Origin of the sequence: Rahnella sp. RcJ3, assembly GCF_009498575.1 — a bacterium.
GTDB lineage: Bacteria > Pseudomonadota > Gammaproteobacteria > Enterobacterales > Enterobacteriaceae > Rahnella > Rahnella aceris.
Map to the genome: position 1 here is coordinate 205,428 of NZ_QSNX01000007.1, position 57,671 is coordinate 263,098.

General features: G+C 53.5%; 50 protein-coding genes, 1 pseudogene and 1 other annotated feature (2 of these 52 cut by a window edge). Of the genes and pseudogenes, 20 read left to right on the top strand and 31 right to left on the bottom strand.

Annotation, left to right across the window (positions count from 1 at the left end):
* Nucleotides 1-366, top strand: partial view of a M20 family metallopeptidase gene (locus DXU84_RS11650; protein WP_153375782.1) — the final stretch only. 1,056 nt of this gene lie to the left of the window's left edge; the window shows 366 of its 1,422 coding nt (coding positions 1,057-1,422); the start codon falls outside the window, past its left edge; it ends in the stop codon at nt 364-366.
* Nucleotides 363-1,646, top strand: coding sequence for an MFS transporter (locus DXU84_RS11655; protein WP_037034447.1), 1,284 nt, complete (start codon nt 363-365; stop codon nt 1,644-1,646). The genes DXU84_RS11650 and DXU84_RS11655 overlap by 4 nt, the downstream gene beginning before the upstream one ends.
* 66 nt (nt 1,647-1,712) lie before the next feature.
* Here DXU84_RS11655 and DXU84_RS11660 read toward each other — a convergent pair whose 3' ends face one another.
* Nucleotides 1,713-2,864: a PQQ-dependent sugar dehydrogenase gene (locus DXU84_RS11660; RefSeq protein WP_131637832.1), complete on the bottom strand. Its 1,152-nt coding sequence runs from the start codon at nt 2,862-2,864 to the stop codon at nt 1,713-1,715.
* Between the two features lie 318 nt (nt 2,865-3,182).
* On the opposite strand from DXU84_RS11660, the gene DXU84_RS11665 reads away from it, so the two are divergent.
* From DXU84_RS11665 to yicI, 3 genes are all read left to right on the top strand, one after another.
* Complete coding sequence (locus DXU84_RS11665) at nt 3,183-4,256, top strand: sugar ABC transporter substrate-binding protein (protein WP_013575879.1); 1,074 nt, start codon at nt 3,183-3,185, stop codon at nt 4,254-4,256.
* Between the two features lie 215 nt (nt 4,257-4,471).
* A complete protein-coding gene (locus DXU84_RS11670) occupies nt 4,472-5,839 on the top strand; it encodes a glycoside-pentoside-hexuronide family transporter (protein WP_153375784.1) in 1,368 nt (455 codons plus the stop codon).
* Between the two features lie 30 nt (nt 5,840-5,869).
* Nucleotides 5,870-8,194, top strand: a complete 2,325-nt coding sequence (gene yicI, locus DXU84_RS11675; protein WP_153375786.1) for an alpha-xylosidase — start codon at nt 5,870-5,872, stop codon at nt 8,192-8,194.
* A gap of 68 nt (nt 8,195-8,262) precedes the next feature.
* Here the strand turns inward: yicI and xylR are convergent, their stop codons facing one another.
* From xylR to xylF, 4 genes are all read right to left on the bottom strand, one after another.
* Entirely contained in the window at nt 8,263-9,450 is a 1,188-nt protein-coding gene (gene xylR, locus DXU84_RS11680) for a D-xylose utilization transcriptional activator XylR (RefSeq protein WP_013575882.1), read from the bottom strand.
* 181 nt (nt 9,451-9,631) lie between these two features.
* Nucleotides 9,632-10,831, bottom strand: a complete 1,200-nt coding sequence (gene xylH, locus DXU84_RS11685; protein WP_153375788.1) for a xylose ABC transporter permease XylH — start codon at nt 10,829-10,831, stop codon at nt 9,632-9,634.
* Complete coding sequence (locus DXU84_RS11690; RefSeq protein WP_112197508.1) at nt 10,824-12,329, bottom strand: xylose ABC transporter ATP-binding protein; 1,506 nt, start codon at nt 12,327-12,329, stop codon at nt 10,824-10,826. Before DXU84_RS11690 ends, xylH begins: the two co-directional genes overlap by 8 nt.
* A gap of 101 nt (nt 12,330-12,430) precedes the next feature.
* Nucleotides 12,431-13,423, bottom strand: coding sequence for a D-xylose ABC transporter substrate-binding protein (gene xylF, locus DXU84_RS11695; protein ID WP_015690054.1), 993 nt, complete (start codon nt 13,421-13,423; stop codon nt 12,431-12,433).
* A gap of 381 nt (nt 13,424-13,804) precedes the next feature.
* Between xylF and xylA the strand changes: the two genes are divergently transcribed.
* Both xylA and xylB read left to right on the top strand, forming a co-directional pair.
* Complete coding sequence (gene xylA, locus DXU84_RS11700) at nt 13,805-15,124, top strand: xylose isomerase (RefSeq protein WP_112197501.1); 1,320 nt, start codon at nt 13,805-13,807, stop codon at nt 15,122-15,124.
* Nucleotides 15,125-15,215: 91 nt separating this feature from the next.
* On the top strand, nt 15,216-16,667 hold the full coding sequence (gene xylB / locus DXU84_RS11705; RefSeq protein WP_153375790.1) for a xylulokinase: 1,452 nt from the start codon (nt 15,216-15,218) through the stop codon (nt 16,665-16,667).
* Between the two features lie 197 nt (nt 16,668-16,864).
* Here xylB and lsrG read toward each other — a convergent pair whose 3' ends face one another.
* From lsrG to lsrA, 6 genes are read right to left on the bottom strand one after another with little or no spacing between them, the layout of a single operon-like run.
* On the bottom strand, nt 16,865-17,155 hold the full coding sequence (lsrG, locus tag DXU84_RS11710) for a (4S)-4-hydroxy-5-phosphonooxypentane-2,3-dione isomerase (protein WP_037034453.1): 291 nt from the start codon (nt 17,153-17,155) through the stop codon (nt 16,865-16,867).
* 3 nt (nt 17,156-17,158) lie between these two features.
* The gene (gene lsrF / locus DXU84_RS11715) at nt 17,159-18,034 is read right to left on the bottom strand and encodes a 3-hydroxy-5-phosphonooxypentane-2,4-dione thiolase (protein ID WP_013575889.1); all 876 of its coding nucleotides are present in this window, start codon (nt 18,032-18,034) and stop codon (nt 17,159-17,161) included.
* A 19-nt stretch (nt 18,035-18,053) separates the two neighbouring features.
* The gene (gene lsrB / locus DXU84_RS11720) at nt 18,054-19,070 is read right to left on the bottom strand and encodes an autoinducer 2 ABC transporter substrate-binding protein LsrB (protein WP_153375792.1); all 1,017 of its coding nucleotides are present in this window, start codon (nt 19,068-19,070) and stop codon (nt 18,054-18,056) included.
* A 13-nt stretch (nt 19,071-19,083) separates the two neighbouring features.
* Nucleotides 19,084-20,109 carry an autoinducer 2 ABC transporter permease LsrD gene (gene lsrD / locus DXU84_RS11725; RefSeq protein ID WP_153375794.1) on the bottom strand — a complete coding sequence of 342 codons (1,026 nt, stop codon included), beginning with the start codon at nt 20,107-20,109 and terminating at the stop codon, nt 19,084-19,086.
* Nucleotides 20,109-21,185: an autoinducer 2 ABC transporter permease LsrC gene (gene lsrC, locus DXU84_RS11730; protein ID WP_126124954.1), complete on the bottom strand. Its 1,077-nt coding sequence runs from the start codon at nt 21,183-21,185 to the stop codon at nt 20,109-20,111. The genes lsrD and lsrC overlap by 1 nt, the downstream gene beginning before the upstream one ends.
* Nucleotides 21,179-22,741 (bottom strand): autoinducer 2 ABC transporter ATP-binding protein LsrA, encoded by a 1,563-nt coding sequence (lsrA, locus tag DXU84_RS11735; RefSeq protein WP_153375796.1) that lies wholly within the window; start codon nt 22,739-22,741, stop codon nt 21,179-21,181. The genes lsrC and lsrA overlap by 7 nt, the downstream gene beginning before the upstream one ends.
* Nucleotides 22,742-22,972: 231 nt before the next feature.
* Here lsrA and lsrR point away from each other — a divergent pair, with 231 nt between their 5' ends.
* Both lsrR and lsrK read left to right on the top strand, forming a co-directional pair.
* A complete protein-coding gene (gene lsrR, locus DXU84_RS11740) occupies nt 22,973-23,947 on the top strand; it encodes a transcriptional regulator LsrR (protein WP_013575894.1) in 975 nt (324 codons plus the stop codon).
* A 70-nt stretch (nt 23,948-24,017) separates the two neighbouring features.
* On the top strand, nt 24,018-25,610 hold the full coding sequence (gene lsrK, locus DXU84_RS11745) for an autoinducer-2 kinase (protein ID WP_166860703.1): 1,593 nt from the start codon (nt 24,018-24,020) through the stop codon (nt 25,608-25,610).
* A 57-nt stretch (nt 25,611-25,667) separates the two neighbouring features.
* Here lsrK and kdgT read toward each other — a convergent pair whose 3' ends face one another.
* A complete protein-coding gene (gene kdgT, locus DXU84_RS11750; RefSeq protein ID WP_013575896.1) occupies nt 25,668-26,666 on the bottom strand; it encodes a 2-keto-3-deoxygluconate transporter in 999 nt (332 codons plus the stop codon).
* 259 nt (nt 26,667-26,925) lie between these two features.
* Nucleotides 26,926-27,591, bottom strand: a complete 666-nt coding sequence (fsa, locus tag DXU84_RS11755; RefSeq protein ID WP_153375798.1) for a fructose-6-phosphate aldolase — start codon at nt 27,589-27,591, stop codon at nt 26,926-26,928.
* A gap of 147 nt (nt 27,592-27,738) precedes the next feature.
* Here fsa and DXU84_RS11760 point away from each other — a divergent pair, with 147 nt between their 5' ends.
* Genes DXU84_RS11760 through DXU84_RS11770 form a run of 3 tightly spaced genes read left to right on the top strand, consistent with a single transcriptional unit; the run spans nt 27,739 to nt 31,880 of the window.
* Nucleotides 27,739-28,638 (top strand): glycyl-radical enzyme activating protein, encoded by a 900-nt coding sequence (locus tag DXU84_RS11760; protein ID WP_153375800.1) that lies wholly within the window; start codon nt 27,739-27,741, stop codon nt 28,636-28,638.
* A 5-nt stretch (nt 28,639-28,643) separates the two neighbouring features.
* Nucleotides 28,644-31,076, top strand: a complete 2,433-nt coding sequence (locus tag DXU84_RS11765; RefSeq protein WP_153375802.1) for a formate C-acetyltransferase/glycerol dehydratase family glycyl radical enzyme — start codon at nt 28,644-28,646, stop codon at nt 31,074-31,076.
* Nucleotides 31,077-31,136: 60 nt separating this feature from the next.
* Entirely contained in the window at nt 31,137-31,880 is a 744-nt protein-coding gene (locus DXU84_RS11770) for a DNA-binding transcriptional regulator YciT (protein WP_013575900.1), read from the top strand.
* A 43-nt stretch (nt 31,881-31,923) separates the two neighbouring features.
* Here DXU84_RS11770 and araD read toward each other — a convergent pair whose 3' ends face one another.
* The gene (gene araD / locus DXU84_RS11775) at nt 31,924-32,619 is read right to left on the bottom strand and encodes an L-ribulose-5-phosphate 4-epimerase (RefSeq protein WP_015690062.1); all 696 of its coding nucleotides are present in this window, start codon (nt 32,617-32,619) and stop codon (nt 31,924-31,926) included.
* 272 nt (nt 32,620-32,891) lie between these two features.
* On the opposite strand from araD, the gene osmB reads away from it, so the two are divergent.
* The gene (osmB, locus tag DXU84_RS11780) at nt 32,892-33,110 is read left to right on the top strand and encodes an osmotically-inducible lipoprotein OsmB (protein WP_013575902.1); all 219 of its coding nucleotides are present in this window, start codon (nt 32,892-32,894) and stop codon (nt 33,108-33,110) included.
* A 230-nt stretch (nt 33,111-33,340) separates the two neighbouring features.
* On the opposite strand, the gene yciH is transcribed toward osmB, so the two are convergent.
* Together yciH and pyrF are read right to left on the bottom strand one after the other, a co-directional pair.
* Entirely contained in the window at nt 33,341-33,670 is a 330-nt protein-coding gene (gene yciH / locus DXU84_RS11785; protein WP_013575903.1) for a stress response translation initiation inhibitor YciH, read from the bottom strand.
* A gap of 12 nt (nt 33,671-33,682) precedes the next feature.
* On the bottom strand, nt 33,683-34,411 hold the full coding sequence (gene pyrF / locus DXU84_RS11790; protein ID WP_153375804.1) for an orotidine-5'-phosphate decarboxylase: 729 nt from the start codon (nt 34,409-34,411) through the stop codon (nt 33,683-33,685).
* A gap of 191 nt (nt 34,412-34,602) precedes the next feature.
* Between pyrF and DXU84_RS11795 the strand changes: the two genes are divergently transcribed.
* The gene (locus tag DXU84_RS11795) at nt 34,603-34,890 is read left to right on the top strand and encodes an Arc family DNA-binding protein (protein ID WP_015690064.1); all 288 of its coding nucleotides are present in this window, start codon (nt 34,603-34,605) and stop codon (nt 34,888-34,890) included.
* Nucleotides 34,891-34,984: 94 nt separating this feature from the next.
* On the opposite strand, the gene lapB is transcribed toward DXU84_RS11795, so the two are convergent.
* From lapB to pgpB, 3 genes are all read right to left on the bottom strand, one after another.
* On the bottom strand, nt 34,985-36,154 hold the full coding sequence (gene lapB / locus DXU84_RS11800) for a lipopolysaccharide assembly protein LapB (RefSeq protein WP_013575906.1): 1,170 nt from the start codon (nt 36,152-36,154) through the stop codon (nt 34,985-34,987).
* Nucleotides 36,155-36,160: 6 nt separating this feature from the next.
* On the bottom strand, nt 36,161-36,472 hold the full coding sequence (locus tag DXU84_RS11805) for a LapA family protein (RefSeq protein WP_013575907.1): 312 nt from the start codon (nt 36,470-36,472) through the stop codon (nt 36,161-36,163).
* Between the two features lie 267 nt (nt 36,473-36,739).
* Nucleotides 36,740-37,495: a phosphatidylglycerophosphatase B gene (pgpB, locus tag DXU84_RS11810; RefSeq protein ID WP_015690065.1), complete on the bottom strand. Its 756-nt coding sequence runs from the start codon at nt 37,493-37,495 to the stop codon at nt 36,740-36,742.
* 290 nt (nt 37,496-37,785) lie between these two features.
* Here pgpB and ribA point away from each other — a divergent pair, with 290 nt between their 5' ends.
* Complete coding sequence (ribA, locus tag DXU84_RS11815) at nt 37,786-38,376, top strand: GTP cyclohydrolase II (RefSeq protein ID WP_015690066.1); 591 nt, start codon at nt 37,786-37,788, stop codon at nt 38,374-38,376.
* Between the two features lie 73 nt (nt 38,377-38,449).
* On the opposite strand, the gene acnA is transcribed toward ribA, so the two are convergent.
* The 3 genes from acnA to topA form a co-directional block, all read right to left on the bottom strand.
* On the bottom strand, nt 38,450-41,122 hold the full coding sequence (acnA, locus tag DXU84_RS11820) for an aconitate hydratase AcnA (protein WP_013575910.1): 2,673 nt from the start codon (nt 41,120-41,122) through the stop codon (nt 38,450-38,452).
* 190 nt (nt 41,123-41,312) lie between these two features.
* Nucleotides 41,313-42,287: an HTH-type transcriptional regulator CysB gene (gene cysB, locus DXU84_RS11825; protein WP_013575911.1), complete on the bottom strand. Its 975-nt coding sequence runs from the start codon at nt 42,285-42,287 to the stop codon at nt 41,313-41,315.
* A gap of 350 nt (nt 42,288-42,637) precedes the next feature.
* Nucleotides 42,638-45,235, bottom strand: a complete 2,598-nt coding sequence (gene topA, locus DXU84_RS11830; protein ID WP_013575912.1) for a type I DNA topoisomerase — start codon at nt 45,233-45,235, stop codon at nt 42,638-42,640.
* Nucleotides 45,236-45,698: 463 nt separating this feature from the next.
* Here topA and DXU84_RS11835 point away from each other — a divergent pair, with 463 nt between their 5' ends.
* Nucleotides 45,699-45,950: a YciN family protein gene (locus DXU84_RS11835; protein WP_013575913.1), complete on the top strand. Its 252-nt coding sequence runs from the start codon at nt 45,699-45,701 to the stop codon at nt 45,948-45,950.
* Between the two features lie 114 nt (nt 45,951-46,064).
* On the opposite strand, the gene sohB is transcribed toward DXU84_RS11835, so the two are convergent.
* Both sohB and DXU84_RS25010 read right to left on the bottom strand, forming a co-directional pair.
* Nucleotides 46,065-47,108: a protease SohB gene (sohB, locus tag DXU84_RS11840; RefSeq protein WP_013575914.1), complete on the bottom strand. Its 1,044-nt coding sequence runs from the start codon at nt 47,106-47,108 to the stop codon at nt 46,065-46,067.
* A 167-nt stretch (nt 47,109-47,275) separates the two neighbouring features.
* Nucleotides 47,276-47,440: a hypothetical protein gene (locus tag DXU84_RS25010; RefSeq protein WP_157962111.1), complete on the bottom strand. Its 165-nt coding sequence runs from the start codon at nt 47,438-47,440 to the stop codon at nt 47,276-47,278.
* A 28-nt stretch (nt 47,441-47,468) separates the two neighbouring features.
* Between DXU84_RS25010 and DXU84_RS11845 the strand changes: the two genes are divergently transcribed.
* Nucleotides 47,469-48,230, top strand: a complete 762-nt coding sequence (locus DXU84_RS11845; RefSeq protein WP_015690068.1) for a YciK family oxidoreductase — start codon at nt 47,469-47,471, stop codon at nt 48,228-48,230.
* An 18-nt stretch (nt 48,231-48,248) separates the two neighbouring features.
* Nucleotides 48,249-48,839 (top strand): cob(I)yrinic acid a,c-diamide adenosyltransferase, encoded by a 591-nt coding sequence (gene cobO, locus DXU84_RS11850; protein WP_013575916.1) that lies wholly within the window; start codon nt 48,249-48,251, stop codon nt 48,837-48,839.
* A gap of 16 nt (nt 48,840-48,855) precedes the next feature.
* On the opposite strand, the gene cobT is transcribed toward cobO, so the two are convergent.
* The 7 genes from cobT to DXU84_RS11885 all read right to left on the bottom strand — a co-directional run bounded on the left by cobT (nt 48,856) and on the right by DXU84_RS11885 (nt 55,115).
* Nucleotides 48,856-49,899 carry a nicotinate-nucleotide--dimethylbenzimidazole phosphoribosyltransferase gene (gene cobT, locus DXU84_RS11855; protein ID WP_153375808.1) on the bottom strand — a complete coding sequence of 348 codons (1,044 nt, stop codon included), beginning with the start codon at nt 49,897-49,899 and terminating at the stop codon, nt 48,856-48,858.
* Between the two features lie 25 nt (nt 49,900-49,924).
* The gene (gene cobC / locus DXU84_RS11860; RefSeq protein ID WP_013575918.1) at nt 49,925-50,521 is read right to left on the bottom strand and encodes an alpha-ribazole phosphatase; all 597 of its coding nucleotides are present in this window, start codon (nt 50,519-50,521) and stop codon (nt 49,925-49,927) included.
* Nucleotides 50,522-50,537: 16 nt separating this feature from the next.
* Nucleotides 50,538-51,290 carry an adenosylcobinamide-GDP ribazoletransferase gene (gene cobS / locus DXU84_RS11865; RefSeq protein WP_153375810.1) on the bottom strand — a complete coding sequence of 251 codons (753 nt, stop codon included), beginning with the start codon at nt 51,288-51,290 and terminating at the stop codon, nt 50,538-50,540.
* Nucleotides 51,291-51,315: 25 nt separating this feature from the next.
* Nucleotides 51,316-51,870, bottom strand: coding sequence for a bifunctional adenosylcobinamide kinase/adenosylcobinamide-phosphate guanylyltransferase (gene cobU, locus DXU84_RS11870; RefSeq protein WP_153375812.1), 555 nt, complete (start codon nt 51,868-51,870; stop codon nt 51,316-51,318).
* Between the two features lie 148 nt (nt 51,871-52,018).
* The gene (gene rluB, locus DXU84_RS11875; protein ID WP_223509797.1) at nt 52,019-52,939 is read right to left on the bottom strand and encodes a 23S rRNA pseudouridine(2605) synthase RluB; all 921 of its coding nucleotides are present in this window, start codon (nt 52,937-52,939) and stop codon (nt 52,019-52,021) included.
* Between the two features lie 597 nt (nt 52,940-53,536).
* Nucleotides 53,537-54,157, bottom strand: coding sequence for an L-threonylcarbamoyladenylate synthase (locus DXU84_RS11880; protein WP_013575922.1), 621 nt, complete (start codon nt 54,155-54,157; stop codon nt 53,537-53,539).
* A gap of 34 nt (nt 54,158-54,191) precedes the next feature.
* The gene (locus tag DXU84_RS11885) at nt 54,192-55,115 is read right to left on the bottom strand and encodes a PHP domain-containing protein (RefSeq protein WP_013575923.1); all 924 of its coding nucleotides are present in this window, start codon (nt 55,113-55,115) and stop codon (nt 54,192-54,194) included.
* A gap of 330 nt (nt 55,116-55,445) precedes the next feature.
* Nucleotides 55,446-55,548: a sequence feature (Trp leader region), on the top strand.
* Nucleotides 55,549-55,605: 57 nt separating this feature from the next.
* Between DXU84_RS11885 and DXU84_RS11890 the strand changes: the two genes are divergently transcribed.
* Both DXU84_RS11890 and trpD read left to right on the top strand, forming a co-directional pair.
* Nucleotides 55,606-57,168, top strand: coding sequence for an anthranilate synthase component 1 (locus DXU84_RS11890; protein ID WP_013575924.1), 1,563 nt, complete (start codon nt 55,606-55,608; stop codon nt 57,166-57,168).
* 1 nt (nt 57,169) lies between these two features.
* Nucleotides 57,170-57,671, top strand: a pseudogene (gene trpD / locus DXU84_RS25125) (bifunctional anthranilate synthase glutamate amidotransferase component TrpG/anthranilate phosphoribosyltransferase TrpD) (it continues 1,102 nt past the right edge of the window).

The window sequence follows — 57,671 nt, forward strand, 5'->3', positions numbered from 1 at the left end:
CAGGGTTTCCCACAGGTTGAAGTGGAATTTATGCGCGGTTCACCGGCCACCCGTTTCGACCCGACCGACCCGCTGGTCGGCTGGGCGCTGAACATCATGCAGCAAACTACCGGCAAAAAACCGGCGCTGCTACCGAACCTCGGCGGTTCACTGCCCAATGACGTTTTTGCCGATATTCTCGGCCTGCCGACGTTGTGGGTTCCGCATTCGTATCCGGCCTGCGGTCAGCATGGCGTCAACGAGCACATGTTGATTTCCGTCGCCCGCGAGGGGCTGGCGATCATGACCCGTCTGTTATGGGATTTCGGCGAGCATGGTACCGCCCTGCTCGCTCAGCATATTGATCACGCCGGAGGTGCCAAATGAGCCAGTTAACGGCGTCATCCCATACAACCGGCAACGCGACAGAAAAGCCAAGCCTGATGAAAACCCTCTTTGCGACCTGTATCGGTAACGCGCTGGAATGGTTTGATATCGCGATTTACGGTTTTTTCGCCAGCTACATTGCTCACGCCTATTTTCCGACATCCGATCCGACCGTTTCCCTGTTACTGACGTTTGGCAGTTTCGGCGTGTCATTCCTGATCCGCCCGCTCGGCGCGGTTGTGCTGGGTGCGTATGCAGACAAACACGGACGCAAAGCCTCACTGTTGCTGTCCATCAGCCTGATGATGATCGGCGGCCTGATTATCGTTATCACGCCGTCTTACGGAACCATCGGCATGGCGGCTCCGTTGTTAATCCTGGCAGCTCGTCTGATTCAGGGCTTCTCGGCAGGCGGTGAATTCGGCAGTTCGACGGCCTTTCTGGTCGAACACTTCCCGGAACGCAAAGCGTTTATCGCCAGCTGGCAGTTCGCGACACAGGGCGCGAGTACGCTGCTGGCATCGGCATTCGGGCTGGGCTTATCGGCAGTGCTGAGTGAAACACAACTGCAGGACTGGGGATGGCGTATTCCGTTTATCTTCGGGCTGCTGATCGGACCGGTCGGTTTATACATCCGCCGTCATATCCGGGAATCGGAAAGTTTCAGCAAGGCCGAGAAAACCGCGTCGCCACTGAAAGAAATCGTGCGTGCGCAAAAAGGTCTGTTCTTTACCGCGATTGGCCTGATGGTGGTGTCTACTGCCATCAACTATATGCTGAACTACGTACCGACATACGCCACCAAAACACTGCATCTGCCTGCTTCGGCGGGGTTCAGCGCCACACTGGCAGCCGGGATTATCCTGACGGTAGTAACGCCCGTTATGGGCCTGTGGGCGGAGAAAATTGGCCGTCTGCCGCTGATGTGGGGATCGCTTATTCTGCTGTTGCTGACCGTGTATCCGGCATTCTGGCTGATGCTGCAACACACTTCGGCGATGTCCTTGTTGTTGCTGATAAGCTGGCTGGCACTACTGAAATCGGTGTATTTCTCCACCGTGCCGTCGATGATGGCTGACCTGTTCCCGATCACCACCCGCGCCAGCGGGATGGCGATCAGCTACAACGTCGCCGTGACCGTGTTTGGTGGCTTCGCGCCATTCATCTGTACATTGCTGATTTCCGCCACCGGCAGCAGTCTGGCACCGGGCTACTACCTGATGATGGTCGGGTTGCTCAGCGTCTGGGCCCTGTTCAAGGCGCAAAGAACGCAACGCTGATTGCGCTGACTGAAACTGAGGCGGGCTGAAATAGCCCGCCTTTTTATTGAGTTAACCCTTCAGGACTTAACCCTGCGGTGCCACCTTCAGCAACTTGCCGTCGCGATCGTCGGTCAGCACATACACAAATCCGTCTGCACCCACCTGCACTTCGCGGATCCGTTCCTTACGGTCACTGAGTAAACGCTCTTCATGCGTGACTTTTTCGCCGTCGAGCGTCAGGCGGATCAGCGATTCTCCTGCCAGCGCGCCGACAAACAGCGAGTTTTTCCATTGCGGGAATTTTTGCACGTTATAGAACGCCATGCCGCTTAATGCCGGTGAAACTTCCCAGTAATAAATCGGATCTTCCGCCCCCGCTAATGTGGTGCCTTTGGCTTCGGGGATCGGCTGCCCGGAATAGTTAATCCCGAAGGTTGCCAGCGGCCAGCCGTAGTTTTTACCCGCTTTCAGCAGATTCACTTCATCGCCGCCACGCGGACCGTGTTCGGTTTCCCACAACACCCCGCTCCACGGATTAACTGCCAGTCCCTGCGGATTACGGTTGCCGAAAGTCCAGATTTCCGGCTTCGCACTTTTGTCCTGAACAAACGGATTATCCTGCGGCACGCCGCCTTCCGGTGTCAGACGCAAAATCTTGCCCTGCAACTGATTCAGATGCTGGGCGTTGATGCGCTGATTATTGTCACCGGTCGTCAGGAAAATATTTCCCTTCTGATCGAAGGCGATGCGCCCGCCGAGATTAATGCCGCTTTGCAACGCCGGTTGCTGTACGAAAATGACCTTAAAATTCGTCAGGGTTTTATTGTCCGCCGTCAACGTGCCATAGCCCAGCGCAGCATGCGGTTCACCTTTTTCACCCGGCTGCGCAAAGGTGAGATACACCCGGCGGTTACTGGCAAAATCTGGCGACAAACGGACATCCCACAAACCGGCCTGCCCGGCGACCCACACGGCCGGTACACCTTTCAGCGGTGCGGATAATCCAACGTCCTGCTTCCAAAGTCGCAGTTGCCCGCTGCGTTCGGTAATCAGCGCCCCTTGATTATCAGGCAAAAAAGCCAGTGACCACGGGTGATCCAGCCCTTTTGCCAGTTCAGTGACCTGCGCGCTGACAAGTGGCGGCGGGACGGGGGATTTCGGCGCAGCAGAGACGTTGGTGGTTAACATCACCAGCGCAAAAGCAGGCAATAAGGTGTCGCGGAAAGAAAATGGCATAAGGCTTCTCCCGGAGGCTGTATTAGAGGAATGAACAATCAATGTAAAAATCGCAGACAAAAATTCAGTTTAGGCCATGTGCCTGATTTTGCTCAGAGGCTGCGCATCCGCTATAACCCACAGGAATAACAACACTGTTAAATATAATAACAACAAAGCATTCCTTCTTTCGTAACATACCGGTAAACTGCTCCGACAGAATAGACGTCCAGACAGACAGACTTCTGTACATCCTCAATCTGGAAAGCCGCATTGCCTTCCCGGATTTACCAAAAAAAACACCAGAAAAAACATCGCGTCCGACGGAGCTGTTCAATAATGAAAAAAATATCCGCATCCCTGCTGGCATTAAGCCTGTTTTCCACTGTACCGGCCTTCGCTGCCGGTGAAACACCTGCGCCCGTTCCGGCGGCTATCGCCCAGCACAACGGTCCCGTGCGCATCGCAGTTATCCGTAATCTTGGCTCCGACGATAACACCACGCAGTTCCTGGCCGGTGCCATTAAACAAGGCCGCGCGCTTGGCTTTAAAGTGGATACCTTTCTGAGTAATGGCGATGACGCCAAATTTCAGGATTTCGTGAATCAGGCCATCAGCCAGAAATACGACGGCATTATCCTGTCCCAGGGACGCGGCCCGTATTCCGAAGCGCTGGCAAAACGCATTGCGGCAGCAGGTATTGCGGTTTCCGCATTTGATACCGAAGTGCCGGAAAACATTCCAGGCGTGACCGTCACCCGTCAGGACGATGCCTCACTGGCGAAAGCTTCTGTCGGCCAGCTGGTGAAAGACTTCAACGGTAAGGCTAATATCGTCAAACTGTGGGTAGCCGGTTTCCCGCCAATGGAACGCCGCCAGAAAACCTACGAAGCTATTTTGAAAGAGAATCCGGGCATTCATCAGCTGGAATCTATCGGCGCAGTGTCTTCTGACGTGCAGGGCGATACAGCGAACAAAGTCGGTGCAATCCTCGCGAAGTACCCGAAAGGTCAGATTGATGCCATCTGGGGCGCATGGGACGCCTTCAGTCAGGGCGCGTATAAAGCACTGAAAGAAAATGGCCGTACCGAGATCAAACTCTACAGCATTGATGTATCGAATCAGGATTTACAACTGATGCGCGAAAAAGGCAGCCCGTGGCAGATGACCGCTGCAGTGGATACACAGCTGATTGGCGCGGTTAACCTGCGAATTGTGGCGCTTAAAATTGCCGGTGAGAAAACCCCTGCAACCTATGAATTCCCGGCACAGACCATTCCGCAATCTCTGCTTCTCAGCCAACCGGACGGCATCAACGTGACCGGTCTGAGCAAAATCATTCCTGGCTGGGGTAAATCTGAAGATTTCACCGCACCGTGGTTTGCGACGCTGGAAGCAAAATATAAAAAATAAACATCGGAGCCTCCCGGAAACGGGAGGTTTTTTCCGCATCTATCCGCCCCGTATCAGGCTCTTCCTCCACACTTTTCCCGCTCAACTATCCTCCGTTTGCACTGTGCGATCACAGAAATAAAGAAACATAATTTCAGAAACAAAAATCTCAATAGCCTCAGGCCCCCGCCAACCGTTAAAAACGTACTCACCCTTTTCATATGGACATTGAAGCAATGAGTACAGAAATCCTTTCGGTCAAGGAAAAGATTGGATACGGATTAGGCGACGCCGCCAGTCATATCATTTTCGATAACGTCATGCTCTACATGATGTTTTTCTATACCGATATTTTCGGCATTCCTGCAGGTTATGTCGGTACGATGTTCCTGCTGGCCCGCGCACTGGACGCGATCTCAGACCCCTGCATGGGATTACTGGCAGACCGCACCCGAACGCGCTGGGGGAAATTCCGCCCTTATGTGCTGTTTGGCGCCATTCCTTTCGGCATCGTCTGCGTATTCACTTACACCACGCCAGAGCTGAGTATGACCGGCAAAATGATTTACGCCGCTATCACTTATACCCTGCTGACGCTGATGTATACCGTGGTCAACATTCCTTACTGCGCCCTTGGCGGTGTGATTACCTCTAACCCGACGCAACGTATTTCACTGCAATCCTATCGCTTCGTGCTGGCCACTGCTGGCGGCATGTTAAGTACCGTGCTGATGATGCCGCTGGTTAAACTGATCGGCGGAGAAAATCAGGCGCTCGGTTATCAGGGCGGGATTGCGGTGCTGGCGATTGTCGCGGCCGTGATGCTGGCGATTTGTTTTGCCACCACCAAAGAACGTATCGATCCGGGCAAACCGACCGGCACCATGCGCGAAGATTTGCGTGATATCTGGCACAACGACCAGTGGCGTATTGTCGGCCTGCTGACCATCCTCAACATCATTGCGGTCGCGGTTCGCGGCGGCGCCATGATGTATTACGTGACGTACATTCTCGGCAATCCGGTGCTGTTCGCCTGGTTCCTTGGCGTCTATTCCGTCGGTAACCTGTTAGGCAGTGCGCTGGCAAAACCGCTGACCGACTGGAAATGTAAGGTCAGTGTTTTCTGGTGGACCAACGCCATTCTGGCGGTTCTGAGCCTCGGCATGTTCTTCCTGCCGGTGAACGGCAGCGTGCTGATGTTTATCTTCATCTTCGTTCTCGGCGTTCTGCATCAGTTGGTCACGCCAATTCAGTGGGTAATGATGTCCGACACCGTAGATTACGGTGAATGGAACGATGGCAAACGCCTGACCGGTATCAGCTTCGCCGGTACCCTGTTTGTTCTGAAGCTCGGTCTGGCTCTGGCCGGCGCCATGATCGGCTGGATGCTGGCCGGTGCTGGTTATCAGTCCGGTGCCGCCACCCAAAATGCAGCCACCATGACCAGCATTATCGCGCTGTTCACCCTGGTTCCGGCAGTTTGCTACCTGTTGAGCGCCATCATCTGTAAACGCTATTACATTCTTCGTACCCCGCTGCTACGCCGCATTCTTGATGAAGTCGCACAAGGCATCCGCCGCAATCAGCAAGAATTTATGAAATAAATTGGATGAAGTTTAAAAGGAAGAGACATTATGAAGATCAGTGATGGTAACTGGTTGATCCAGGAAGGATTGTCACTCACACACCCGCTTCAGGTGTTTGAAGTACAACGCTCAGGTAATGAGATGGTGATTTATGCTGCGCCGAAAGATGCCTCGGAACGCGCCAGCCAACTGGACTCGCCACTTTTTACGCTGCGTTTCTTCTCGCCGCAAACCGGCGTGATGGGTGTACGTATTACTCATTTTGATGGCGAAATGGATAAAGGCCCGCATTATCCGTTAATGCAAACCGACACCCCCGAACTGCGCTTTGAAGACAACGATGAATTCGCCGCGCTGCACAGCGGTGATCTGAGTGTTCGCGTCACCAAAGGTAATAACTGGACGCTGGACTTCCTGCGCCATGGCCGCCGGATCACCGGCAGTGTCGCGAAATCTAACGGCTATGTTCAGGACACAAACTCGCATAAAACCTACATGATGGAACGCCTGGATCTGGGCGTTGGCGAAACGGTTTATGGTCTGGGTGAGCGTTTCACCGCGCTGGTCAAAAATGGCCAGACTGTCGAAACCTGGAACCGCGATGGCGGCACCAGCACTGAGCAGTCTTACAAAAACATTCCGTTCTACCTGACAAACCGCGGCTACGGCGTGCTGGTAAATCATCCTGAATGTGTGTCTTTTGAAGTCGGCTCAGAAAAAGTCTCCAAAGTGCAATTCAGCGTGGAAGGCGAATATCTCGAGTATTTCGTTATCGATGGCCCGACGCCGAAAAAAGTGCTCGATCGTTATACCCGTCTGACCGGCCGCCCTGCACTGCCACCCGCCTGGTCGTTTGGCCTGTGGCTGACCACCTCGTTTACCACCAACTATGATGAAGCGACCGTCAACAGCTTTATTGACGGCATGGCGGAACGTGAATTGCCACTGCATGTTTTCCACTTTGACTGCTTTTGGATGAAGGCTTTCCAGTGGTGTGATTTTGAATGGGATCCGCAAACTTTCCCTGATCCTCAGGGTATGTTGCAGCGCCTGAAAGCGCGCGGCCTGAAAATTTGTGTGTGGATCAACCCGTACATCGGCCAGAAATCACCGCTTTTCCGTGAAGGTAAAGAAAAAGGTTATCTGCTCAAACGCCCTGACGGCCGTGTCTGGCAGTGGGATAAATGGCAGGCTGGTATGGGCATCGTGGATTTCACTCATCCGCAGGCCGCTGAATGGTACGCGGGCCATCTGAAACGTCTGGTGGATATGGGCGTCGATTGCTTCAAAACCGACTTCGGCGAACGTATCCCAACCGACGTCGTCTGGCACGACGGCAGTGACCCGCAAAAAATGCATAATCATTACGCGTTTGTGTACAACAAACTGGTATACGAAACGTTGCAGGATAAACTCGGCGCAGACGAAGCCGTGCTGTTCGCCCGTTCCGCCTCGGTGGGGGCGCAGCAATTCCCGGTTCACTGGGGCGGTGACTGCTACGCCACTTACGAGTCGATGGCTGAAAGCCTGCGTGGCGGGTTATCCATCGGATTATCCGGCTTTGGTTTCTGGAGCCACGACATTGGCGGTTTCGAAAATACTGCACCGGCGCACATCTACAAACGCTGGTGCGCGTTCGGCCTGCTCTCAAGCCACAGCCGCCTGCATGGCAGCAAATCCTATCGGGTGCCGTGGGTGTATGACGATGAAGCCTGCGATGTGGTGCGCCAGTTCACGCAGCTAAAATGCCGCCTGATGCCGTATCTCTACCCCGCTTCAGCCCAGGCTGCCAGCCACGGAACACCGGTGATGCGCGCCATGGTGCTGGAGTTCCCTGACGATCCGGCATGCGATTATCTTGACCGCCAATATATGCTTGGTGATGATCTGCTGGTCGCCCCCGTTTTCAGCGAAGAAGGCGATGTCAATTTCTATCTGCCAGAAGGCCGCTGGACGCACCTTCTGAGCAACGACGTGGCCGAAGGTTCGCGCTGGCATCGTCAGCAGCATGGCTTCGACAGCCTGCCGTTATATGTTCGTCCGAATACCTTGCTGGCGCTTGGCAGTAATAATCAGAAGCCGGATTATGATTACAGCCAGCAGCCTGAATTCCATCTGTTCGAGCTGGAAGACGGCGCGGTGGCAGAAAGCGTGATCACCGATCTGAGCGGGAGAACCGTCTTCATCCTGAAAGCCGAACGGCGGGATGGCGTAATTACAGTAACCCGGGAAGGCCAGGCATCAGGCTGGACACTGTGCCTGCGCAATCAGAAATCGGTCAGGGAAGTGAGCGGTGCTGCGCAGAAAGAAGGGGCGCTGGGGATATTGCTGACCCCGGCTGCCGGTGCAGGTCCGGTGGTGATAACACTGTAATTTATTCTCTGGTATCAATGTATTCATGCCCCGTTCGTCACTGAACGGGGCATTTTTTTATGCGGCTTTCAGACATCCTGATACACGCTATCGCCATGAATGCTGCGGTACTCTTTAGGGGTCATTTCATAGCCTTTTTTGAATACCGAATAGAAATATTGCAGCGACGGATATCCGCACATCTGCGAGATCTCATTGATGGAAATCGAGGTAGCGGCCAGCAGGTTGCGGGCGCGGTCGAGTTTTTCTTCGTGGATCACGCCGTGAATCGTCTGTCCGGTTTCATCCTTAAACCGTTTCTCAAGATTAGAACGCGACATGCCGATGGCATCGAGAACCTGTTCAACCTTAATCCCTTTGCAGGCATGGTAACGGATGTAATGCATCGCCTGAATGACGGCCGGATCACGCAGTGATCGGAAATCCGTTGAGCGGCGTTCTACCACTTTTACCGGCGGCACCAGAATACGCTGTAACGGTAAATCACGCTGATCCAGCAACTGATGCAGAAGTTTCGCGGCGCGATAGCCCATCTGGCGCGTGCCCTGTACCACGGATGACAAGGCAACACGCGACAGGTAGCGCGTCAGTTCCTCATTATCGATACCAATGACGCTAAGCTTTTCTGGTACAGGAATATTCAGATGCTCGCACACCTGTAACAGATGACGTGCGCGGGCGTCGGTAACCGCAATAATGCCAGTTTGCTGCGGCAGTGTCTGGATCCAGTCCGCCAGCCGGTTCTGAGCGTGTTGCCAGTTTTCCGGTGCGGTTTCCATCCCCTGATAGACCACACCCTGATACTGTTCAGCAGACACCAGTTTTCTGAACGCGTGCTCGCGTTCCTGCGCCCAGCGCTTTCCCCCGGCATCAGGCAAACCGTAAAACGCGAAGCGGTTAATCCCCTTCTCTTTCAGGTGCATAAAGGCCGCTTCAACCAGTGCGTAGTTGTCGGTAGCGATATAATGCACCGGCGGATAATCTTCTTCCTGATGATAAGACCCGCCCACCCCGACAATCGGCACATTGAGACCTTCAAGCAACGTTTCAATTTCACGGTCATCAAAATCGGCGATCACACCATCACCAAGCCAGTCTTTAATGTTGTCTATGCGACAGCGGAAATCCTCCTCAATGAAGATATCCCAGTCGCTTTGTGAGGCCTGAAGGTATTCACCCACGCCTTCGACGACCTGACGGTCATAGACTTTGTTGGCGTTAAATAACAACGTGATCCGATAACGTTTTTCAAACATGCCTGTCTCTCACCGGTTTTCTCATAGACTAAAGCCTCATTCATTTGTACTCATGAATGAGGCTGATTGGGTTGGTCAATAGCACAACGCCATGGCTTACGTAGATTTAGCTTAGTGAATTTGTGAGGTTGCTCAGACTTTCCTAAGTGACCGCCCGTCATCACTGCCATCTCTGCTGACTTTATGCACGTCGTTTGGTCGCCGAATCCATCCAGACCGCCAGCAGTAAAATCCCGCCTTTAACGATGTACTGCCAGAACGTTGGTACATCCAGCATGCTCATGCCGTTATCCAGCGAAGCCATAATGAAAGCCCCCATAACCGCACCGGCTACGCTGCCGACACCACCCGCCAGGCTCGTTCCGCCAATAACGCAGGCTGCAATGGCATCCAGTTCCGCGATATTCCCCGCCGAAGGCGAACCTGCCCCCAACCGCGAACTGAGGATCAAACCGGCAATCGCTACCATCAGACCGTTTATCGCAAACACCGCCAGCTTGCTGCGCTCGACATTAACACCGGATAACCGCGCCGCTTCAATGTTGCCGCCAATAGCGTAAATACGACGGCCAAATGCGGTGCGGGAGGCCATAAACATGCCACCCAACATCAGCGCCATCAGAATCAACACCGGCGTCGGCACGCCGCGATAATCGTTGAGCAGGTAAATAGCGCCCAGCGCGATAACCGCAGTGAGTGCCTGGCGGGTCACATCACTTTTTGCTGCGGTCAGCGGCAAACCCAGCACCGCCCGCTGTTTGCGCCTGCGCCACTGCCAGCCAATAAACAGGGCCAGCGCAATCGCACCAATACCAAAACCGAAAGAATCCGGCAGATAACTCTGACCTATTAACGACATTGCAGGTGTCGTCGGTGATACCGTGGTGCCGCTGGTGATACCAATCAGGATGCCGCGAAACGCCAGCATTCCGGCCAGTGTGACAATGAATGACGGGACTTTACGATATGCTACCCACCAGCCATTCCATGCGCCCAACAGCAGCCCTAATGCCAGGGTCACCACAATGGTGAGCGGCAAAGGCCAGCCGAGCCAGACATCGAAAATCGCCGCCGCTCCACCCAGTAACCCCATCATGGAACCGACGGACAAGTCGATCTCCGCTGAGATGATCACAAAGACCATGCCTACAGCCAGAATGCCGGTGATGGCGGTCTGACGCAGCAGGTTGGACACGTTACGTGCGCTGATATACGCGCCGTCAGTGGTGACGCTAAAGAAGACAATAATCACCGCAATGGCCGCCAGCATGACGAACACCTGCAGGTTAATACTCTTCAGTTTCTGCATCGAAAATAACGCGTCGGCCCCACCCTGAGTTGCAGGCGCAGACGGGGTTCCTGGTTGGGGAAATTTAGACATAAGATTCACTCCTCAATGCGGCTTCCATGACCTGTTCCTGACTTAAATTATTGTTATCCAGACAGGCTTTGACCTGTCCGAGATGCATGACTACCACGCGGTCGCTGAGTCCCAGCACTTCGGGTAACTCTGATGAGATGACGATAATTGCCATGCCCTGCGCCGCCAGCTGGCCGATCAGTTTGTAGATTTCATGTTTTGCCCCGACGTCGATCCCGCGCGTCGGTTCATCAAGAATGAGGATTTTAGGTTTTAGCAGCAGGCACCGTGCCAGAATGGCTTTTTGCTGATTGCCACCGCTGAGACGCCCGATAGCCAGTTCGGGAGAAGAGGTTTTGATTTTGAGTTGTTTCACTGACTCACTGATGCTGTGCTGTTCTTCGGCTTCGCGCAGAACACCGCCAGCGCTGAACTGGCTTAACGCCGCCAGTGTAATGTTGCTGCCAACGGCCATAACCGGCACGATGCCGTCACGTTTACGGTCTTCAGGCACCATCGCCAGCCCGCGCCGCATGGCATCGCGGCAATCGGTGATCTGCACTTTCTCGCCTTGCAGCCAGATATCGCCAGACCAGCGTCCCGGATAAACACCAAATAAACACTCCATCATTTCGGTTCTTCCGGCCCCCACCAGTCCGGCGACACCCAGCACCTCGCCCTCACGCAACGTAAAACCGGCGTTATCCACCCGTTTGATATGCCGGTTAACCGGATGCCAGGCAGTAAGATTTTCCACCCTTAATATTTCCTTACCGATCTGGCGTTCACGCGGCGGAAAGAGTTCCGTCAGTTCACGCCCCACCATCATGGCGATAATTTCTTTCTCCGACGTTCCGGCGGCATTGCAGGTGGCGATATGACGACCATCGCGGATCACGCACAGTTTGTCCGATATGGCTTTGACTTCATTGAGTTTGTGGGAAATATAAATACAGGCGATGTCGTGATGGCGCAGGTCACGAATGATATCGAGCAAAATCGCGGTTTCACTTTCGGTCAATGATGCCGTCGGTTCGTCCAGCACCAGCAAACGGACCTGCTTGTTCAGCGCTTTGGCAATTTCAACCAGTTGCCGCTGCCCGAGCCCCAGTTCCCCGACCAGCGTATGCGGATCAATATTGAGTTTGACCTGCGCCAGCATGCGCTGACAACGCAGATACATTTTGTCGGTATCCAGCAGCCCATAACTGCCCCATTCATTACCCAGAAACATGTTTTCCAGCACACTCAGTTGCTTAACCAGCGCAAGTTCCTGATGAATAATGGCGATCCCTTTTTGCTCGGTATCACGGATACCTTTCGCAGTAAGACGTTCTCCTGAAAAATAAATTTCACCTTCAAACGTTCCTTGCGGATAAATACCGCACAACACTTTCATTAACGTGGATTTACCCGATCCATTTTCGCCACACAGCGATAGCACTTCACCCGCAGATAACGTCAGACTAATATTATCAACGGCTTTTACTGCACCAAACCGCTTGGTGATATTGCGCATATCCAGCAACGGTAATTTTTCATATTGTTCTGGCACTTTCACCTCCAGCAGAAACAACACTTCCGGGGGGAAGTGTTGTTTCTATAGAAAATATTGAAAAATTAAAGGTCTGATTTTTTGTGGAATCCGTCGGCCACCACGGTGCTTTCAATATTATTTTTATCCACCGGGATCGGTGTTAATAAATAAGACGGCACGTCTTTTTTGCCATTATTTAATGTGGCATTGGATTTCGGGGTTTCCCCTTTGCCTAACTGCACCGCGATTTCGGCAGCGTCATTGGCCAGTTTGGTAATCGGTTTATAAACGGTCATGGTTTGAGTACCGGCTTCGATACGTTTGATCGCCGCGAGATCGGCATCCTGACCCGAGATCGCCACTTTCCCTGCCAGCCCTTGCGCTGACAGAGCCTGTACTGCACCACCGGCCGTCGCATCGTTAGACGCCACCACGGCATCAATTTTATTGTTGTTGGCCGTCAGGGCATTTTCCATAATTTTCAGGGCGTTTTCCGGCAACCAGCCATCGGCCCACTGATCTCCCACAACTTTAATCTTCCCGTCTTTGATCAGCGGGTTCAGCACTTTCATTTGTCCTGCGCGGAACAGCTTAGCGTTGTTATCCACCGGCGAGCCGCCCATCAGGAAATAATTCCCCTGCGGCACACGCTCAACCAGGCTTTGTGCCTGCAGCTCCCCGACCTTTTCATTGTCGAAAGAGATATAAAAATCAATGTCCGCGTTGTTAATCATGCGGTCATAGGCCAGCACCTTGATGCCTTCCTGCTTCGCTTCGGCGATCACGTTGCTGAGCACTTCGCCGTTATACGGGATGATGACCAGCACATCGACGCCACGGTTGATCATATTTTCAATCTGCGCCATTTGTGTTTCTTCATTGCCGTTTGCGGATTGCACAAAAACATCCGCACCCAGCGTTTTGGCTTTAGCCACAAAAATATCACGGTCTTTTTGCCAGCGCTCTAAACGTAAGTCATCAATAGCCATACCAATTTTAATTTCTTTCGCTAACCCTGACTGGCTAAAAAGCACTAATGCGGCACAGGCAGAAAGAATTACTTTATTCATTTTCATCATGTCAGACCTTTTATAAGAATAAGTAGAGGCAGATACAGAGAAGTGCGTACAGCAATGACACAAGGATTGTTGTCGCTGGGTAATTAATCGGCAATTGCAGATTTTAATCACTGCATTACGATTTTTTGTTTATTTTAGGAATTATGATGGGGATCATAGTTTGATTGTAATATGCACAAGCCAGATACTTTTATTATCGAGATATCGTGGAAGACGGATAAAAACGACAAGAAAAAAGGTTATTTATGCGATCTGCCGCACACTTAATAATTCTATTAAATTGAGTGTGAAATAACGTAATTGTGGGATGTCACGTCAACTCCGAAGATAGAGCCTCAGCCTCCCAGTCCCGCTGGGCCCGTTTTCAAGGAGTTATCAATGCACGCATATTTCGACAAGCTCGACGCAGTTCGCTACGAAGGTGCTAACAGCACTAATCCGCTGGCATTCCGTCATTACAACCCTGAAGAAGTGATCCTCGGCAAAACGATGGCTGAGCATCTGCGTTTCGCGGCTTGTTACTGGCACACCTTCTGCTGGAATGGTAATGACATGTTCGGTGTGGGCGCCTTTGACCGCCCGTGGCAACATCCCGGTGACGCGCTGGAGCTGGCTAAAAGTAAAGCGGATGTCGCTTTCGAATTCTTCCAGAAGCTGAACGTGCCTTACTATTGCTTCCATGACGTTGACGTATCGCCGGAAGGGGCATCAATTAAAGAATACGTCAATAATTTTGCCATCATGACTGATGTACTGGCGCAAAAGCAGGAAGCCAGCGGTGTAAAATTGTTGTGGGGTACAGCTAACTGCTTCACCAATCCACGTTACGGCGCAGGCGCGGCGACCAATCCTAATCCAGAAATTTATACCTGGGCCGCAACGCAGGTTGTGCACGCCATGAATGCCACCAAACAACTGGGGGGCGAAAATTACGTGCTGTGGGGCGGCCGTGAAGGCTACGAAACCCTGCTCAATACGGATCTTCGTCAGGAACGCGAACAACTGGGTCGCTTCATGCAGATGGTCGTTGAGCACAAACACAAAATTGGCTTCCAGGGCACCCTGCTGATCGAACCTAAACCGCAGGAACCGACCAAGCATCAATATGATTATGATGTCGCTTCCGTCTATGGCTTCCTGAAACAGTTTGGCCTGGAAAAAGAGATCAAAGTGAATATCGAGGCCAACCACGCCACGCTGGCGGGTCACTCATTTCACCATGAAATTGCTAACGCAATTGCTCTGGGTATCTTCGGTTCCGTCGATGCAAACCGTGGCGACCCGCAGTGTGGCTGGGACACCGATCAGTTCCCGAACAGCGTGGAAGAAAATGCGTTGGTGATGTATGAAATCATCAAAGCGGGCGGTTTCACCACCGGAGGCCTGAACTTTGACTCAAAAGTTCGTCGCCAGAGCACCGATAAATATGACCTGTTCTACGGCCATATCGGTGGAATGGACACCATGGCGCTGGCGCTGAAAGTGGCAGCCCGTATGATTGAAAGCCGTGAACTGGATAAGCATGTTGCCCAACGTTACGCTGGCTGGAACACAGAATTGGGCCAGCAGATCCTGCAAGGCAAAATGTCACTGGAATCCCTGAGCAACTATGCGCAACACAACGCGCTGTCCCCTCAGCACCAGAGCGGTCAGCAGGAGCGTCTGGAGAATCTGGTTAACCGCTATCTGTTTGGTTAACCGGCTAAAATAAGTTGACGCCCTGCCCGCTGCGCGCGGAATTGCAGGGCGTTAATCGTTACAGATTCGGGTTAACAGATAAGGGAAAACTATGTATCTCGGAATAGATCTTGGCACATCTGGCGTGAAAGCCATTTTACTCAGCGAAGAAGGTCGGGTGGTCGCCAGCCACAGTGAGGCGTTAACCCTTTCCCGCCCGCATCCGTTGTGGTCTGAGCAAAATCCTGCCGACTGGTGGGATGCAACAGACCGTGCGGTTTGCGTACTGTCACAACAACACTCTCTGCAGGGCGTAAAAGCGATTGGCCTGACGGGTCAGATGCATGGCGCCACCGTGCTGGACGCACAGCAGCAGGTATTACGTCCGGCCATTTTGTGGAACGATGGTCGGAGCTTCAGCCAGTGTCAGCAACTGGAAACGGACGTCCCGAATTCCCGGCAGATCACCGGCAACCTGATGATGCCTGGTTTTACTGCACCGAAGTTGCTCTGGCTACGCGAAAACGAACCGGATGTGTTTGCCAAAACAGACAAGGTTCTGCTGCCCAAAGATTATCTGCGCTGGCTGATGACCGGCGTGTTCGCCAGCGATATGTCTGATGCCGCTGGCACCCTGTGGCTGGATGTCGCTAAGCGCGACTGGAATGACGAATTACTGCATGCCACCGGCCTGACACGCCAGCAGATGCCCGCGCTTTTCGAAGGTAATCAGATTACCGGACACCTGTTGCCGGAACTCGCCTCACGCTGGAACATGGATTCCGTGCCGGTGATTGCCGGTGGCGGTGATAATGCCGCCGGGGCCGTCGGTGTCGGGTTGTATAAAACCGGACAAGCGATGCTATCTCTGGGTACGTCCGGCGTGTATTTCGCGGTAAGCGACGGTTTTCTGAGTAATCCGCAACAGGCGGTACACAGCTTCTGCCATGCCCTGCCTGACACCTGGCATCTGATGTCCGTCATGCTCAGCGCCGCCTCTTGTCTGGACTGGGCTGCAAAACTGACCGGCACCGCATCGGTTGGCGAACTGATCAGTCTGGCAGAAAAGACCCCGCCTGCAGATTCACCGGTCTGGTTCCTGCCGTATCTCTCCGGCGAACGCACCCCGCATAATAACCCGAATGCCAAAGGTGTATTGTTCGGCCTGACCCATCAGCATGGCCCGGCTGATATCGCCCGCGCCGTACTTGAAGGTGTGGGGTTTGCTCTGGCAGACGGAATGGACGTGCTGCACGCAACCGGTCTGAAACCGCACAGCATCACGCTGATTGGCGGCGGCGCCCGCAGCCCTTACTGGCGGAAAATGCTGGCCGACATCAGCGGTAAAACGCTGGAATACCGCACCGGCGGCGATGTCGGCCCGGCGCTCGGTGCTGCACGTTTAGCACAAATCGCCATGAATCCGGGGCAACCGCTGGAGCGGTTCCTGCCGGAACTGCCACTTGAGCAAGTACATCAGCCGGACGCAGAACGGCATACTGCGTATGCGGAGCGGCGTGAAGTGTTCAGGGAGTTATATGTGAGGCTTGAGGGGTTGATGTAATACAAGACTGCTCCCTCCCCTGCGAAGGGGAGGGTTGGGGTGGGGTATTAAAGAAAAATCAGACAGTTAAAGTCAGCTTTGACTAAGTGTTAGCCCCTAAAACCCCCTCCCAGCCTCCCCCTTCGCAGGGGGAGGAGCCAAAACTAATAATGCTCCGCTATGGTCCTCACTAAAGGTGGAGCAAACCCGTTTTTACCTTACGGATATACCCCTTTAAACACCGTCTTCTTCCTCGGCTCCGACATAATCCCCTCCAGCGCCTCGACGCATTTCAAATAGTGCGGTGTTTTCTTGTGTGCCAGCACAGCGTCGTTATCCTGATAGGCTTCGTAGATAAAGAAGCGCGTCGGTACCGCCTCGTCCTGCAACACATCAAATCTGAGATTTCCCGGTTCCTTCACCGCGCCCAAATGGTTAGCGTGAAATACCGCCAGGAACTCATCCACCTTTTCCGGCTGAACATTAATTTCGACCAGTGTCACTTCCATGATTCACCCCTTTTCACTCAGGAACAGTTCATAAGCATGCGCCACGCTGGCGTTTTCATGCACCACCGCTTTCACCGCTTTCAGCATGGCAACCGGCGATTCGGACTGGAAGATGTTGCGCCCCATGTCCACACCGGATGCGCCCTGATCGATGGCTTTGAAGCACATTTCCAGCGCCTCGCGTTCCGGCAATTTTTTGCCGCCGGCAATCACTATCGGCACCGGACATCCCGCCGCGACGCGTTCGAAACCTTCATCGACATAGTAGGTTTTGATAATGTTCGCGCCCATTTCAGCGGCAATGCGGGTTGCCAGCGAGAAGTAACGCTGATCCCGCGCCATGTCTTTGCCGACGCCGGTCACCGCCATGGTCGGCATGCCGTAACGCATCCCCTGATCGACCAGTTGAATAATGTTTTTGATCGACTGATGTTCGTATTCACTGCCGATATACACCTGCGCTGCCATCGCGGCGACATTCAGGCGCAGCGCATCTTCAATCGCCACCGCCACCGTTTCGTTAGAGAGTTCAGTCAGGATCGAGTTACCACCGGAAGCCCTCATTACCACCGGTTTGTTCACCGCCGCAGGCACCACGCTGCGCAGCACGCCACGGGTACACATCAGCACGTCAGTATGCGAAAACAAAGGCGCAATGTTGATGTCGATGCGTTCAAGGCCGGTCGTCGGCCCCTGAAAATAACCGTGGTCAAACGCCAGCATCACCGTCCGGCCAGACTGCGGATTGAAAATCCGCGCCAGCCGCGACTGCATTCCCCAGTCAAGCTGACCGCTGCCCTTGAGGAAGAACGCGTGATTATCCTGCGGCGTGCCGATGCCGAAATTTTTGCCGTCTCTGATATCGTCCAGATCTGCCATTTTCTTTTCTCCTTACTGATCAGAAGTCGTATTTGCCGATGTTGTCTTTGGTAAAGACCACGCGTTCCGGCAGTAAAACGATGCCGTTACCTTTGGCCTCATACTGGTAGCCCTGCACGCTGTTCGGCACCACTTCCACCGTTCCGACGTCCGGCACATCCAGTTTGTCACCCACGTTAAGCGCGCCTTTTTTCAATAACTGATCGGCGACGTAAACCGAAATTTTGCCCTGGCTGACCACGTCCCACAGACCGAACTGTTTCACCGTGCCGCGTTCGACATACGGGCGCATGACGTTTGGCGTACTGAAACCGACGATGGTCACGTTGGTACGTTTGAGGTTTTCCGCCGCCTGAGCCGCTGCCGGTAATGCGTTGGCATCAGGGGCAATAATCGCATCCAGATCGCCATAAGATTTCAGGATCCCTTCGGCGGTTTGCAGGGATTTAGTGGCATCGTTATAACCGTATTGCGTGGTCACGATTTCCCAGCCCGGGTGCTCTTTGGCGATTTTGGCTTTCGCCTCTTTCACCCACTGATTCTGATCCGTCACTGTCGGGCTGGAATAGAAGAACGCCACTTTCGCTTTCTCTTTTTTCACCTGGCTGGAGGTCATCTCAACCAGCATCGAACCCAGTTGTTGTGGTGTGCCCTGATTGATGTAAATCGAGCGGCATTCCGGTTTGGTATCGGAATCCCAGGTCAGCACTTTCACGCCGCGTTGCATCGCGCGTTTAAGCGCCGGACACAGGCCGTCGGGTGATACCGCCGCCACCACAATCGCGTTGTATCCCTGATTGACAAAGTTGTTGATCATCTGCACCTGACCGGAAACGCTCGGCTCGGTCGGACCGTCGTAGGTCACGTCCGCGCCCAGCGCTTTACCGGCGGCCATTGCGCCGTTGCCGCCGCTGGTGAAATAACCGACGCCCACCAGTTTTGGGATAAAGGCGATACGTTCAGCCGCCTGTACGCTCAGACACGCGAGGCTCACGGCACTGGCAATTAACAAGATTTTCATTGTGTTGGCTTTCATCATTAACCCCGGCTTATTGAGAAGACGTCAAGGAAGGAGAAGGCGCAGACCCGCGCCGGCGATAGCGCTGGAAAACACTGCGGATAAGACCACGGTTGAGGCTGGCAGAGCGGCCAATCACCACCAGGATCAGCAGCGCGCCGGACAGCGCACTGGAAACCTGACTGGAGACGCCAACCATCTGCAAACCCTGCTGGAGATACCCGATCAGCAGTGTCGCCAGCGCTGTGCCGAGAATGGAACCTGAACCGCCGTAGATATTGGCACCGCCCAGCACGACCGCGGTGATAGCGGGCATCAGCAGCGCATTACCGAGATCAGAACGCGCCGAGCCGAAATACGAAGTCATCAGAATGGCGGCCACGGCCGACGCCAGCCCGGTCATGCCGTAGAGAGCAAACACCGTGCGGCTGACCGGCAATGCGCCATAACGCGCCACTCGGGCATTCTGACCGATGAGGAAGACGTTGCGACCGGTGCGACTGCGGTGCATCAGCAGCCAGAAAAACAGTGTCTCCAGCAGGAAGATCACCAGCGGCATGGGCAGGCCCAGCACAATCTGATTGGCAAAGTTGGTGAACGCATCGGGGAAATTACCGATACCCTCAAAACCCGTCGCGCCCGCCAGCCCGGAAAGCAGTAAGGCGCTGCCGCCGAACAGGTAGAGCGTCCCCAGCGTGATGACCAGCGGATTCACGCCGGTATAAAGAATCAGCGCCGCATTGAGCAAACCACAGGCCGCACCCAGTGCCAGCGTAAGCATAATGGCCAGTGCCAGCGGCACACCGGCCTGACACAGTACACCGAGCGCGATGGCGCACAGTCCGATGGTGGAACCAAAGGAAATGTCGATACCGCCGCTGACAATCACCAGTGTCAGTGGCAACGCCACAATCCCGATGGTGATGAAATCACTGGTGCTGAACAGCAGCGTACTGGCGTCCAGCATGCGCGGATTGGCGAAACCGAACAGTAAGATTTCGATGACCAGCAACGCCAGCAGCGCGATTTCCCAGCCATATTGTTGGAGTTTGTTCATCACACTACCCCGCTCTTTTTGCCGGTACTTAGCCGGCGGCTTGTATTTTTCGGTTGCTGAGATTTGCGTTCAACGGGTTTCTTCTGAGGCGGTGGCGTGGCCGCCAGAAAGCGTGAATACTTCTGCCGCCGCAAGTTTTTCTCCAGCGCCTGCCGCAATCTGCCGTCAAATACCAGCACCGCCAGCAGCACCAGCCCGGCGATAAAATCGTTCCACCACGCCGGAAGGCGTAACAACACCAGCACGCTGTCAATTTGGGTCAGGAAATACGCGCCGAGCACCGCACCGAGAATGGAGCCGGTACCGCCGAGCAGGCTGATGCCGCCCAGCACGCAGGCGGCGATGGCTTTCATCTCCAGCCCGCTGCCGGTCTGATTCGGCACGAAGCCGATTTGTGAAGCGAAGACAATTCCGGCAATGGCGGCCATCATGCCGTTAATGCCAAATGCCAGAATGCGTACCCGGTTGACGGCCACGCCAAGTTGTCTGGCACCCTGTAAGTTGTCGCCGACAGCGTAGAAACTGCGGCCAAACGCCGTGCGACCCAGCATCCAGAACATCGCAGCCAGCAAGACAATCACCAGCCAGCCGAGCGGGGAGACATTGAGGAAAACCGGTTCTGACAGAGATTTCAGCCCGGCCGGTAAGCCTTCAATCCATTTGCCGCCAGTCATCAGCAGCATCAGCCCGCGGTATAACCCCAGCGTACCGAGCGTGGCGACAATCGCCGGAATACGCAGCCAGGCGACCAGTACACCGTTAAATATTCCGGCCAGTAAACCGGTGCCGAGAGTCAGCAGACAGGCCAGCGGCAGGTTCATGCCGCCGTTGAGCAAAACCCCCAGCGTCACGGCGCACAGGCCGGTAACGGAACCGACCGACACGTCGATGTTGCGGGTCAGCATCACCACGGTGGCCCCCATCGCCAGCAACATCAGGATCTGCGCGCTGCCAAAAATCATGCTCAGTGTCTGAAAGCTGAACGACTGCCGGTCCATCGCACCGAGCAAGGCAAACAGCGCAATAATCGCCATCAGCGCGGTCAGTTCACGATTGTTTTGTATCCGCTTTAGCATGAGGTTCCTCCGGTGGCGGGGGTTTTGGCATGATTACCAAATGCGATATGCATAATGTTGCTGACGTTGATGTCGCTGCCCTGCAATTCGCCGCTCATTTCCCCCTGATGCATAACGAATACCCGATCCGCCAGTCCTTCAATTTCATCCAGATCAGATGAAATCAGGATCACCGCCACGTTCTGTTGCACCACTTCGCGCAGCAACTGGTAAATGTCAGCACGCGCGGACACATCCACGCCGCGCGTAGGTTCATCGACAATCAGCACCGCGGGCTGTGCCTCAAGGCATTTGGCGATCAACAGTTTTTGCTGATTACCGCCGGAAAGTGTGCGGGCAGTTTGTGACCCGTCGCGGTATTGAATGCCGAGCGCACGGTGATAGCGTTCGAGCACCGCCGCTTCGCGTTTGATGTTCAGCCACCAGCCCTGACGGTTGAAGGTGAGTGAGGTGGTGTTCCAGCTCAGCGGCGCGTCGAGATACAGGCCGGATGCCTGCCGGTCTTCCGGCAAATACACCAGCCCTTTTTTCAGCCGCTGTAAGGTCGTCAGGCCGCTGATGTCTTGTTGCTGCAAAAGCACCTGACCACGTCGGGCGTCGCGCAGGCCATACAGGGTTTCTGCCAGTTCGGTGCGCCCTGCCCCCACCACGCCTGCCAGCCCGACGATTTCCCCGGCGCGGGCGCTGAATGAAATATTAATAAAGCCCTCACCGGTCAGGTTTTGTACCTGCAAGACCGGTTCGCCGCCTGCCGGGTTACGCCGTGTGCCGGGTAAATCCAGCCACAACTTTTGTTCTGCGGGCAGCGCGGTGTCCTGGGAATGCGGGGTGATAGCGCGGATCAGCGCATCGTTATCCAGTTCGGCGAGCCTGCCGCTGAGCGCAATTTTGCCATCACGCATCACACTGACCCGGTCGGCAATCGCACGTATTTCCGGCAGTTTGTGCGAGATGAATACCACCCCGACGCCCTGCCCGGTGAGATGACGGACTTGTGTAAACAGGCGGGCGGATTCCGCCGGTGTCAGCGAGGCGGTTGGTTCATCAAGGATCAACAGCCGCGCATCGCGCATCAGCCCGCGCAGGATTTCCACCAGTTGCTGATCGGCCACTTCCAGGGTTCCGGCAAGGGCACCCAGCGGTAAATTGCACCCCAGATCAGCCAGCGTTTGCTGCAATTTTTTTTCGCCGGCCTGATGTGCAGGCAGGCGGAACAGGATGTTTTCGCGCACGGTCAGGCTGGGAAACAGCATCGGCTCCTGCGGTACCAGATAAATCCCCGCCTGATGCGCTTTTGCTGGTGACTGCGCCAGTAAAGGCTCGCCGCCGAGCAGTAACGTGCCACTGTCGGCTATTTCGACACCGGCAATGATTTTCATCAGTGTCGATTTACCCGCTCCATTGCCGCCAAGCAGCGCGTGGACTTCTCCGCCTTGCAGGCTGAAATCGATGTCTTTCAGCACTGCCACGCCGGAAAAGCTTTTACTGACACCGCTGACCTGCAACAGCAGGTTCGTGGTTTGCAGGTCTGCTGATAACTGTTTGCTGCTCTGCATACACCGGCCTCTGGCTTGATACATTAATTGAACAAATGTATTTATAATTTAACATTGTTCATAAAACTAGACCGAGGTGGCAGGGAAAACTTTTGTGCTGATCACAGTTTGTTCAACTCATATACTCTGCGTTATGATTCAGGCAGTAATCATTTGAAATTTGCAAAACACATCACAGTTAACAACATTTTGTTAACGAACAATTGATCTACATTTTGATAAGTGTTCACTATGAATGAGAAGACAACGCTTTCCGATTTGACTAACCATCCGGAATTCAGCATGGGCGAAGAGGAACTGCTGGCGCGCACCGCGTGGTTCTATTACCACGACGGCCTGACCCAGAATGAAATTGGTGAACGGCTTGGTTTGACGCGGCTGAAAGTGTCACGCCTGCTGGAAAAAGGCCGGCAGTCAGGAGTGATCCGCGTACAAATTAACTCGCGTTTTGAGGGCTGTTTGACGCTGGAAAATACCCTGCTCGAACGCTTTGGTTTACAGCAGATCCGCGTGCTGCCACAACTGGCCGACGGCTCGCTGAGCACACGGCTGGGGGTCGGCGCAGCACACATGCTGATGACATTGCTCAGGCCGGAACAACTGCTGGCTGTGGGTTTTGGCGAAACGGCGATGAGTACGTTGCAACATCTGAGCGGATTCATCTCCTCACAACAAATCCGCATGGTCACGCTTTCCGGCGGCGTCGGGCCCTATATGACCGGGATTGGTCAGCTTGATGCAGCCTGCGGAGTGAGCATTATTCCGGCTCCGCTGCGGGCGTCATCAGCCAGCGTAGCGGCTATTTTCCGTCAGGAACGTAATGTACACGATGTCATGCTGGCCGCCTGCGCGGCAGATATTGCGGTCGTCGGCATTGGCTCGCTGAACCAGAAACAGGACGCGACTATTTTGCGTTCCGGTTATATCAGCGAAGGTGAGCAGCTGCTGTTTGGCCGTAAAGGCGCAGTCGGCGACATTCTCGGTTTCTTTATGCAGCGCAACGGCGAGCTGGCAGAAAACATGGCAATCCACGATGAGCTGATTGCCGTCGCGCCGGACGAACTGGCCAGCATTCCGACCGTGTTAGGCGTCGCAGGTGGGGTCGAGAAAGCTGAAGCCATCGTCGCGGCGCTGAAAGGCAGACGAATTAATGCACTGGTAACTGAAGAGAGCACAGCAAGAGCCATGCTGGCGCTGCTCGACTGACCCGCAGGGTGTAAGGGGCGTGGCGGTCAGGTATACGGTGCCCGATAAACTGGCACGAGAGAACATTGTGATGACCTCTACCCTGAACTCTGACCACGATCGCAACTATCTGATGGCGCTGGATGCTGGTACCGGCAGTATCCGCGCGGTGATTTTCAATCTCGAAGGCGAGCAGATAGCCGCCGGACAGGCCGAATGGATCCATCTGGCGGTGCCGGATGTGCCCGGTTCAATGGAATTTGATCTGCAAAAAAACTGGCAACTGGCCTGTCAGTGTATTCGTCAGGCATTGCAGGAAGCACATCTCCCCGCTTCTGCGATCCGCGCAGTGGCGGCCTGTTCCATGCGCGAAGGGATCGTGCTGTACGACAAATCCGGCGAACCTGTCTGGGCCTGCGCCAACGTCGATGCCCGCGCCAGCCGTGAAGTTTCCGAATTAAAAGAGATCCACGATTTCGAATTTGAACGCGAAGTCTATGAATGCTCCGGTCAGACACTGGCCCTCAGCGCCATGCCGCGCCTGTTATGGCTGGCCCATCACCGCCCCGATATTTACCGTCAGGCTGCCACTATTACCATGATCAGCGACTGGCTGGCCTACATGCTCAGCGGCGAACTGGCGGTGGATCCGTCCAACGCCGGTACCACCGGCATGCTGGATTTAGCCACCCGCAACTGGCGACCTGAGTTGCTGGATATGGCAGGGCTGCGCGCCGATATACTTTCTCCGGTGGCTGAAACGGGTACACGCCTCGGTTATGTCACGGCCAGCGCGGCCGATGCCTGTGGACTGAAAGCCGGAACGCCGGTCGGCATGGGTGGCGGCGACGCGCAACTTGGCACGCTCGGCCTGGGTCTGGTGCGTCCCGGCCAGACCGCCGTCCTTGGCGGCACATTCTGGCAGCAAATCGTCAACCTGCCGGAAGCGGTCACCGACCCCGAAATGAATATCCGCGTCAATCCGCACGTCATCCCCGGTATGGCACAGGCCGAATCCATCAGTTTCTTTACCGGACTGACCATGCGCTGGTTCCGTGACGCATTCTGTACCGAAGAGAAAACCATGGCGCAGCGTCTTGGCGTGGATGCTTACAGCTTGCTGGAAGACATGGCCGCCCGCGTGCCTGTGGGGGCCTGGGGCGTCACGCCGGTATTCTCGGATGCGATGCATTTCAAGAACTGGTATCACGCCGCCCCGTCGTTCATCAATCTGTCCATCGACCCGGAAAAATGCAACAAACCGGTGCTATTCCGCGCGTTAGAAGAAAACGCCGCCATCGTATCGGCGTGTAATCTGGATATGATCGCCCGATTTTCCGGTGTACGCGCCAGGTCGCTGGTGTTCTCCGGCGGCGGTTCGAAGGGCAAATTATGGTGTCAGATTTTAAGTGATGTGACGGGTGTTCCGGTCAATGTGCCGGTGGTCAAAGAAGCCACCGCGCTGGGCTGTGCGATTGCAGCGGGTGTCGCGGCAGGCGTGTATTCGTCGCTTGCAGACACCGGTGAAGCCCTGGTGCGCTGGGAACGGGAATATCAGCCGGATGTGGCGAACCACGCAAAATATCTGGTGCAGAAAGCCAACTGGCAGGAAGTGTATGCGGATCAACTGGGGCTGGTGGACCGGCAGCTAACGACGTCGATGTGGAAAGCGCCAGGACTGTGAGGATAATTCCGGACTGCCTCCTCCCCTGCGAAGGGGAGGAGTAATCCAAATCTGGCGTTATTTGATACTCGCCATCGGCGGATCCATCGCCACTTTGCCTTTCACTGCTTTGTTCTTCACTCTTCTCGACCACATTGCGGTCAGGATCGGCACCAGAATTGAGGTGACGATAACCGAGGTAGCAACCAGCGCGGTTGCAGCCGGGGCAATCGGTTTGAACTGCGGCACCATTTCAGCAATCAGGACCGGCGTTGCCACCGCGGCCCCCGCAGAACTGGAGGCAGCGAGACCGGCGGTACCATCGCCGCCTCCGATGAATTTGTCGGCGAGGATCAGCGGAATACCGGTGATGACGATAACCGACATCCCCAGCAACACACCTAACAGACCGGTTTGTGCGATGACGTTCAGGTTGATGGTGTTACCGAGTGCGAAGGCGAAGAACGGGATCAGGGTTTGTACCGCTTTGCTGAAGAATTCGCGCAGTTCCGGGTCGAGATTGCCCAGGCTGAAACCGACCAGGAACGGCAACACGGCGCCAACGAAGACGTGCGGTTCAAAAGACGCGATGCCTGCGGTGCCGAGGATCACCATAGTCATCAGCGGGCCGGATTCCAGAGACATCAGCACAAATGCGCCCGCTTCTTCTTTCGTGCCGTATTGCTGCATTACCGAGGCATACAGGCCGCCGTTGGTCATGTCCATTGCAGCCACCAGTGCCAGCACGGAAAGTCCGGCGAAGAAGCCGAATTCCACACCATTTTCCGGCATGAACCGTGATGCTATCGCCGCCACAATCCACGCCACCGCGATTTTGGTGACCACCAACGTGCCGGATTTACGCAACACCGTGCCGGTCGCGCTGAGTTTGATGGAGGCTCCCATGCAGAAGAACCACACCGCCAGAATAGGTACGGTGCCGGTCATCAGCCCGTTGGTGAAGGAACCAAAATATTTGCCCGAATCAGGCGCGAAGGTATGGCACAGCGCACCAATGAAGAGAGGCACCAACATCATCCCGCCGGGGATTTTTTCTATCGCTCGTTTAATGTGCATAATTTTCACCTGATTTAAAAGTCACGGACTACCTGATGCCGCTACGTTATCCATTTCTCAGGGTGATAAAAGTGATTCAACTCATAAATTGAAACGATGTTTCTATTTTTTAGATCGGTAGTTTTAATAATTTACTCCGTCAATATTTAATTTCGGAGAGAAATCACATTTTCGAATTATTTGTACGAAAATACTTAACACACAAAAACAAAAAAGCCCGCAACAGTTGCCTGTGCGGGCCGGGTATCACGCAAAAATGTCAGCTCAGCGATAAAGTGCCGAACGCCTGACGCCAGTCAGTATCAAACTTTTCAATCGCCGCTTCGACGGCAGGTGCATTAAGTAACTGTTCGGCCACATCCACCGGTAAGGTGATTGACTGACATCCCGCCAGCAGGCAATCCATCGCCTGACGTGGGGTTCGGAAACTGGCGGCCAGCACCTTCGATTGCGGCGCGTGCAGGCTGAGCAAGGTCTGCAACTCTTTGACCATCGCGATGCCGTCACCGCCCTGTGCATCCAGACGGTTCACATAAGGCGCAACGTATTCCGCCCCCGCCAGTGCCGCCAGTAATCCCTGACCTGCGCCATACACCGCCGTGCCCAGCGTCGGGATATTCATGCCCTTCAGCTTTTTAATGGCCGCCAGACCTTCACGGGTTACCGGCACTTTCACGACCAAACCGGACACCCGCTGCGTCAACAACAACGCTTCTGCAACCATTTGTTCGGCGTCGGCAGCAATCACCTGTGCGAACAATTTACCGTTACCCCCCAGCGCATCGCGCAAGGCAGGCAGCACTTCCCACAGCGATTTACCTTCTTTCGCCACGATGCTCGGATTCGTGGTGACCCCCTGCAACGGCAGGATGCGCGACAAACGTTTTACCGCAGTGACATCGGCAGTATCGAGATACAGCTCCATAACTTTCTCCCTGAAACTTGTGAGTGAATGCAAAGTTCAGAGAGTGTACGTCAGCAAGCAGAAGGTTTGTTGATCATCATCAAAATCACTTTCGAATGAAAGTTATTAAATTGCGAAAGAAGATTTTTAGCACCAGGGAGCGTCGAGATGATTTTCAATGTGCAGCGTTATTCCACACATGATGGCCCGGGGATCCGGACGGTGGTTTTTCTGAAAGGCTGTTCCCTGAGCTGTACCTGGTGCCAGAATCCGGAAAGTCGTTCGGCGGCACCTGACGTGCTGTTCGATTCACGTTTATGCAGCGCAGGATGTCAGCACTGCGCAAAGACTTTTCCACATGCTGTCAGCATAGAACATGACCGCATCGGGATTCGGCATGAACAATTTCAGGCAGAAGATCTCTGTCTGATCGAACAGGTTTGCCCTTCCGGCGCGCTGAGTGTGTGTGGAAATGACGCGGATATTGACGCGCTGATGCAGCAAATCCTGCGGGATAAACCTTTTTATACCCGTACCGGCGGCGGTGTGACGCTTTCCGGCGGCGAACCTTTCCTGCGGCCACAAATTGCGCTGACACTGCTGCAACGTTGCCGTCACGAAGGGCTGCACACCGCCGTGGAAAGTTGTCTGCATGTGCCGTGGAAATACATTGAGCCTTCGCTGGGGGCGCTGGATTTATTGCTGGCGGATCTCAAGCATGTGGCCGATGAACCTTTCCGCCGATTGACCGGCGGTTCCGCCAAAAGAGTGAAGGATAATTTCCGTCGTCTGGCTGCGGCCGGACAAAAGCTCATCGTCCGTGTGCCGTTAATTCCTGATTTTAATGCTGACCGGGCATCCATCCGCCAGATCGTTGATTTTGCGGCGGATGAAACCGGCTGCGAAGCCATTCACTTTTTGCCGTACCACACGCTGGGCATCAATAAGTATGTCCTGCTGGGGCAACCTTATCTGGCGCCACGCCAGCCGTTAAATGACCCTGACCTGCTGACGTTCGCTGAACAATACGCCGCAGAAAAAGGACTTTGTGCACAGTTAAGAGGATAAGAAAAATGACCCAACTGAATCTGAACACCCTTTCCGCCCGTATCCGGTCTCATAAAGAAGCCCTGATCCACATCGTCAAGCCACCGGTATGTACCGAGCGCGCACAGCATTACACGCAGGTTTATCAGCAACATGCTGACAAACCGCTGGCGGTACGCCGCGCGCTGGCGCTGGCTGAACATCTGAGCAAACGCACTATCTGGATCAAACATGACGAGCTGATCGTCGGTAATCAGGCCAGCGAAGTGCGCGCTGCACCGATTTTCCCGGAATACACCGTGGGCTGGATCGAAAGTGAAATTGACGCGCTTGCTGACCGGCCGGGCGCAGGTTTTGCCGTCAGCGAAGCCAACAAAAAAATCCTGCATGAACTCTGCCCATGGTGGCGCGGGCAGACCGTGCAGGACCGCTGCTACGGTATGTTTACCGATGAGCAGAAAGCGTTGCTCGACAGCGGTATCGTAAAAGCCGAAGGCAATATGACTTCCGGCGATGCCCATCTGGCGGTGAATTTCCCGCTGCTGCTGGAACTGGGTCTGGACGGATTAAGCAGTAAAGTGGGCGAGCGTCGCAGCCGCATTCGGCTGACTGACTGGGAAGATTTGCATAAAGAGCAATTGCTGAAAGCCATTGATATCACGCTGGCAGCGGTCAGCGACCACGTCATGCGTTTCTCACAACTGGCACGGGAAATGGCCGCCACGGAAACCCGCGAGCAGCGCCGTAGCGAGTTACTGACCATCGCCGCCAACTGCGACGTCATTGCTCATCAGCCACCGCAAAACTTCTGGCAGGCGCTGCAACTGTGTTACTTCATTCAGCTTATTTTGCAGATTGAATCCAACGGCCACTCCGTGTCGTTTGGCCGCATGGATCAGTATTTGTATCCGTTTTATCGTCGTGACGTTGAGCTGGAACAAACGCTGGAGCGTGATCAGGCCATCGAACTGCTGCAAAGCTGCTGGCTGAAATTGCTGGAAGTGAACAAGATCCGCTCCGGTACGCATTCCAAAGCGTCGGCGGGCAGCCCGTTGTACCAGAACGTCACCATCGGCGGTCAGAATTTGCATAATGACGTGGCATCCGATGCGGTCAATCCGCTGTCATACGCCATTCTGGAATCCTGCGGACAATTGCGATCCACCCAGCCGAATCTGAGCGTGCGCTATCACGCCGGAATGAGCCGTGACTTCCTTGATGCCTGCGTACAGGTGATCCGCTGTGGTTTTGGCATGCCCGCCTTTAATAACGATGAAATTGTTATTCCAGAATTCATCAAACTGGGCGTCGAAAAACAGGATGCTTATGATTATGCCGCCATTGGCTGCATCGAAACGGCAGTCGGCGGCAAGTGGGGCTATCGTTGTACCGGCATGAGTTTCATCAACTTTGCCCGCGTGATGCTCGCCGCGCTTGAACAGGGGCACGACGCGAAAAGTCATACCCGCTTCCTGCCGCAGGAACGCGGTTTGTCGCAGGGGAATTTCGATAATTTCGATCAGGTCTTTGCGCAGTGGGATGAACAAATCCGTTATTACACCCGCAAATCCATCGAAATCGAATGCGTGGTCGATACGGTTCTGGAAGAGAATGCGCAGGATATTTTGTGTTCGGCGCTGGTCGATGACTGTATAGAACGCGGGAAAACCATCAAGCAAGGCGGTGCGAAATACGACTGGGTTTCAGGATTGCAGGTCGGGATCGCCAATCTGGGTAACAGCCTGGCGGCAGTGAAAAAGCTGGTATTCGATCAGGGCGTGATTGGCCAGCAGGAGCTGGCCAACGCGCTGGCTTCAGATTATGAGGGACTGGACGGCGAACGACTGCGTCAGCGGCTGATTAACGGCGCAGAGAAATACGGCAATGATCAAGACGAGGTCGATAATTTGCTGGTGCGTGCGTATCAGTGCTATATCGATGAACTGTCGAATTATCACAATACCCGCTTCGGACGCGGCCCGGTCGGTGGCACGTATTACGCGGGTACATCGTCTATTTCGGCCAACGTGCCGTTTGGTGCCGCCACTACCGCCACGCCGGATGGACGTAAAGCCTTTACGCCGCTGGCGGAAGGGGCCAGCCCGGCATCCGGTACCGATCATCTCGGGCCGACAGCGGTCTTTAATTCGCTGAGCAAATTACCGACAGAAGCGATTCTCGGCGGCGTACTGCTCAATCAGAAACTGAATCCGGCATCGCTGGAAAATGAAAGCGAACGCGAGACGTTAATGCTAATGCTGCGGACATTCTTTGAGGAACATCGCGGCTGGCATGTTCAGTACAATATTGTTTCCCGCGAGACATTACTTAAAGCGCGTGAGGAACCGCAGAACTATCGCGACCTGGTTGTCCGTGTCGCCGGTTACTCCGCATTCTTTACGGCCTTATCGCCTGAGGCTCAGGATGATATTATCGCCCGTACAGAACATTCACTTTAAAATTCGCATCTGAATTTAACTTTCAACGGGCGGCGCAGGCTGCCCGTATTTTGGGCGGTTATGAACGACAGACAACAAGTTATTCTGCAATGGGTAAACGATAAGCAGCGCATCAGCGTCAGTGAGTTGTCACAGATTTGTCAGGTGTCAGAAGTGACGATCCGCCACGATCTTACGCTACTGGAACAGCGACATTATCTGCGCCGTGCGCACGGTTTTGCCGTCGCTATCCAGACCGATGACGTGGATACCCGCATGATGTCGAATTTTGCCCAGAAGCAGAAACTGGCGAAGTTTGCGGCATCCCTGATCCAGGACGGCGAAACGGTATTTTTCGAAAGTGGCAGCAGCATCGCCTTGCTGGCGCAATATCTTGCCGATAAGAAGAACCTGACGGTGATTACCGTCAGCGGTTATGTCGCCTCTTTGCTGAAAAGTATGCCCTGTGACGTGGTTCTGCTCGGCGGGATGTATCAGAAAACCAGTCAGACGGTGGTCGGCCCGCTGACCAGAATGTGTCTGCAACAAATGAATTTCAGTAAAGCGTTCATGGGCATCGACGGCTTCACCGATACCACCGGCTTTACCGGCCGGGACATGTTACGTGCTGATGTGGTGAATGCGGTCGTGGCTAAAGGTGCGGAAAATATCGTGCTAACGGATTCATCGAAATTCGGTCAAATAAATCTTAACCCGCTGGGGCCGGTCAGCGCCTTCAGCCGGGTCATCACTGACGACAAATTATCCCCTGAATATCAGCAGCAACTTTCCGCTGCCGGGATTAAGGTCAGCCTGGTCGGCTGACCTATCCTTATCTGTCTCCCCCGATAATTCGGGTTTCAGGGGATTATTGGCCGTAGTAGGCATTCTTGCCATGTTTACGCAGGTAATGCTTATCCAGTAATTGCGGCTGCATATCCGGCAACTGCGGCGTTAACTGGCGGGAGAAAATGCCCATGTAGGCGACCTCTTCCAGCACGACGGCGTTATGCACGGCATTATCGGCATCTTTCCCCCAGGCAAACGGCCCGTGCGAATGCACCAGTACAGCCGGAATGTCTGCCGGCGACAGATGTCTTTCCGCGAAGGTTTTAACGATGACTTCACCGGTCTCCCATTCATAACGTCCGGCGATTTCCTCTTCGGTCATCAGCCGCGTGCAGGGAATGTTGCCGTAGAAATAATCCGCGTGCGTGGTGCCCCAGGCGGGAATATCCAAACCGGCCTGCGCCCAGATGGTTGCGTGGCGCGAATGCGTATGAACAATACCCCCTGCTTCCGGGAAATTCAGGTACAGTACCCGGTGGGTATCGGTATCGGAAGAAGGCTTTTTGCTGCCCTCGACGATTTTGCCGGTCTCCAGTTCCACCACCACCATGTCGTCCACGCCCATGTGGTCGTATTCCACTCCCGACGGTTTAATCACGACCAGCCCAAGTTTACGGTCAACGGCGCTGACATTTCCCCAGGTAAAGGTCACCAGATTATGGCGAGGCAGTGCCAGATTGGCCTCTAATACCTGCTCTTTCAGTTGCTTTAGCATCTTGGTTTCCTCTTATTACGAGGCTTTATTGTCTGGGTGACGGGTGTGTGCAGGTATGGGGGAAATCGCTAAAGAGTGCGTACAGATCTGCTGCAAACGTAAAAGTGCCCATTTGTTCCACAAACCGTTGAATGTTTGTCCAGCTTTTTAGTCTTTTGTGTGGTGAGAAAGAGCATCCTTGGTGAATTAAGATTATTCACCTAGTGAATGTATATCAATTTCACTATTTTTAATTAACGGATGCACAACTGCGTCTGGATAGGAGAAAAATTATGATGCTCGTGAATAAACGTGTTGCCAGTATCGCACTGGTTCTGACTCTGGCAATGTCTGTCAGCGCTTGTGGTAACTGGTCTAAGCGTGACCGTAACACCGCAATCGGTGCGGGTGCAGGTGCGCTGGGTGGTGCAGTTCTGACTGACGGCAGTACCTTAGGGACATTGGGTGGCGCTGCAGTGGGTGGTATCATCGGACATCAGGTCAGTAAGTAAAACAACCGGGAGATAAGTTCTATTTAACTGGCATCAAAAACGTAAGCGTTAAGCAACGAATAAAGCTAAAAATAGGATTGGGTTGTTTTTCAGGTCAACTTTATTGTCATCAGATGGATGACAAACAACGTGCTTTCGCGTTGTGATATCTCTAAAAGCTAAAGCAAGATGCTGCACCTTTGCGGATGCAGCATCTTATTATAAACGGTCAGTGATCGTTTACAGACAGGTCAGCCCCCCGCCAGTTTCACTTTCATGCCTTTCGCTTCCAGCAGTTGTTTAAGCAGATCGCGTTTGTCGCCCTGGATCTCAATCACGCCGTCTTTCACCGCACCGCCACAACCGCATTTCTTTTTCAGTTCGGCAGCGAGTTTTTCCAGTTCAATATCATCAAGACTGACACCGGTGATCAGGCACACGCCCTTCCCTTTGCGCCCGCTGGTCTGGCGCTGAATACGCACAATGCCGTCACCTTTCGGACGCTCAGCCACGACTTTGGGCTCATCGATTCTGCCGCTGTCGGTCGAATACACTAAACGGCTGTTGCTGTCATTGCTCATGGTTTTTCCTTCTTAGCGCAGTGATGCCAGAATTTCACGCAGGGTCTGCGCCGGATGGGCAGATTGCGTGATCGGCCGGCCAATCACCATGTAATCCACGCCCGCCGCCAGCGCTTCCTGTGGCGTCATGATGCGACGCTGATCATCGGCTTGGCTGCCAGCCGGGCGGATACCCGGCGTCACCAGTTTGAACGCCTGCCCGAGAGCAGATTTAAAACGGGTCGCTTCCTGCGCGGAACACACTACGCCATCGAGGCCGCAGTCGCGTGTCAGGCGCGCCAGACGTTCAGCATAATCAGCCGGAGAAAGTTCAATACCTAAATCCGCCAGGTCATTGTCTTCCAGGCTGGTCAGCACCGTGACGGCTATCAGTAAAGGTGCATCTTTTCCAAACGGTACCAGCGCTTCCCGGGCCGCCGTCATCATGCGCGCACCGCCGCTGGCATGCACATTCACCATCCAGACACCCAAATCTGCCGCAGCAGCCACAGCGCGCGCAGTAGTGTTAGGGATGTCGTGGAATTTCAGATCCAGAAAGACGTCGAAACCGCGGGTCTGCAGATCTTTGACCATCTGCGGACCAAAATGAGTGAACATCTCTTTGCCAATTTTCAGACGGCAATCACGCGGATCGATTTTGTCAGCAAACGCCAGTGCGGAGGATTTATCGGCATAATCGAGAGCGACAACAATCGGTGAAGTATTTAAGTCTTTGTTGTTAGTGTTATTTTCGGACTTCATCTCGTCAGCCTCTTGTCAGTTTTTACGTCAGGAAGAAATAATATAATTTTTGCCGCCGATATTTTACATGGCAAACCACTGAATTCACAGCTACACCTAATGTGACAGTTTTATTAAATTTTTGTGATGCACTAGACGATGCAACAAGGCTGGCTTAGCTTGTTACTTTTACTCTAAGGAAAGGCAGAAAAATGAGTGAGATAACAACCCTGACCGTTAAAATTCCGGTTGAATTGAAAGAACTGATCAAAAACGCCGCTGCGGAAGCAGAACATTCATTAAGTGCAGAAGTTGCGGCACGCCTGGAAGAGAGTTTTAACCCTGCTGCGCCCAAAGGTAAAAAAGCCGCTAAAGCCACAGAACACGAAATTGATAATCAGCATCTTGCAGAAGAGACTGAACCCGCGCTGACCACCAAAGAAATCAAGAAATTGCGGACGTTGCTTAATGCCCGCAAGGCGAGCAGCAAGAAGAAGTAAGAGTCGATTTAAAATATCCTGCGGTTTCCCCTAAATAATTCACGTTGCAGGAAGGCGACAAACGCATCTGCAACCCGAAGTATGACGGGGAAACTTATTGGCCATCCAGGCCCCGGATTGGCTTTATCGTCGCCCAGCCACGGCATGACGGGCAATGCCAGTAAAGTGAATGCGCGGTAAAGCCGCATTTGTGACAGCGATAGCGTGGCTTCGTCCGGATCTGTTCACCCACCATATCCCGCAGCAACACCAGGCTCTCTTTCGCACGCCCTTCTTCCGCATCCGCCAGATGGTAATCCATCAGGTGATGAAACACGCGCATGGTCGGATGGCGTTGCAACTGACGGTTGATATAGTTTTGCGCGGTCTCACGCCCTTCTTCATCCTGGATGATTTCGGCCAGCATCAGTTCTGCTGTGGCGCCGGTATTTTCATCCACACAACGCCTGAGAAACTCGGCCCATGCCAGCGTATCGTCAAGATTCTGGTAACACTCCTGCAGCATCGGCAACGCTTCGCTGACCAGCTCTTTATCCTGCTCCAGCACCCGCTGTAAGGCCTCTGTCGCTTTGCGGTAATCGCCCTGCGCCAGTAAAATCCGCCCCTGCATAATGGAGACACGGGCACAGAGTTTGTCCGCTGCCGCCGCCTTTTTCAGCAAGCCGGTCGCCTTATCGAAATCTTCAGACACCATTGCCTGCAATGCCAGTTCACACCAGAAATGCGCAATTTCTTTACGGCGGTTTTCTTTGCCGAGCTTGACCAGACGTTCCGCCACATCAATGGCGTTCTGCCAGTCGCTGGTGGCCTGATGAATAATCAACAACTGTTCCAGCGCAAACAACTGGAAATCCTGCTCTTTCACCAGCTGGTTGAACATGTCTTCCGCACGATCATAGAAACCGGCAGCCATGTAATCACGACCCAGTTGCTGTACGGCGAGCAGGCGCTGTTCGAAAGTCAGCGAAGCACTTTCCATCAGCGACTGGTGGATACGGATCGCACGATCGACTTCACCACGGGAGCGGAACAGGTTGCCCAGAGTCAGGTGCGCTTCGACTGTACTGCTGTCCTCTTTCAACATTTCGAGGAACAGATCGACCGCTTTATCCTGCTGATTGGAAAGCAGGAAGTTAACCCCCGCGACGTATTCACGCGACAGGCGGTTAGCATTTTCCTGTTTGTCCTGCTGAGAACTTCTGCGCCCCATGTACCAGCCATAGGCGGCCGCAACGGGCAACAACAGAAACAGCAGTTCTAACATAGAGGGTTATTCCTTGCTGACATCGTAAGATGCTGCTGGCGGCGTAACGACAGCCGCGGGTTCAATTTGCTGCTCCAGGCGTTTGATTTTACGCTGGGCGCGCCCCAGTGACAGACGTACACGCAGGTAGAACAAACCACAGATTATCCAGCCAAGAATAAAACCGGTAGCGAACAGCACAGCAAGCAGTGTAGAAACACGATAGTCACCCTGTGCCAGCAAATAATTGAAGGTCACAGTCTGATCGTTATGGGCACCCAGAGTGATAGAAATCACAACGATGACCAGCAAAAATAAAAAAATCAGCAGATATTTCACATTCATTCCTGTAATGCCGGGTGTACCGGATGAATTATGCCAAAAACTCGCGTCCCGACCTAATAAGTTAGCATTTCCGAACAAAGCAGGGAAACATTGCGGAGGGTTTAAATGCCGTCTGTAGCAACTTCATTCGACTTTAGTGTGGTGTCGTGACCACCACGACAATGACGGCTATGGAATGTATATGGGGATGAAAACCATGAATTAAAGGGTTCACCAGGAACCCCCTGAGATTTCAGACGGTAAGAAATCAAAAAACCGGGATTATTCACGCTCGCTGATTTCCTGGTTTTCTGCTGGTGGTGGCGTTAGCGGCCCGACATAGCGCTCCGTCAGCCAGCAGGCCAGCATTACCAGGATCCAGCTGATGCCCACAGATGCCATCAGGTCGCGTGGCCAGTGCATGCCGAGCATCAGTCTGCTGCCCATCACCACCACCGCCCACACCATCAGCACGGTGACCGTTTTATAGTGTTTACGCCGCCACAATAACCCGACACCGAGTAAAGCCCAGGTTGCGGCAAACATCGTGTGGCCAGAAGGGAATGCGTATCCCGTGTCGTTCTGCCAGCTTTTATTCAGCCAGTGCGGGATTTGCACGTTGTCGCCCAGCACCTCTTTCACCTGCCGGGCACGCGCTTTACTTTTCCGGGCATAAAATTCATCGACGTTCATCTGATGCTCCGTCCCCAGCCATGCGACATACGGCCTGGGTTCGCGGACTTCGGCTTTGATAAAGTCTTTAACATACTGACCGGCCAACACTGACAAGGTAATGATCACCACCAGCCCGATGGCTGGTTTAAGCCGAAATCGCAGGCACCACAGAAACCAGCCACAGAGGATCACAGTCGTCATGATTCCCCATGGTTCACTCACCGTTTCCGTGACCCAATAAAGCGGACGCAGCACGGCGGGATTACCACCCGGTGTCCACGTCCAGCCGCTTATCCACACCGCTGCGGGCATCAGTAACAAAAGAACAGCCCCGAGAGCGGTGCGCCTGGCGATATCAAACATAGTCGTCCCTTCAGTCATGCGTAAAAAGAGTTGGAGTGTATCAACGTTGTGATTGCTTAACATTCCTTTAGCGTGAGTTGTTGAAGAAGCGGTTATAATTCATAAGTTATGAACTAATCGTTCAAATATTCCCGCTAAAATGTGACCCAAACTGTGGCAAAATGATGCCCTGTCGTGATGGAAAGGCACCGATTCCCTATCCAGAGGCCGCATCAGAAAGTAGGATGCGCATCAACAAGTAAAATACTTACTGTAAATAAAGACTATTTGTGGTTTTTTTGGAGCATAAAATGCAGCTGAAACGGGTGGCAGAAGCCAATCTGCCAACACCTTGGGGCGATTTCCTGATGGTGGGTTTTGAAGAATTGGCCACCGGGCACGACCACCTGGCGTTAGTTTTTGGCGACATCACCGGTGAAACGCCGGTTCTTGCGCGCGTTCACTCCGAATGTCTGACCGGTGATGCCTTATTCAGCCTGCGCTGTGACTGCGGTTTCCAGCTCGAAGCCGCACTGAATCATATCGCCGAAGAAGGTCGTGGCATCCTGATGTATCACCGTCAGGAAGGCCGTAACATCGGTTTGCTGAATAAGATCCGCGCATATGCCTTACAAGACAAAGGTTACGACACCGTCGAAGCCAACCATCAGCTTGGGTTCGCCGCAGACGAACGCGACTTCACGCTGTGCGCCGACATGTTCAAATTGCTGGGTGTCGATTCCGTACGCCTGCTGACCAACAATCCGAAGAAAGTCGAAATTCTGACTGAAGCCGGTATTAACATTACAGAACGCGTCCCGCTGATCGTCGGCCGTAATCCGGAAAACGAACGCTACCTGTCGACCAAAGCCGCCAAAATGGGACATCTGCTCGACAAGTAAGGATTTATAGTCCGATCCAAATATTAAGGGCACCTTAAGAAGGCGCCCTTTTTTATTGGCCGGAGAAGCGGTTTTACAGCATTTTGCGGATCACATAATGCAGAATGCCGCCGTTCTGGAAATAGGTCAGTTCGTTGCCGGTATCGATACGGCAATGTGCATCAATTGTTTCAGTATGACCATCAGCAAACGTGATATGCACTGCAACATCCTGCCCCGGCGTCAGGGTTTGTAACCCGCTGATGCTGATCTGTTCATCGCCCGTGAGTTTCAGCGTTTTGCGCGTCACACCCTGCGGGAACTCGAGCGGTAAAATCCCCATCCCGATCAGATTCGAGCGGTGAATACGTTCGAATGATTCTGCGATAACCACACGTACCCCAAGCAGACGCGGCCCTTTCGCCGCCCAGTCACGGCTTGAACCTGAACCGTATTCTTTACCGGCAATCACTGCGGTCGGCACACTTTCATGCTGATAGCGCATCGCCGCATCGTAAATCGCCAGTTGGTCCTGCGACGGAATATGACGCGTATATCCGCCCTCCACGCCCGGCACCATTTCATTTTTGATGCGAATATTGGCGAACGTCCCGCGCATCATCACTTCATGGTTACCGCGCCGCGAGCCGTAGGAGTTGAACGCTTTGGGCTCGACGCCGTGCTGGGTCAGATACAAACCAGCCGGACTTTCGGCCTTGATATTCCCGGCAGGTGAAATGTGGTCGGTGGTCACTGAATCCGCCAGAATCGCCAGAATTCGCGCATCTTTGATGTCTTCCAGCGCATCAGGTTCCGCCTTCATATCACTGAAGAACGGCGGGTGGCGGATATAGGTGGAGTCTTCCTGCCAGGTATAGGTCGGCGTGCCTTCAACCTGAATCGCCTGCCAGCTGGCATCGCCGTTAAACACCTCGGCGTACTCTTTATGGAACATTTCCGTGGTCACCTGCGCAACCGCATTGGCGATATCGTTAGCCGACGGCCAGATATCTCTCAGGTAAACCGGTTTGCCATCAGCACCTTCACCCAACGGATCCGTCGTCAGATCAACGTTCATATTACCCGCCAGCGCATAGGCCACCACCAGCGGTGGTGAGGCTAGCCAGTTGGTTTTAATCAGCGGATGAATACGCCCTTCGAAGTTACGGTTGCCGGAAAGCACGGCCCCGACGGTTAAATCACCGGCCTTGATCGCCGACTCAATCGGTTCCGGCAACGGCCCGGAGTTACCGATACAGGTCGTACAGCCATAGCCCACCAGATTAAAGCCCAGCTTCTCCAGATGCGGCATGAGACCGGCGGCATTAAGATAATCGGTCACCACTTTGGAACCTGGCGCCAGTGAGGTTTTCACCCACGGCTTACTGGCCAGACCTTTTTCGGCGGCATTCTTCGCCAGCAGACCAGCGGCCATCAGCACGCTTGGGTTTGACGTGTTGGTACAAGAGGTGATTGCCGCAATCACTACCGCGCCGGTGGTCAGCGCATAATGCTGCCCTTCCAGCGTGAAACTTTCTTTATCGCTGCGCCCCGGCTTGCTGTTACCCAACTCCAGTTCAGTCGCCGCTTTGAACGCTTTCGGCACATCAGGCAACGCAACGCGATCCTGGGGACGTTTCGGCCCCGCGAGGCTCGGCTCAACGTCTCCCATGTCCAGCGCAAGTGTACTGGTGAAGACCGGCTCGTCACCGGCGTTACGCCATAAACCCTGGGCCTGCGAATAGGCTTTTACCAGATCGATTTGTTCGTCGCTGCGGCCACTGAGCTTCATGTAACTCAGTGTCACATCATCCACCGGGAAGAAGCCGCAGGTCGCGCCGAATTCCGGCGACATATTAGCGATGGTCGCGCGGTCAGCCAGCGGCAAATCGGCAAGGCCATCACCATAGAACTCGACAAATTTTCCCACCACACCGTGTTTACGCAGCATCTGGGTGACCGTTAACACCAGGTCCGTTGCGGTAATGCCTTCGCGTAATTTACCGGTCAGTTTGAAACCCACAACGTCCGGGATCAGCATGGAAACCGGCTGTCCGAGCATTGCGGCTTCCGCTTCGATACCGCCGCAACCCCAGCCCAGAATCCCCAGACCGTTAATCATCGTGGTATGTGAATCCGTTCCGACCAGCGTGTCGGGATAGGCCATCGTTTTGCCATCCTGCTCTTCGTACCAGACGGTTTGTCCAAGATATTCCAGGTTGACCTGATGACAAATACCCGTGCCAGGCGGCACTACGCGGAAACGGTTAAAGGCTTTTTGCCCCCAGCGCAGGAACTGATAGCGCTCGTTGTTGCGCTCCATTTCGAGACGAACGTTCTCACCAAACGCCTCATCATCACCGAATTCATCCACTGTGACGGAGTGGTCGATGACCAGATCAACAGGCGACAACGGGTTTACCTGTTCGACATTCCCGCCGAGGCGTTTTACCGCCTGGCGCATCGCGGCCAGATCCACCACGGCAGGTACACCCGTAAAATCCTGCATCAATACGCGCGCCGGACGATAAGCAATTTCGCGGTCGGCATGACCGGTTTTCTGCCATTCGACCAGTTCCTGTAGATCGCTTTCTGTGACAGTGTCACCATCAACGTGGCGCAATAAATTTTCGAGTAAAACTTTGAGGGATTTTGGCAGGCGCTGAACATCACCCAATGTTTTGGCAGCGAGTGGCAGGCTGTAGTAGTAAAATTCTTTCTCCCGGACTGCCAGCTTATCCAGACTGTTCTTGCGAATAGACGACATAGCTTCTCCTTTAGCGCTCAGCGTGGCCATGAGTAATAACCCGCTGGCTTATAAGTGCATAGTTAAAGATAACACAAATTATCGTTAACATTTTGATAACAGCTCAAACTGATCATCAGGCAAAAAAAATCCCGCCGCTTCGGTGAGGATGCGGCGGGATCTCAGGGAGATAAAAATAGAGGATGACGACTTATTTTGTCGGCAGCTTAATATCTTTGAACATTTCTTCAATGTCTTCGTTGGAGCGCAGGGAAATAGCGGTATCAACCACATCACGTGTCAGGTGCGGCGCAAAGCGCTGGATAAAATCGTACATATAGCTGCGCAGGAATGTACTGCGACGGAAACCGATTTTGGTGGTGCTGTAGGTGAAAATATCACTCGCATCCACGGTCACCAGATCCGGATCCTGAACCGGATCCACTGCCATGCTGGCGATGACACCGACGCCCAGCCCCAGGCGGACATAGGTTTTGATGACGTCAGCATCGGTGGCGGTGAATACAATGCGTGGCGTCAGACCGGCGCGGTTAAACGCGGTATCCAGTTCTGAACGACCAGTGAAGCCGAAGGTATAGGTCACAATCGGATAAGCTGCCAGTTCCTCAATGGTGACTTTCTCTTTACCTGCCAGCGGATGATCAGGCTGAACCACCACGGCACGGTTCCAGTGGTAGCAAGGCAGCATGATCAGATCGTCATACAGATGGAGCGCTTCGGTGGCGATAGCAAAATCCGCATTGCCCTTTGAAACTGCTTCAGCAATCTGCGTCGGCGACCCCTGGTGCATATGCAATGAAACGCGCGGATAACGCTCGATAAAGCCTTTAATCACATTCGGTAAGGCATAACGCGCCTGCGTATGCGTCGTCGCGACATACAGCGAACCTTTGTCCGGATAGGTATGCTCACCAGCAACAGCTTTGATCGCATCCACTTTAGACAATACTTCACGGGCAATACGGATGATTTCCTGCCCTGCCGGCGTGACCTGTGTCAGATGTTTACCGCTGCGGGAAAAAATCTGGATCCCGAGTTCATCTTCCAGCATCCGCACTTGTTTGCTGATCCCAGGCTGCGACGTGTACAGGCCTTCTGCCGTCGAACTGACGTTCAGATTGTGATTAACAACCTCTACGATGTAGCGCAGTTGCTGCAATTTCATATCTCATACCACCCTGGTTTCAAACCCTGTCGCCATCCCTGTTCATCCGTTGGCTGAACAGTCTGGAAATGATTTTTTATCGACTACCGGAAGTCTGTGAACGCACCGTTTTTATGCCCCAGACGCATTAACTTATTACTTAAGTGCATAAGAATAAATTTTATATAACAATTATATCCATTATTAGCGTCATGTATACCCGAAGAACATAACGATAATCGAGGACTGTCGCAGACTGATAATAAAAACACGCATAACTCCGCGATGATAGATCTTAATGCAATAAAAAAACCAGTCCGGAAGACTGGTTTTTTACAACTGCTTAACAGCTTAAGGTATGACGGCGATAATTATTTTTTGCCTTCGACCCACTTACCGTCGACAAAGAAAGCGGTCCAGCCAGTGGCTTTGCCGTCTTTTTCTGAAGATACATACTGCTGCTTGGTTTTACGGCTGAAACGCACCATTGATTTATTGCCTTCCGGATCGGCCACCGGCGCATCGGCCAGATAGCTGAGTTTTTCCGGCAAGCGGTCTTTGAAGCGCTTCAGTTCTTCCACCAGCGGCGCACGGGTTTCGCGCGATTTAGGGAACGTGTTGGCAGCCAGAAATACCCCTGCCGCACCGTCACGCAGCACGAAATAGGCGTCTGATTTCTCACACGGCAATTCCGGCAGCGGAACCGGATCTTCTTTCGGCGGCGCAACGTCACCGTTTCGCAAAATCTTACGGGTGTTTTTGCATTCGTCGTTGGTACAGCCCATGTACTTACCGAAACGTCCCATTTTCAGGTGCATTTCAGAGCCACATTTTTCGCACTCAACAATCGGGCCGTCATAACCCTTGATGCGGAACTCACCCTCTTCGATTTCATAGCCATCACATTCCGGGTTGTTACCACAAACATGTAATTTGCGCTGATTATCGATGAGATAGCTGTCCATCGCCGTGCCGCATTTGACGCAACGACGCTTCGCACGCAGCGCGTTGGCTTCGGCTTCATCACCTTCCAGAATGTTCAGCACTTCGGCATCAGCAATCAGGTTGATGGTGGTTTTGCAGCGCTCTTTCGGCGGCAAGGCGTAGCCGGAACAACCGAGGAACACGCCAGTGCTGGCGGTACGGATCCCCATCGGACGTCCGCAGGTCGGGCATTCAATGCTGGTCAACACCATCTGATTCGGGCGCATACCGCCTTCTTCCGGGTCTTTCTCAGCAGTTTCCAGCTGCTTACTGAATTCAGTGAAGAATTCATCCAGAACGGCTTTCCATTCCGCCTTGTTGTTGGCGACCTGATCCAGCCCGTCTTCCATACGTGCGGTGAAATCGTAGTTCATCAATTCACGGAAGTTATCTTCCAGACGATCGGTAACGATTTCCCCCATTTTTTCTGCGTAGAAGCGACGGTTTTCAACGTGAACGTAACCCCTGTCCTGAATGGTCGAAATGATCGACGCATAGGTAGACGGACGGCCAATGCCACGTTTTTCCAGTTCTTTAACCAGAGACGCTTCGCTGAAACGCGCAGGCGGCTTGGTGAAATGCTGGGTGGGCAGCAGTTGTTGCAGCTCCAGATCCGTACCCACTTCGATCGCCGGCAAGGTTCTGTCTTCGTCGCCTTTACGCAACGCCGGCATGACTTTGGTCCAGCCATCAAAACGCAGCGTACGACCTTTGGCGCGCAGAGAGTAATCGCCCGCTTTCACCGTCAGCGTAGTGGAGTCGTACTGAGCCGGTGTCATCTGACAGGCCACAAACTGACGCCAGATTAGCTGATACAGACGTTGAGCATCCGCTTCCATATCTTTCAGTTGTTCTGAAATCACGGCCACGTCAGAAGGACGAATCGCTTCGTGCGCTTCCTGAGAATTCTCTTTATTGCTGTATTGCAGCGGCGCTTTCGGCAGGTATTTATCACCAAAATTCTCGCCAATATAGCCGCGCACCATTTCCACGGCGTCCTGACTCAGGTTAGTGGAGTCCGTACGCATATAGGTAATATGACCGGCTTCGTAAAGACGCTGGGCCATCATCATGGTTTTCTTCACACCGAAGCTCAGACGCGTACTGGCCGCCTGTTGCAGTGTGGAAGTAATGAAAGGCGCACCCGGCTTGCTGCTGGTCGGTTTGTCTTCACGATCCACCACGGTGTAACGCGCTTTTTCAAGCAGCGAAACGGCCGCGTGAGTTTGTTCTTTATTGACCGGTTTGAACGGTTTTTCGAGATGATGCGTGACTTCCATTTGCAGCGCGGTTTCTTTCTTCGCCAGCAAATCCGCATGCAATTCCCAGTATTCTTCCGGCACGAACGCTTTGATTTCTTTCTCACGCTCGACGACCAGACGCACCGCAACGGACTGAACACGACCTGCGGATAAACCACGGGCAATTTTCTTCCACAGCAGCGGAGAAACCATGTAACCCACCACGCGGTCCATGAAACGACGCGCCTGCTGAGCATTCACACGATCAATATTCAGTTCGCCCGGTTCTTTAAAGGCGTTTTGAATCGCGTTCTTGGTAATTTCGTTAAAAACGACACGGCTGAAACGTTTGTCATCACCACCAATCACTTCCCGCAAATGCCAGGCAATCGCCTCTCCTTCGCGGTCAAGGTCGGTTGCGAGATAGATGTGGTCAGCTTTTTCCGCTAACGCTTTTAACTCAGCAACAACTTTTTCTTTACCCGGAAGTATTTCGTATTGTGCTTCCCAACCGTGATACGGATCGACGCCCATGCGATTAACCAGCGCGGTTTTCTCATCCTTTTTTACTTTTTTCTTTGTTTTTTCTTCGGTTGAGTCGGCGGTCTTTTTAGCAGCGGATCCACTGGTCGGTAAATCACGGATATGACCAACGCTGGACTTAACAACGTAGTCATTTCCTAAATATTTATTAATCGTTTTGGCTTTTGCCGGGGACTCAACTATTACGAGAGCTTTGCCCATAATTACCTTTACCTGAATGATTCTTCATCATCTGAAGAAGATTTTGTCTAGTTATGCCGCGGCACAATATCACGTCTTTTTTTATATTGCGGCAGTGAGTCAGAACGTCAACTGATTTCTTTAAAAGAAGGAGCGAACTGACTTCCAGAGGTTCAAAACACTGATTCTGCGAGGGATTAACCAGACAGGGCTCAGCAGAATGCGCCCATTTTTAAGTCAAATAATGACCAAGCGTAAACAAAACATTCCACCTGAAGCCACAAAATCCCACACTCTACCTGATAAAAATCGTCACGCAAACTAATTAACACGGAAAGGCCCTTTTCGCCAATACGCGCCCGTTTTTTATAAAGGTGCTCAAATTATAACCAGAGCGATTAAGCAGATTACCCCCAGCAGATTTGCGGTTTTATCAGCGTCAGGATTACAATAACGTCAGCAATTATAGTGGGGAGTAAATATCATGCACGAAAATACATCGGCAATTAGTCGCGAAGCTTTACTGGTCGAAGCGAATAAGGTTATCCGTGAGCACGAAGATTACATGCATGGAATGCTGGCGACAGAGGTTGAGCAGAAAGGCAATGTGCTGGTTTTCCGCGGGGAGTTTTTCATGGATGAAGACGGTTTACCGACCAGAAAAACCACTGCGGTATTTAATATGTTTAAACACCTGGCTCATCTTTTTTCAGAAAAATACCATCTCGAAGATTGAGATAAAACAATCGCTAATAAAGGTATACACCACCGGTAAACGGCGGGGCTTAATCCGCAGGATTAAAAAGGGACATTCGTCCCTTTTTATTTTATGCCTTGCGAAAAAAATAGATTACAGCAGCGGTTTCTGACTGCGTTGTAACCAGCGCAGGAACAGGCGATCAGCACTCTCTGCCGCGCTGCCGGTGAAACGATCCATCATGCGTTTACGACGACTGTAACGCACCGCAATTACTTCATGATTTTTCATTTCTGCAATCAGTAAATCATCACTGGTACCAATAGCATCAATCAGGCCATTTTCACGCGCCTGGGTACCAAACCAGTGCTCACCGGTGGCTACCGCATCGATGTCCAGCGACGGCCGGTTCTGATGAACAAACTCTTTAAACAGCACATGCGTTTCATTCAGATCTTCACGGAACTTTTCACGACCTTCTTCGGTATTTTCACCCAGCAACGTCAGGGTACGTTTAAACTCGCCCGCCGTGTGCAACTCAATATCAATGTCATTTCGTTTGAGCAAACGGTTAAAGTTTGGGATCTGCGCCACCACGCCGATCGAACCGATGATGGCAAACGGCGCGGCGACAATCCTGTCCGCCACACAGGCCATCATGTAACCGCCACTGGCTGCGACTTTATCTACCGCAACCGTCAGACGAATACCGCTCTGACGCAGACGCACAAGTTGTGATGCCGCCAGGCCGTAACCGTGCACCACACCGCCCGGGCTTTCGAGGCGCAACAACACTTCGTCTTCCGGTGTTGCGACGGCCAGCACCGCCGAGATTTCTTCCCGCAGTGAGGTGACTTCGTGGGCATCCATACTGCCTTTGAAATCGAGTACATACAGGCAAGGTTTGCTTTTCGAACTGCCGGTTTTGGCTTGCAGTTTTTTCTGTTTTGCTTCCGCTTTATCCTTTTTCTTCAGTTCCTTGCTGCGAATTTTAAGTTCGGCAGGGTTCATGCGCGCACTGCGCATTTCACGTTGCATTTCGCGATACTGTTCACCTAAATCGACCAGGTGTAACTCACCTTTGCCGTGAGATTTACGCTGACGGAGGCCGACAAACAACACGACCAGCGCGCCGATGGCGATCACAACGGTCACGACTTTGGCCAAAAATAGCCCATAAAGAGAAAGTAAATCCACACATACCGCCTTTTCAACGTGGTAATAAAACCGTGGTAAGAAAGATGTTAAACATTCTAAACAATCGCCGCACTGACGTCTTGTTCGAAGATGACATCATGACTCAGACGTAAAACAGAGTGCGTCTGTGTTCCAATTTTGTTACAAAAGAGCTGCCCGCTTTTCGGTTAATCATTGAAACTCATGCCCATTTGAGGCATATAAGCGGTGATTGCACCCGAAAAAGCTAAAATTTTCACCAAAATGCCGGACTCTGGTTGAGCGCAATATCTCCCGTTTCCGCCATTTTTGATATGAAGAGCGCCTGATGTGATGACGTCATTTACCGCCACATCGCCGCCCCCCTTAAGAGGACTGACCGTGCATTATCATCCTAAATCCGATTTGCTCAATAACCGTATCATTCTGGTCACTGGCGCCGGCGACGGCATCGGCCGTGAAGCCGCACTGACGTATGCCCGTTTCGGCGCGCAGGTGATTTTACTGGGCCGTACTGAGAGTAAACTGGCCAGTGTGCAGCAGGAAATTGCCGCACGTAATCTGCGACCGGCTTTCATTTATGCACTGGATTTACAAACCGCCAGTCAGCAGGACTGCCAGCGCGTCGCAGATCAAATCGCTGCATGGGTGCCGCATCTGGACGGCGTTTTGCACAACGCCGGATTGCTGACTGACATCACGCCAATGGCTGAGATTAAGTTGCAGGACTGGATGAACGTCATGCAGGTCAATGTGAACGCCACGTTTATGCTGACCCAGTCGTTACTGCCGCTGATGCTGAAATCTGCCAGTTCTTCGCTGGTGTTCACCACGTCCAGCGTCGGACGCGAAGGCCGCAGCGGCTGGGGTGCTTACGCCGTGTCAAAATTCGCCACCGAAGGTATGATGCAGGTGCTGGCCGAAGAACATAAGCATACCGGCCTGCGCGTCAACTGCATCAATCCTGGCGGCACACGCACCAGCATGCGCGCCTCCGCGTTCCCCGATGAAAACAAAGATAAACTCAAGACACCGGCTGATATTATGCCGCTGTATCTGTATCTGATGGGCGATGACAGCCGCCGTAAAACAGGTATCAGTTTTGATGCCCAGCCAGGGCGCAAAGCCGGTCCGGCAGAATAAATAATCACGGAGTCTCTGATGACCGAAGATCGCCATAAACAGCGCCAGCAAAAGCTGAAAGAACAGGTTGATGCGCGCATTGACGCCGCCAAAGAACAGCGCGGGATACTGATTGTATTTACCGGTAACGGTAAGGGCAAAACCACGGCGGCATTTGGCACGGTGACCCGCGCTGTCGGCCATGGCATGCGCGCGGCAGTGATCCAGTTTATTAAAGGTGAATGGCCTAACGGCGAGAAAAATCTGCTCGAGCCTCATGGTGTGGAATTTCAGGTGATGGCGACCGGTTTTACCTGGGAAACGCAGAATAAAGAAACGGATACCGAAGCCTGCCAGGCCGTCTGGCAGCACGGTAAACGGATGCTGGCTGATGCATCATTAGATCTCGTGGTGCTTGATGAACTGACGTATATGGTCAGTTTTGGCTATCTGGATTTGCAGGACGTGGTGGATGCGCTGAAAGCCCGTCCCGCGCACCAGACCGTAATTATCACCGGGCGCGGCTGCCATCGTGATCTGCTGGAAATGGCCGATACCGTCAGCGAACTCCGTCCGGTGAAACATGCGTTTGACGCCGGAATTATGGCGCAGCAGGGCATTGACTGGTAACGCCCTGCTTTAACTTTTAAAGCGCTATCTGACACTCTGCCAGCGTCGCCATTTCGTTATGGACAGCACAGGCAGCATCAATCAGCGGTAACGCCAGCACCGCGCCGCTGCCCTCGCCCAGTCGTAAATTCAGATCGAAATACGGTTGCAGGCCCAGCGCTTCAAGCGCCAGCGTTGCGCCCTGCTCTGCTGAAATATGCGAAGGGATAAGATAGGGTTTCAGCGCAGGTGCTAACTGACACGCTGCCAGCGCCGACGCGTAAGAAAGGAAGCCATCCAGCACCAGCGGAATACCCGCCGCCGCCGCGCCAATCATCGCACCCGCCATGGCTACCAGTTCGAATCCCCCGACTTTTGCCATCACATCCAGTGCATCTGACGGATCCGGCTGATTTACCGCAATGGCTTTTTCGACCACGCTGATTTTATGCGCCAATCTGTCCGGCGGAAGATTCGCACCCAGCCCGACGGTTTGCGCTGGCGCGGCGCCGGTCAGCACCGCCACCATCGCCGCCGCCGGCGTGGTGTTTGCCATCCCGAGCTCACCGACAGCCAGCAGGGATAAACCGTTTTCAGCTTTCGCGATCACCCGTTCCGCACACCAGATCAGTAAAGATTCCGCCTGTTCGCGCGTCATCGCCGGGCCGGTGGCAATATTGCCGGTTCCCTGCGCAACTTTGTGATTCAGCGTACCGGGAATATCCGGCCCAATGATTCCGCAGTCAATCAGCGTCACCTGCGCCCCGGCTACCCGAGCCAGCACAGAAACCCCGGCTTTGCCCTGCACGATGTTCACCGCCTGAATCGCCGTTACCTCCTGCGGGGAGGGTGTGACGCCTTCCTGCCACACGCCATGATCGGCCGCCATCACCAGCACTTCTTTGCTCGGAAAATGCAAAGGCTGATCACCCCGGATGGATGACAGCTGAATCGCCAGTTGTTCCAGGCGGCCAAGACTGCCTAAAGGTTTTACCAGACTGTCGAGCCGCGCAGCAGCCGTTTGTGCGGCCTGTGCATCGGGTTCAGCAATCTGACGGATAATATTGGCCAGAGAAGCCATCGGGTTGTCCTTACCAGTTTAAAAGTTAAATACCGCTGTCATTAAAACGCTGAATGACACAAGCGCCGGGGCTGAGATCAATTTCACACAGGCAGCCTTGCTTAAATGGAAAACGCCACATGTCAGCCGGTGCCAGTTTCAGCATCATCGCCAGCAGCAGGCTGAGTGAACCCTGATGCGCGACTATTGCCAGCCGGCTTTCCTGCGGACGCAAATGCAACTGCTGCAACGCCTGCCGGATACGCTGAGTGAAATCTGTAAATGACTCACCTTGCGGTACGTCGGCCTTTTGCCAGTCCTGACACCAGGCCTGATAGCCTTCTGCCTGCGAGGCTTCGAGTTCTTTGTGATGACGCATTTCCCACTCGCCAAACCCCATTTCCTGCAACAGCGGCTGAGTTTCCATTGCCAGTTCGCGCCCGTAAGCAATAATGCCCGCCGTATCGCGGCTGCGGCGCATATCCGTGTGAATCAGTGCATCAAGCGAAGTAGAAGCCAGCTGACGCGCCACATGCTGCGCCTGTCGCTCACCCTCGGCGGTCAGCGCAATGTCGCTGCTGCCGCAAAAAACGCCGTTAACGTTAGCCTGAGTTTGTCCGTGCCGTATCAGATACAGTTTCATAATTTTGTCCCTTGTCTCAGTGCCATAACAGGAAAAACAGAAAGACCAGTTCACTCAATTCGCATGCCGCGCCCAGCGTATCGCCGGTCTGGCCGCCAATGCGCGTGGCGACAAAACGCCGGAAACCGAGAACAAACAGCAACGTCACCAGTAATGCAAACAGGGAGAATAACCCGCCGATGAGCAGCACCAGCGTTGCCATCAACAGTAATGTGATACCAAAGCGCCCTTCGCTGATCTTACCAATAAACAAATTGCCCATTCCTGACTCGCGGGCATAAGCCTGACGGTACATCATCACCGCCATCATGCTCCGCCCGACAACCGGCGTGACGATAAGAAACGCCAGCACCGGCAATCCGTCGGCGTTCATCTGATAAACCAGTGCGGTTCGCAACAAAACAGCCACAATCAGCGCCAGCGCGCCGTTGGTGCCGATCCGGCTGTCGCGCATAATCTCGAGAATACGCTCCCGGCTGCGCACCGAAAATAAACCGTCGCAACTGTCGGCCAGCCCGTCGAGATGTAAACCGCCGGTCAGCATAATATGTGCAATGACAACCGCAATCGCCGCCGGAAGCACACCGATATGCGGCATTAAAATCTGCCACACCAGCGCGGTCAGTAAACCGATAACCAGCCCGACCAGCGGAAAACAGACAATGCCGCGTGCATACTCTTTCAGTTCAATGCCATCGCACCAGTGATCCCTGACCGGGATGCGTGTGAGAAACTGCAATGTCGCGAGAAACAGCCGCCATAAAGCCATAATAAACACCCTGTTCTGAGTCGTTTTATTCCGATGTTTTCACCGGTACCGGAATGCCGGAGACAATCAGGTAGACATCATCCGCTGCGGCAGCCAGTTGCTGATTCACCCGCCCCGCAATATCACGAAAACGCCGTGCCAGCAGGTTATCCGGCACAATGCCCATCCCCACTTCGTTAGTGACAATAATCACTTCAGATTCAGGATGTTGCGCAGCTTCCATCAGTTTCGTGGTTTGCGCAAAAATATGCTGTTCTATTGCGTCAAAATCCATGTGTTCCGGCGGCGTTTCACCGGCCAGATCAAACAGAAGATTGGTAATCAACGTCGTGATGCACTCGATAATAATGGTCGGAAACTGCGCCTGATGCGCGAGTAAGACATCCCCCAGATCACGATAGCTTTCAAACGTATGCCAGTGAGCCGGACGTTGTTGCTGGTGATAACGGATGCGATCCGCCATTTCGGCATCAGTAACGACCGAGGTGGCGATATACAGCACCTCGCCGCCACGTTTCTCTGCTATCTGCTCAGCAAAATGGCTTTTACCACTGCGGGCACCTCCGGTGATTAGCATCATAATCAGCTCCTTGCGTTGTATTACTGAAGAGTATTCATGAACAGGGTGGATGCAGAATAATGTTATGCCCTGAATTTTGAGCAAAAAAAAACCGCAGTCACTGACTGCGGTTTATGAGCATAGACGCAAGTGCCTCGCTTGTCAGCGATTAACCCCGTTTTGCCGGGCCGGTAGTGCGGCGCGTCGGTGCAACCTGAGTATGGCGCTTCACAGCACGACGGATCTGGTTGGCTTTTACGCGACGACGATCACGCTCAACCGGCAGTTTGCTGACAGTTTCTTCCGTCATGTCGACCAGTGTGCGCAGATAGTTGATGTCTGGCAGATCCAGCTCTTTATAGCCACCGCGAGGCAGGCCTTTAGGCAGATTCAGATCACCGTAACGCACGCGGATCAGACGGCTTACCTGTACGCCAACAGCTTCCCACAGACGACGAACTTCGCGGTTACGTCCTTCTGTCAGGGTCACGTTGTACCACTGGTTCAAACCTTCACCGCCCTGGAATTTGATCGAGCGGAACGCCGCAGGACCGTCTTCCAGCTGCACGCCACGGCTCAGTTGTTTGATTTTTTCATCATCAACCTGACCGAAAACACGTACGGCATATTCACGCTCAACTTCACGACTCGGGTGCATCAGGCGATTAGCCAGTTCACCGTCGGTGGTGAATAACAGCAGGCCTGACGTGTTAACGTCCAGACGACCTACGGCGATCCAGCGGGAACCGCGCATTTTTGGCAGACGGTCAAAGACGGTCGGACGGCCTTCCGGATCATTGCGTGTACACAACTCGCCTTCAGGCTTGTAGTACGCCAGTACGCGGCAAACGGTGTCCTGAGATTCCATCACTGACAGAACGTGTCCATCAAGACGAATTTTGGTACCGCCGGTGACTTCCACGCGGTCGCCCAGCGTAGAAATTTTACCGTCAACGCTGACGCGGCCAGCCTGGATCATCGCTTCAACTTCACGACGTGAACCATGACCTGCGCGGGCGAGGACTTTTTGCAGTTTTTCGCTTTGACCTTCGGTGCTGTCCAGTGCGTTCTTCGGCTTCTGGTATTTCACTTCTTCTTCGTCACCGTTTTCATCAAACAGTGCTTCAGCTTTAGGTTTGGTTCCGCGAGGTTTCAACGTACGTGGCTTTTCACCGCGTGCATGTTCCGGACGACCCGGTTTGCCGCTGCGTGCTTTTTCTATACGTGAATTGTCGATACGGGATTCAGAACGCGAATCGCTGCGGCCTGCGTCAGAACGTGGTTTGTCTGAACGTGGCTTGTCGCTGCGCGGTTTGTCGCTGCGTGGTTTGTCAGTACGTGGCTTTTCGCCGCGCTTTTCAGCCCGCGACGGTTCCGGACGGCTTTTTGCTGCGCCGGAATTCCTGCCACTTTTTGGCTTGTCACCAGATGGACGTGATGCTTTGGATTTGTCGCTGGTGTGCTTCTGGGAATTATACTTCTCGCTCATTGAGCAGCCTCATTTGTCGCCTTCACAGGCGTCGGGGGGAGCCGGCAGCATGACCTGATTTGTCATCTGCCCGCAAAAATTCAGTTATTGCGTATCATTACAATGACTTAGAAAAAAGTCAGCCTGCCATTATACACATTTATATGCAATTTGTATCCTGCAAAAAACGTTGCAGTCCGGTTATTTTTCAAACAAGCCTCAGAGGAACGGTGTCGGATCGCCCGCGCCTTCACGCACCACTTCGGGCGCAGCCTCTGTCAGATCAACCACCGTGGTAGGCTGCTGACCAATAGACCCGCCGTCAATCACCAGATCCACCACCTTGCCCAAATGATCTTTGATATCTTCCGGATCGGATTCTGCAAAGTCATTGCCCGGCAGCATCAGCGTGGTCGACATCAGCGGCTCGCCCAACGCCTCCAGCAAGGCAATCGCAATCGGATTGGACGGCACGCGCAGGCCGATCGTTTTACGTTTCTCGCTCATCAGACGGCGCGGCACTTCTTTGGTCGCTTTCAGGATGAACGTGTAATTGCCCGGCGTGTTGTTTTTCATCAGGCGGAAAGCCGCGTTATCCACATAGGCGTAAGTCGACAGCTCAGACAAATCACGGCACACCAGGGTGAAGTTATGGTTGCTGTCCAGCTGACGAATCCGGCAAATACGCTCCATGGCGTTTTTCTCTTCCAGACGGCAACCCAGTGCATAACCGGAATCTGTCGGATACACGATAACCTGGCCTTTGCGCAGCAATTCTACGGCCTGATTAATCAGGCGGGGTTGCGGGTTTTCCGGATGAATATAAAAATATTGACTCATTTTTCCCTCTTAATTCTTCTTCTGCGGTCGGGCTTCAGACCGGTTCAATTTCAGGCTGTTTCCCGGCGACCGGCCAGTGTTGCCATACCGGTTCTACGCCTGCGGGAAGCCAAAGTTTGCGCCCCAGCTCAATCCACGAACAAGGCTGATGGAAATCAGATCCCTGTGAGGCGAGCAACTGATAATCACGGGCGTAAGCCGCCAGTTGTGCACGCTCATTGGGTGCCTGCTGACATTGCGCGACTTCCATCGCGTCGCCACCCTGTTCAGCAAAGAACGCCAGTAAGCGTTTCAGCCATTTTGTGGACAGTTCATAACGTCCCGGATGGGCGACAACCGCCTGTCCGCCAGACTGATGAATTGCATCAATCGCTTGTTCTATTGTACACCACTGTGGCGGAACGTAGCCGGTCTTGCCCTTGGCGAGGTATTTTTTGAATACCTGCGCAATGTTGTCAGCCGCGCCGAATTCCACCAGATAACGGGCAAAATGTGCACGGGTGACGGCTCCGCCATCGGCCAGACGTAACGCACCTTCCCACGCGCCTTCGATGCGCGCTTTCGCCAGACGACGGCCCATTTCCTGCGCACGCTGCTGACGCAAATCGGCCTGCACTTTCAGTAATTCCACCATCGCCGGATGCCCCGGGTCGATACCCAGCCCGACAATATGGATCTCATGATTTTCCCACAGCGTAGAAATCTCGACACCGTTTACCAGTTGCAGTGGCAGCTGATTGTCAGCAATCGCCCGCGCTGCCCGCGCCAGCCCTTCCGTGCTGTCGTGATCGGTGATCGCCAGTACGCCGACACGCATTTCTACTGCACGCGCCACCAGCGCTTCCGGTGTTAAATAGCCGTCAGATGCCGTGGTATGGCTGTGGAGATCGTAAAGGGTAAATGCGTTGCGGGTTATCTGGTCGTCTGCTGAAGGCGAAGTGTTTGTTGGTAAAGTCATCGTCACGTGGGGAATTAACCTGTTTCTGAATGCAGCACATATCATAACGCGTTAGTGCGTTGCACGTTAGGGATGATTTCACCCGGCCGTTACGCACTGTTACAGTGCTATAACAACACTGTTTGCACAACGTCGCCGCACCAAAGGGGGAAATTGCGCTAAAAGAGGGTTGACTTTACATCTCTGAACTAGTTTACTAGTACGCAAGTTCACGGAATAGCTCAGCAATGAACACCGTGACAAACCGATTCAGAAAGCTTACGTTTTAAAAACGATAGCTTCATAAACAAACAAGAGTGTCTGATGATGAAAACTTACATGATGGCGGTTCTCAGCTGGTGGCGTACTTCCCCTTGTCGGGCGGAGTAATCACGCATAGCTGTCATCAGACGCTGCAAGATTTCCGAAGCCCGCATAATGCGGGCTTTTTTGTGGCCGTCTAATTTGAAATCCGTTTAATACAAACGTTGAGAAAATTTCAGGAAGCAAAATGACTATTCAGAAACCACGTTTAGAATTGCTGACCGCAGAAGGATGTTACCGCGGCGACCCGACGGCCATTTTCCATCAGTTGTGCGGCGCCCGTCCGGCGACCCTGCTGCTGGAGTCCTCCGAAGTGACCAGCAAAGAAAACCTGAAGAGCCTGTTGATTGTCGACAGCGCCCTGCGCATCACGGCGCTGGGTTCCCGGGTTTCGATTCAGGCACTCACGCCAAACGGCGCGTCATTACTCTCACTGATTGACACCGCGTTACCGGCTGAAATGCGTAACGACGTGCGTCCGAATGGCCGCGAGCTGAGTTTCCCGTCCATCGACCAGATGCAGGATGAAGACGCCCGCCTGCGTTCGCGCTCCGTGTTTGATGCGTTACGCAGCATCCTAACCTCAGTTGAAGCGCCTGCCGATGAGCGCGAAGCGATGTTCCTCGGCGGTCTGTTTGCCTACGATCTGGTCGCCGGTTTTGAAGATTTACCGGCATTAGAGTCTGACCAGCGTTGCCCGGATTTCTGCTTCTATCTGGCAGAAACTCTGCTGGTACTCGACCATCAGAACCGTTCATGTCGTTTGCAGGCCAGCCTGTTTACGCCGTCGCCGGAAGAGAAACAGCGTCTGCAAGCCCGCCTTGAACAACTGCAGCACCAGTTACAGCTACCGCCGCACGCCATTCCGCACCAGAGCGTGCCGGAAATGCAACTGAGCGTAAATCAGAGCGATGAAGAGTTTGGTGCCGTGGTAGAGAAGATGAAAGTGGCGATCCGCGCCGGTGAAATTTTCCAGGTGGTGCCTTCACGTCGTTTCTCACTGCCGTGCCCTGCTCCGCTGGCCGCTTATGAAACGCTGAAAAACAACAACCCGAGCCCGTATATGTTCTTCATGCAGGATAACGATTTCACGTTGTTCGGCGCGTCGCCGGAAAGTGCGCTGAAATACGACGCGACAAATCGTCAGATTGAAATCTATCCGATTGCCGGTACACGCCCTCGTGGTCGCCGCGCTGACGGTTCACTGGATTTGGATCTCGACAGCCGCATCGAACTGGAAATGCGGACTGACCATAAAGAGCTGGCCGAACATCTGATGCTGGTGGATTTGGCGCGTAACGATCTGGCGCGTATCTGTGAGCCGGGCAGCCGTTACGTGGCCGACCTGACTAAAGTTGACCGCTATTCCTTCGTGATGCATCTGGTGTCCCGCGTGGTTGGCACGCTGCGTCATGACCTCGACGTACTGCACGCTTATCAGGCCGTGATGAACATGGGCACACTGACCGGCGCACCGAAAGTGCGCGCCATGCAGCTGATTTCTGCCTCCGAGCAAACCCGTCGCGGAAGCTACGGCGGCGCAGTGGGTTACTTCACCGCTCACGGTGATTTAGATACCTGCATCGTGATCCGCTCCGCCTATGTCGAAGACGGCATCGCCACCGTACAGGCTGGCGGCGGTGTGGTGCTCGATTCCGTTCCGCAAGCCGAAGCCGACGAAACCCGTAATAAAGCCCGTGCAGTGCTGCGTGCCATCGCCACCGCCCATAATGCGAAAGAGGTATTTTAAGATGGCCGATATCTTACTCATCGATAACGTCGATTCCTTTACATACAACCTCGTCGATCAGTTGCGCTCGAGCGGACATAACGTGGTGATTTATCGCAATCAGATCCCGGCTGACGTCATTATTGAAAAACTCAGCCAACTGGAAAAACCGGTGCTGGTGCTTTCTCCGGGACCGGGTACGCCGTCCGAAGCTGGTTGCATGCCTGAGCTGCTCAAACGCCTGCGCGGTCAGTTGCCGATTATCGGTATCTGCCTCGGTCATCAGGCAATTGTGGAAACCTACGGCGGTTTCGTCGGCCAGGCCGGTGAAATCCTGCACGGCAAAGCCTCTTCTATTACGCATGACAACGAAGCGATGTTCGCCGGTATGAACAATCCGCTGCCGGTGGCGCGTTATCACTCGCTGGTCGGCAGCCAGATCCCTGAGGGACTGACCGTCAACGCCCGCTACGGCGATATGGTGATGGCAGTACGTCACGAAGAAGATCGCGTCTGCGGTTTCC

Bases quoted from the DNA above. Each gene is read 5' to 3' on its own strand.
- DXU84_RS11655 (WP_037034447.1), top strand. From the start codon at position 363: ATGAGCCAGTTAACGGCGTCATCCCATACAACCGGCAACGCGACAGAA.
- DXU84_RS11660 (WP_131637832.1), bottom strand. From the start codon at position 2,864: ATGCCATTTTCTTTCCGCGACACCTTATTGCCTGCTTTTGCGCTGGTG.
- DXU84_RS11665 (WP_013575879.1), top strand. From the start codon at position 3,183: ATGAAAAAAATATCCGCATCCCTGCTGGCATTAAGCCTGTTTTCCACT.
- DXU84_RS11670 (WP_153375784.1), top strand. From the start codon at position 4,472: ATGAGTACAGAAATCCTTTCGGTCAAGGAAAAGATTGGATACGGATTA.
- yicI (WP_153375786.1), top strand. From the start codon at position 5,870: ATGAAGATCAGTGATGGTAACTGGTTGATCCAGGAAGGATTGTCACTC.
- xylR (WP_013575882.1), bottom strand. From the start codon at position 9,450: ATGTTTGAAAAACGTTATCGGATCACGTTGTTATTTAACGCCAACAAA.
- xylH (WP_153375788.1), bottom strand. From the start codon at position 10,831: ATGTCTAAATTTCCCCAACCAGGAACCCCGTCTGCGCCTGCAACTCAG.
- DXU84_RS11690 (WP_112197508.1), bottom strand. From the start codon at position 12,329: ATGCGCAATATCACCAAGCGGTTTGGTGCAGTAAAAGCCGTTGATAAT.
- xylF (WP_015690054.1), bottom strand. From the start codon at position 13,423: ATGAAAATGAATAAAGTAATTCTTTCTGCCTGTGCCGCATTAGTGCTT.
- xylA (WP_112197501.1), top strand. From the start codon at position 13,805: ATGCACGCATATTTCGACAAGCTCGACGCAGTTCGCTACGAAGGTGCT.
- xylB (WP_153375790.1), top strand. From the start codon at position 15,216: ATGTATCTCGGAATAGATCTTGGCACATCTGGCGTGAAAGCCATTTTA.
- lsrG (WP_037034453.1), bottom strand. From the start codon at position 17,155: ATGGAAGTGACACTGGTCGAAATTAATGTTCAGCCGGAAAAGGTGGAT.
- lsrF (WP_013575889.1), bottom strand. From the start codon at position 18,034: ATGGCAGATCTGGACGATATCAGAGACGGCAAAAATTTCGGCATCGGC.
- lsrB (WP_153375792.1), bottom strand. From the start codon at position 19,070: ATGAAAGCCAACACAATGAAAATCTTGTTAATTGCCAGTGCCGTGAGC.
- lsrD (WP_153375794.1), bottom strand. From the start codon at position 20,109: ATGAACAAACTCCAACAATATGGCTGGGAAATCGCGCTGCTGGCGTTG.
- lsrC (WP_126124954.1), bottom strand. From the start codon at position 21,185: ATGCTAAAGCGGATACAAAACAATCGTGAACTGACCGCGCTGATGGCG.
- lsrA (WP_153375796.1), bottom strand. From the start codon at position 22,741: ATGCAGAGCAGCAAACAGTTATCAGCAGACCTGCAAACCACGAACCTG.
- lsrR (WP_013575894.1), top strand. From the start codon at position 22,973: ATGAATGAGAAGACAACGCTTTCCGATTTGACTAACCATCCGGAATTC.
- lsrK (WP_166860703.1), top strand. From the start codon at position 24,018: ATGACCTCTACCCTGAACTCTGACCACGATCGCAACTATCTGATGGCG.
- kdgT (WP_013575896.1), bottom strand. From the start codon at position 26,666: ATGCACATTAAACGAGCGATAGAAAAAATCCCCGGCGGGATGATGTTG.
- fsa (WP_153375798.1), bottom strand. From the start codon at position 27,591: ATGGAGCTGTATCTCGATACTGCCGATGTCACTGCGGTAAAACGTTTG.
- DXU84_RS11760 (WP_153375800.1), top strand. From the start codon at position 27,739: ATGATTTTCAATGTGCAGCGTTATTCCACACATGATGGCCCGGGGATC.
- DXU84_RS11765 (WP_153375802.1), top strand. From the start codon at position 28,644: ATGACCCAACTGAATCTGAACACCCTTTCCGCCCGTATCCGGTCTCAT.
- DXU84_RS11770 (WP_013575900.1), top strand. From the start codon at position 31,137: ATGAACGACAGACAACAAGTTATTCTGCAATGGGTAAACGATAAGCAG.
- araD (WP_015690062.1), bottom strand. From the start codon at position 32,619: ATGCTAAAGCAACTGAAAGAGCAGGTATTAGAGGCCAATCTGGCACTG.
- osmB (WP_013575902.1), top strand. From the start codon at position 32,892: ATGATGCTCGTGAATAAACGTGTTGCCAGTATCGCACTGGTTCTGACT.
- yciH (WP_013575903.1), bottom strand. From the start codon at position 33,670: ATGAGCAATGACAGCAACAGCCGTTTAGTGTATTCGACCGACAGCGGC.
- pyrF (WP_153375804.1), bottom strand. From the start codon at position 34,411: ATGAAGTCCGAAAATAACACTAACAACAAAGACTTAAATACTTCACCG.
- DXU84_RS11795 (WP_015690064.1), top strand. From the start codon at position 34,603: ATGAGTGAGATAACAACCCTGACCGTTAAAATTCCGGTTGAATTGAAA.
- lapB (WP_013575906.1), bottom strand. From the start codon at position 36,154: ATGTTAGAACTGCTGTTTCTGTTGTTGCCCGTTGCGGCCGCCTATGGC.
- pgpB (WP_015690065.1), bottom strand. From the start codon at position 37,495: ATGTTTGATATCGCCAGGCGCACCGCTCTCGGGGCTGTTCTTTTGTTA.
- ribA (WP_015690066.1), top strand. From the start codon at position 37,786: ATGCAGCTGAAACGGGTGGCAGAAGCCAATCTGCCAACACCTTGGGGC.
- acnA (WP_013575910.1), bottom strand. From the start codon at position 41,122: ATGTCGTCTATTCGCAAGAACAGTCTGGATAAGCTGGCAGTCCGGGAG.
- cysB (WP_013575911.1), bottom strand. From the start codon at position 42,287: ATGAAATTGCAGCAACTGCGCTACATCGTAGAGGTTGTTAATCACAAT.
- topA (WP_013575912.1), bottom strand. From the start codon at position 45,235: ATGGGCAAAGCTCTCGTAATAGTTGAGTCCCCGGCAAAAGCCAAAACG.
- DXU84_RS11835 (WP_013575913.1), top strand. From the start codon at position 45,699: ATGCACGAAAATACATCGGCAATTAGTCGCGAAGCTTTACTGGTCGAA.
- cobO (WP_013575916.1), top strand. From the start codon at position 48,249: ATGACCGAAGATCGCCATAAACAGCGCCAGCAAAAGCTGAAAGAACAG.
- cobT (WP_153375808.1), bottom strand. From the start codon at position 49,899: ATGGCTTCTCTGGCCAATATTATCCGTCAGATTGCTGAACCCGATGCA.
- cobC (WP_013575918.1), bottom strand. From the start codon at position 50,521: ATGAAACTGTATCTGATACGGCACGGACAAACTCAGGCTAACGTTAAC.
- cobS (WP_153375810.1), bottom strand. From the start codon at position 51,290: ATGGCTTTATGGCGGCTGTTTCTCGCGACATTGCAGTTTCTCACACGC.
- cobU (WP_153375812.1), bottom strand. From the start codon at position 51,870: ATGATGCTAATCACCGGAGGTGCCCGCAGTGGTAAAAGCCATTTTGCT.
- DXU84_RS11880 (WP_013575922.1), bottom strand. From the start codon at position 54,157: ATGAGTCAATATTTTTATATTCATCCGGAAAACCCGCAACCCCGCCTG.
- DXU84_RS11885 (WP_013575923.1), bottom strand. From the start codon at position 55,115: ATGACTTTACCAACAAACACTTCGCCTTCAGCAGACGACCAGATAACC.
- DXU84_RS11890 (WP_013575924.1), top strand. From the start codon at position 55,606: ATGACTATTCAGAAACCACGTTTAGAATTGCTGACCGCAGAAGGATGT.